52 protein-coding genes and 1 rRNA gene (1 of these 53 only partly in view) are annotated in these 56883 nt (G+C 62.3%); 25 read left to right on the forward strand and 28 right to left on the reverse strand.

The features are described 5' to 3' along the window. The first annotated feature begins 40 nt into the window (after window positions 1–40). From rrf to BN1120_RS06105, 8 genes are all read left to right on the forward strand, one after another. Window positions 41–155, forward strand: a 5S ribosomal RNA gene (gene rrf, locus BN1120_RS06070). 164 nt (window positions 156–319) lie between these two features. Further along, a complete protein-coding gene (gene ebgR, locus BN1120_RS06075; protein ID WP_042015195.1) occupies window positions 320–1285 on the forward strand; it encodes a transcriptional regulator EbgR in 966 nt (321 codons plus the stop codon). Between the two features lie 321 nt (window positions 1286–1606). Further along, window positions 1607–4681: a beta-galactosidase subunit alpha gene (gene ebgA, locus BN1120_RS06080; protein WP_042015196.1), complete on the forward strand. Its 3075-nt coding sequence runs from the start codon at window positions 1607–1609 to the stop codon at window positions 4679–4681. Beyond that, window positions 4678–5133 carry a beta-galactosidase subunit beta gene (locus tag BN1120_RS06085; RefSeq protein WP_042015198.1) on the forward strand — a complete coding sequence of 152 codons (456 nt, stop codon included), beginning with the start codon at window positions 4678–4680 and terminating at the stop codon, window positions 5131–5133. The genes ebgA and BN1120_RS06085 overlap by 4 nt, the downstream gene beginning before the upstream one ends. Window positions 5134–5235: 102 nt before the next feature. Then, window positions 5236–6681, forward strand: coding sequence for an amino acid permease (locus BN1120_RS06090; protein ID WP_042015200.1), 1446 nt, complete (start codon window positions 5236–5238; stop codon window positions 6679–6681). Window positions 6682–6743: 62 nt separating this feature from the next. Further along, window positions 6744–7082 carry a tRNA-binding protein gene (locus BN1120_RS06095; protein WP_042015202.1) on the forward strand — a complete coding sequence of 113 codons (339 nt, stop codon included), beginning with the start codon at window positions 6744–6746 and terminating at the stop codon, window positions 7080–7082. Window positions 7083–7249: 167 nt separating this feature from the next. Then, window positions 7250–8695: an amino acid permease gene (locus tag BN1120_RS06100; protein ID WP_042015204.1), complete on the forward strand. Its 1446-nt coding sequence runs from the start codon at window positions 7250–7252 to the stop codon at window positions 8693–8695. Between the two features lie 273 nt (window positions 8696–8968). After that, window positions 8969–9940, forward strand: coding sequence for a bile acid:sodium symporter family protein (locus BN1120_RS06105; RefSeq protein WP_039039547.1), 972 nt, complete (start codon window positions 8969–8971; stop codon window positions 9938–9940). 57 nt (window positions 9941–9997) lie between these two features. On the opposite strand, the gene ovoA is transcribed toward BN1120_RS06105, so the two are convergent. Further along, on the reverse strand, window positions 9998–12145 hold the full coding sequence (gene ovoA / locus BN1120_RS06110) for a 5-histidylcysteine sulfoxide synthase (RefSeq protein WP_042015207.1): 2148 nt from the start codon (window positions 12143–12145) through the stop codon (window positions 9998–10000). Window positions 12146–12443: 298 nt separating this feature from the next. Here ovoA and BN1120_RS06115 point away from each other — a divergent pair, with 298 nt between their 5' ends. Beyond that, entirely contained in the window at window positions 12444–13166 is a 723-nt protein-coding gene (locus BN1120_RS06115; RefSeq protein WP_042015208.1) for a GIN domain-containing protein, read from the forward strand. Between the two features lie 72 nt (window positions 13167–13238). On the opposite strand, the gene BN1120_RS06120 is transcribed toward BN1120_RS06115, so the two are convergent. The 3 genes from BN1120_RS06120 to BN1120_RS06130 form a co-directional block, all read right to left on the reverse strand. Then, on the reverse strand, window positions 13239–13745 hold the full coding sequence (locus tag BN1120_RS06120; RefSeq protein ID WP_052455405.1) for a DinB family protein: 507 nt from the start codon (window positions 13743–13745) through the stop codon (window positions 13239–13241). A 63-nt stretch (window positions 13746–13808) separates the two neighbouring features. Then, window positions 13809–14657, reverse strand: coding sequence for an S-formylglutathione hydrolase (gene fghA / locus BN1120_RS06125; RefSeq protein WP_042015209.1), 849 nt, complete (start codon window positions 14655–14657; stop codon window positions 13809–13811). A gap of 51 nt (window positions 14658–14708) precedes the next feature. Next, window positions 14709–15836 carry an S-(hydroxymethyl)glutathione dehydrogenase/class III alcohol dehydrogenase gene (locus BN1120_RS06130; RefSeq protein WP_010672469.1) on the reverse strand — a complete coding sequence of 376 codons (1128 nt, stop codon included), beginning with the start codon at window positions 15834–15836 and terminating at the stop codon, window positions 14709–14711. 118 nt (window positions 15837–15954) lie between these two features. Here BN1120_RS06130 and BN1120_RS06135 point away from each other — a divergent pair, with 118 nt between their 5' ends. Then, the gene (locus BN1120_RS06135; protein WP_039039541.1) at window positions 15955–16860 is read left to right on the forward strand and encodes a LysR substrate-binding domain-containing protein; all 906 of its coding nucleotides are present in this window, start codon (window positions 15955–15957) and stop codon (window positions 16858–16860) included. A 63-nt stretch (window positions 16861–16923) separates the two neighbouring features. Here BN1120_RS06135 and BN1120_RS06140 read toward each other — a convergent pair whose 3' ends face one another. The 4 genes from BN1120_RS06140 to BN1120_RS06155 form a co-directional block, all read right to left on the reverse strand. Further along, window positions 16924–17889, reverse strand: a complete 966-nt coding sequence (locus BN1120_RS06140) for an ABC transporter permease (protein WP_042015211.1) — start codon at window positions 17887–17889, stop codon at window positions 16924–16926. A 2-nt stretch (window positions 17890–17891) separates the two neighbouring features. Then, entirely contained in the window at window positions 17892–19010 is a 1119-nt protein-coding gene (locus BN1120_RS06145) for an ABC transporter permease (protein ID WP_042015213.1), read from the reverse strand. A gap of 79 nt (window positions 19011–19089) precedes the next feature. Continuing rightward, window positions 19090–20667 carry an ABC transporter ATP-binding protein gene (locus BN1120_RS06150; RefSeq protein ID WP_042015215.1) on the reverse strand — a complete coding sequence of 526 codons (1578 nt, stop codon included), beginning with the start codon at window positions 20665–20667 and terminating at the stop codon, window positions 19090–19092. 97 nt (window positions 20668–20764) lie between these two features. Continuing rightward, on the reverse strand, window positions 20765–21763 hold the full coding sequence (locus BN1120_RS06155) for a BMP family lipoprotein (protein ID WP_039039539.1): 999 nt from the start codon (window positions 21761–21763) through the stop codon (window positions 20765–20767). A gap of 588 nt (window positions 21764–22351) precedes the next feature. On the opposite strand from BN1120_RS06155, the gene BN1120_RS06160 reads away from it, so the two are divergent. The 3 genes from BN1120_RS06160 (at window position 22352) to uvrD (ending at window position 26965) form a co-directional block, all read left to right on the forward strand. After that, on the forward strand, window positions 22352–24259 hold the full coding sequence (locus BN1120_RS06160; protein WP_127464643.1) for a hypothetical protein: 1908 nt from the start codon (window positions 22352–22354) through the stop codon (window positions 24257–24259). 4 nt (window positions 24260–24263) lie between these two features. Next, window positions 24264–24725: a hypothetical protein gene (locus BN1120_RS06165; RefSeq protein ID WP_124244684.1), complete on the forward strand. Its 462-nt coding sequence runs from the start codon at window positions 24264–24266 to the stop codon at window positions 24723–24725. A 68-nt stretch (window positions 24726–24793) separates the two neighbouring features. Then, window positions 24794–26965 (forward strand): DNA helicase II, encoded by a 2172-nt coding sequence (gene uvrD, locus BN1120_RS06170; protein ID WP_042015217.1) that lies wholly within the window; start codon window positions 24794–24796, stop codon window positions 26963–26965. 638 nt (window positions 26966–27603) lie between these two features. On the opposite strand, the gene BN1120_RS06175 is transcribed toward uvrD, so the two are convergent. From BN1120_RS06175 to BN1120_RS06185, 4 genes are all read right to left on the reverse strand, one after another. Next, window positions 27604–28236, reverse strand: a complete 633-nt coding sequence (locus tag BN1120_RS06175; RefSeq protein WP_042015218.1) for a hypothetical protein — start codon at window positions 28234–28236, stop codon at window positions 27604–27606. Next, window positions 28226–29095, reverse strand: coding sequence for an HAD family hydrolase (locus BN1120_RS20640; protein ID WP_080767914.1), 870 nt, complete (start codon window positions 29093–29095; stop codon window positions 28226–28228). The genes BN1120_RS06175 and BN1120_RS20640 overlap by 11 nt, the downstream gene beginning before the upstream one ends. 304 nt (window positions 29096–29399) lie before the next feature. Continuing rightward, complete coding sequence (locus BN1120_RS06180) at window positions 29400–30293, reverse strand: LysR family transcriptional regulator (protein WP_042015219.1); 894 nt, start codon at window positions 30291–30293, stop codon at window positions 29400–29402. A gap of 278 nt (window positions 30294–30571) precedes the next feature. Further along, on the reverse strand, window positions 30572–31357 hold the full coding sequence (locus tag BN1120_RS06185; protein WP_042015221.1) for a hypothetical protein: 786 nt from the start codon (window positions 31355–31357) through the stop codon (window positions 30572–30574). A gap of 238 nt (window positions 31358–31595) precedes the next feature. Between BN1120_RS06185 and BN1120_RS06190 the strand changes: the two genes are divergently transcribed. Next, window positions 31596–31937 carry an SH3 domain-containing protein gene (locus BN1120_RS06190; protein ID WP_042015222.1) on the forward strand — a complete coding sequence of 114 codons (342 nt, stop codon included), beginning with the start codon at window positions 31596–31598 and terminating at the stop codon, window positions 31935–31937. Window positions 31938–32042: 105 nt separating this feature from the next. Here BN1120_RS06190 and ydfZ read toward each other — a convergent pair whose 3' ends face one another. Further along, complete coding sequence (gene ydfZ, locus BN1120_RS06195) at window positions 32043–32240, reverse strand: putative selenium delivery protein YdfZ (RefSeq protein ID WP_010672483.1); 198 nt, start codon at window positions 32238–32240, stop codon at window positions 32043–32045. Window positions 32241–32530: 290 nt separating this feature from the next. On the opposite strand from ydfZ, the gene BN1120_RS06200 reads away from it, so the two are divergent. Then, on the forward strand, window positions 32531–33031 hold the full coding sequence (locus tag BN1120_RS06200; protein WP_041212145.1) for a DUF1993 domain-containing protein: 501 nt from the start codon (window positions 32531–32533) through the stop codon (window positions 33029–33031). 60 nt (window positions 33032–33091) lie between these two features. On the opposite strand, the gene BN1120_RS06205 is transcribed toward BN1120_RS06200, so the two are convergent. From BN1120_RS06205 to BN1120_RS06215, 3 genes are all read right to left on the reverse strand, one after another. Beyond that, the gene (locus BN1120_RS06205; protein ID WP_042015223.1) at window positions 33092–33748 is read right to left on the reverse strand and encodes a DUF3313 domain-containing protein; all 657 of its coding nucleotides are present in this window, start codon (window positions 33746–33748) and stop codon (window positions 33092–33094) included. Window positions 33749–33875: 127 nt separating this feature from the next. Beyond that, a complete protein-coding gene (locus BN1120_RS06210; RefSeq protein ID WP_042015224.1) occupies window positions 33876–34325 on the reverse strand; it encodes an SRPBCC family protein in 450 nt (149 codons plus the stop codon). A gap of 92 nt (window positions 34326–34417) precedes the next feature. Next, entirely contained in the window at window positions 34418–35365 is a 948-nt protein-coding gene (locus tag BN1120_RS06215; RefSeq protein ID WP_080767915.1) for a LysR family transcriptional regulator, read from the reverse strand. Window positions 35366–35469: 104 nt separating this feature from the next. Here BN1120_RS06215 and eamB point away from each other — a divergent pair, with 104 nt between their 5' ends. Beyond that, complete coding sequence (eamB, locus tag BN1120_RS06220) at window positions 35470–36057, forward strand: cysteine/O-acetylserine transporter (protein ID WP_039039530.1); 588 nt, start codon at window positions 35470–35472, stop codon at window positions 36055–36057. A 142-nt stretch (window positions 36058–36199) separates the two neighbouring features. Next, entirely contained in the window at window positions 36200–36865 is a 666-nt protein-coding gene (locus BN1120_RS06225; protein ID WP_197713266.1) for a chromophore lyase CpcT/CpeT, read from the forward strand. 53 nt (window positions 36866–36918) lie between these two features. Here the strand turns inward: BN1120_RS06225 and BN1120_RS06230 are convergent, their stop codons facing one another. The 6 genes from BN1120_RS06230 to BN1120_RS06250 all read right to left on the reverse strand — a co-directional run bounded on the left by BN1120_RS06230 (window position 36919) and on the right by BN1120_RS06250 (window position 42110). Next, window positions 36919–37557, reverse strand: a complete 639-nt coding sequence (locus BN1120_RS06230) for a LysE family translocator (protein WP_010672488.1) — start codon at window positions 37555–37557, stop codon at window positions 36919–36921. An 85-nt stretch (window positions 37558–37642) separates the two neighbouring features. After that, window positions 37643–38446, reverse strand: a complete 804-nt coding sequence (locus BN1120_RS06235; protein ID WP_042015226.1) for an AraC family transcriptional regulator — start codon at window positions 38444–38446, stop codon at window positions 37643–37645. Window positions 38447–38502: 56 nt separating this feature from the next. Next, window positions 38503–39399: an EamA family transporter RarD gene (gene rarD / locus BN1120_RS06240; protein WP_010672490.1), complete on the reverse strand. Its 897-nt coding sequence runs from the start codon at window positions 39397–39399 to the stop codon at window positions 38503–38505. Window positions 39400–39521: 122 nt separating this feature from the next. After that, complete coding sequence (locus tag BN1120_RS21525) at window positions 39522–39695, reverse strand: hypothetical protein (RefSeq protein ID WP_010672491.1); 174 nt, start codon at window positions 39693–39695, stop codon at window positions 39522–39524. Between the two features lie 124 nt (window positions 39696–39819). Further along, entirely contained in the window at window positions 39820–41316 is a 1497-nt protein-coding gene (locus BN1120_RS06245; protein ID WP_039039526.1) for an aldehyde dehydrogenase, read from the reverse strand. Window positions 41317–41567: 251 nt separating this feature from the next. After that, entirely contained in the window at window positions 41568–42110 is a 543-nt protein-coding gene (locus tag BN1120_RS06250) for a cupin domain-containing protein (protein WP_010672493.1), read from the reverse strand. A 171-nt stretch (window positions 42111–42281) separates the two neighbouring features. On the opposite strand from BN1120_RS06250, the gene aptA reads away from it, so the two are divergent. The 6 genes from aptA to BN1120_RS06280 all read left to right on the forward strand — a co-directional run bounded on the left by aptA (window position 42282) and on the right by BN1120_RS06280 (window position 48770). Next, entirely contained in the window at window positions 42282–43610 is a 1329-nt protein-coding gene (gene aptA, locus BN1120_RS06255) for an omega-aminotransferase AptA (protein WP_042015227.1), read from the forward strand. Window positions 43611–43708: 98 nt separating this feature from the next. Next, window positions 43709–45205 (forward strand): CoA-acylating methylmalonate-semialdehyde dehydrogenase, encoded by a 1497-nt coding sequence (locus tag BN1120_RS06260; protein WP_042015228.1) that lies wholly within the window; start codon window positions 43709–43711, stop codon window positions 45203–45205. 83 nt (window positions 45206–45288) lie between these two features. Beyond that, window positions 45289–46017: a glutamine amidotransferase-related protein gene (locus BN1120_RS06265; protein ID WP_010672496.1), complete on the forward strand. Its 729-nt coding sequence runs from the start codon at window positions 45289–45291 to the stop codon at window positions 46015–46017. 153 nt (window positions 46018–46170) lie between these two features. Beyond that, on the forward strand, window positions 46171–47142 hold the full coding sequence (locus BN1120_RS06270; RefSeq protein ID WP_029313477.1) for a LysR substrate-binding domain-containing protein: 972 nt from the start codon (window positions 46171–46173) through the stop codon (window positions 47140–47142). A gap of 60 nt (window positions 47143–47202) precedes the next feature. Next, window positions 47203–48042 (forward strand): PfkB family carbohydrate kinase, encoded by an 840-nt coding sequence (locus tag BN1120_RS06275; protein WP_010672498.1) that lies wholly within the window; start codon window positions 47203–47205, stop codon window positions 48040–48042. A gap of 275 nt (window positions 48043–48317) precedes the next feature. Beyond that, entirely contained in the window at window positions 48318–48770 is a 453-nt protein-coding gene (locus BN1120_RS06280; RefSeq protein ID WP_010672499.1) for an Rrf2 family transcriptional regulator, read from the forward strand. 52 nt (window positions 48771–48822) lie between these two features. Here the strand turns inward: BN1120_RS06280 and BN1120_RS06285 are convergent, their stop codons facing one another. Further along, on the reverse strand, window positions 48823–49335 hold the full coding sequence (locus tag BN1120_RS06285) for a ferredoxin-type protein NapF (RefSeq protein WP_042015230.1): 513 nt from the start codon (window positions 49333–49335) through the stop codon (window positions 48823–48825). Window positions 49336–49472: 137 nt separating this feature from the next. Between BN1120_RS06285 and BN1120_RS06290 the strand changes: the two genes are divergently transcribed. Together BN1120_RS06290 and rmuC are read left to right on the forward strand one after the other, a co-directional pair. Continuing rightward, window positions 49473–49688 (forward strand): hypothetical protein, encoded by a 216-nt coding sequence (locus tag BN1120_RS06290; protein ID WP_010672501.1) that lies wholly within the window; start codon window positions 49473–49475, stop codon window positions 49686–49688. Beyond that, complete coding sequence (rmuC, locus tag BN1120_RS06295; RefSeq protein ID WP_052224814.1) at window positions 49685–51016, forward strand: DNA recombination protein RmuC; 1332 nt, start codon at window positions 49685–49687, stop codon at window positions 51014–51016. Before BN1120_RS06290 ends, rmuC begins: the two co-directional genes overlap by 4 nt. An 82-nt stretch (window positions 51017–51098) precedes the next feature. Here the strand turns inward: rmuC and BN1120_RS06300 are convergent, their stop codons facing one another. The 5 genes from BN1120_RS06300 to def all read right to left on the reverse strand — a co-directional run. Then, window positions 51099–52541 (reverse strand): TrkH family potassium uptake protein, encoded by a 1443-nt coding sequence (locus BN1120_RS06300; protein ID WP_010672503.1) that lies wholly within the window; start codon window positions 52539–52541, stop codon window positions 51099–51101. Window positions 52542–52634: 93 nt separating this feature from the next. Further along, on the reverse strand, window positions 52635–54011 hold the full coding sequence (gene trkA, locus BN1120_RS06305) for a Trk system potassium transporter TrkA (protein ID WP_010672504.1): 1377 nt from the start codon (window positions 54009–54011) through the stop codon (window positions 52635–52637). A 74-nt stretch (window positions 54012–54085) separates the two neighbouring features. Beyond that, window positions 54086–55378, reverse strand: coding sequence for a 16S rRNA (cytosine(967)-C(5))-methyltransferase RsmB (gene rsmB / locus BN1120_RS06310; protein WP_042015231.1), 1293 nt, complete (start codon window positions 55376–55378; stop codon window positions 54086–54088). A 60-nt stretch (window positions 55379–55438) separates the two neighbouring features. Further along, a complete protein-coding gene (fmt, locus tag BN1120_RS06315; protein ID WP_042015233.1) occupies window positions 55439–56383 on the reverse strand; it encodes a methionyl-tRNA formyltransferase in 945 nt (314 codons plus the stop codon). A 12-nt stretch (window positions 56384–56395) separates the two neighbouring features. Then, on the reverse strand, window positions 56396–56883 hold the 3' portion of the coding sequence (def, locus tag BN1120_RS06320; protein WP_010672507.1) for a peptide deformylase. It continues 25 nt past the right edge of the window; only the last 488 of its 513 coding nucleotides appear in the window; its start codon lies off the right edge, out of view — the gene reads right to left on this strand; the stop codon is at window positions 56396–56398.

Below are 56883 nucleotides of genomic sequence, written 5' to 3' on the forward strand. Positions count from 1 at the left end.
TTCTGGGTATCAGCACCATTTTCAAGCAGTACAGCTTTTGCCTGACGGCAATAGCGCCGTGGAACCACCTGATCCCATGCCGAACTCAGAAGTGAAACGCGGTAGCGCCGATGGTAGTGTGGCATTCGCCATGCGAGAGTAGGACACTGTCAGGCACCTATTCAGAAGAGGCCTCCCATTCGGGAGGCCTTTTTGCATTTCTGTCCTCCCGCCGCAATTCCCTGCTTCTATTTCAGTAAAAATGCTGGGCTATCAAGGGATTGCTCGTTACTCTTTAGCCGTTGCCCGATGAACACGTGATGCTGCCTGCGAGGTATTGATGGCTACGTTGAAGGAAATTGCACAGGAGGCGGGGGTATCGCTTGCTACCGTATCCCGTGTGCTGAACGAGGATCCCAGCCTGAGCGTCAAGGACGAGACCAGGCAGAAGATCTTCGAAATTGCCGAGCGGCTGGAGTACAAGACCAGCAGCGCCCGCAAAGGGGTGCACAAGAGCAAGCTGCAGCTCCTGGCTGTCTACGCCTATCCCCAGAGCACCGAGGTCAACGATCCCTATTACCTCGCCATCCGCTATGGCATCGAGACCCAGTGCACCCGCCTCAACATCGAGTTGACCCACTGCTACAACGGTGCCGAGGGGCGTGAGCTCTCTGCCGTCGATGGCATCCTGGTCATCGGCCATCTGCCGGAAGAACGGCTGGCCGTGCTGCGCGGCCTGTCTGCCCAGCTAGTGTTCGTGGATTGCCGCTCTCAGGGCGATTTTGACTCGATTGATGTGGATCTGGCACTCATCAGCCAGCAGGTAGTGGACTTCTTCATCGCCGAGGGCCATCAGCGCATCGGTTATATCGGTGGCCAGGATGATGGCCCGGATCTGCGGGAACTCGCCTTTCGCGATTATGGCCAGCGGCTTGGGGTGGTGCAGGAGAGCGACCTCTATCGCGGGGATTTCTCTAGCGCTTCCGGCTACCAGTTGGCGAAGGAGATGCTAGCGGGAGATTGGCCCAGGGCACTGTTTGTCGCCTCCGACTCCATCGCCATCGGTGTGCTGCGTGCCATCCATGAGAAGGGACTGGCGATTCCCCAGCAGATCGAGCTTATCAGCGTCAACGATATTCCGACCGCCAAGTTCACCTTCCCGCCGCTCTCCACGGTGCGGATCCACTCCGAGTTGATGGGCTCCCAGGGGGTCAACCTGCTGGTTGAACGGCTGCGTGACGAGCGGGATATCCCGCTGCGGGTGCTGGTACCGAGCAAATTGACTCTGCGCGGCACCACTCGCTGATTTTAGTAAAATACTCTGCTTTTTAGTCGCGCCATCTTGCGGTGGCGCAACACATCTCCCAAGCAAATCTCTTTCCCATCTCTTCCAGCAAACTCATATCATATTGTTTTATAATTGATTTAATTACAGTTCAGCCTACTGCTATCAACATCCATGCCACTCATTCATATCTTGCTCTCCTTTATCTCCCGCTTCTGATCTCGCTCACAAAACCATCTGTTCATTGTGATCAGGTTAAAACTTTACTTATCTAGAACTGATATTTAGTAAATGTTTATCTAGAGTTTACCCAGTTAACGTTGCCTTGTTCCGGGAGGACATGTGAATAACTGGGAAAACGTCCAATTCGTTGGTGAAAACAGGCTGGCTCCGCGCGCCTACTTCTTCTCTTATGCCGACCACGGGCTGGCGGCCACCATGCAGCGCGAGCTGAGCCGCCGTTTTCTGAGCCTGAGCGGCCAGTGGCAGTTCCACTACTTCGACCATCCCCTGCAGGTGCCGGAGGCCTTCTATCACAGCCCCATGAGCGAGTGGGGCCAGATCACCGTGCCCAACATGTGGCAGATGGAAGGACATGGTCAGCTGCAGTACACCGACGAGGGTTTTCCCTTCCCCATCGACGTGCCCTTCGTGCCGACCAACAACCCCACCGGCGCCTATCAGCGCAGCTTCACGCTGAGCCCTGCCTGGGACGGTGAGCAGGTGATCATTAAGTTTGACGGGGTGGAGACCTACTTCGAAGTCTATGTGAACGGCCAGTATGTCGGCTTCAGCAAGGGGAGCCGTCTCACCGCCGAGTTCGATATCAGTGCCTACGCCAGCATTGGCGAGAACCTGTTGTCGGTGCGGGTGATGCAGTGGGCAGACTCCACCTATATCGAAGATCAGGACATGTGGTGGATGGCGGGGATCTTCCGCGACGTCTATCTGGTGGGCAAACCTGCCGCCCATGTGCAGGACTTCTTCATCCGCACCGCGCTGGCCGATGACAATCAAAGCGCAACCCTGAGCTGCGATCTCCAGCTGGAAAATCTGGGGGCGCCCGCCCGTGATCACCGTCTGGTCTGGTCGCTGCTGGATCAGGGCAGTGAGATCGCCAGCGGCTCCCTCGACCATCTCGCCATCGATGGCAAGTGTGATTGCCGCTTCACGCTGGATATGGCCAACCCCCATCTGTGGAGTGCCGAAGATCCTTACCTCTACCAGCTGCAACTCTCCCTCTACAACGGTCAGGGCGAGCTGCTGGAAGTGATCCCGCAGCGAGTCGGGGTGCGTGAAATCACCGTCAAGGATGGCCGCTTCCACGTCAACGGCCACTACCTCAAGCTGCACGGGGTGAACCGCCACGACAACGACCATCTCAAGAGCCGTGCGGTCGGCATGGACCGTGTTGAGCGCGATATCGTGTTGATGAAGCAGCACAACCTCAACTCGGTGCGCACCGCCCATTACCCGAACGATCCTCGCTTCTACGAGCTGTGCGACCAGTACGGTCTGTTCGTGATGGCGGAGACCGACGTGGAGACCCACGGTTTTGCCAACGTCGGCGATCTCAGCCGCATCACCGACGACCCCTTCTGGGAGCCGGTGTTCGTGGACAGGATCGAGCGCCACGTTCACGCCCAGAAGAACCACCCCTCCATCATCATCTGGTCGCTCGGCAACGAGTCCGGCTACGGCTGCAACATCAGAGCCATGTACCAGCGCTGCAAGGGGATCGACCCGACACGGCTGGTGCATTACGAAGAGGATCGCGACGCCGAGGTGGTGGATGTGGTCAGTACCATGTATTCGCGCGTCTCCCAGATGAACTGCTTCGGCGAGTTCCCGATGGCGAAGCCGCGTATCCTCTGCGAATACGCCCACGCCATGGGCAACGGCCCGGGTGGCCTGAGCGAATACCAGCAGGTGTTCGACCGCCATCCCCATATCCAGGGTCACTACATCTGGGAGTGGTGCGATCACGGCATTCTGGATCAGGACGAGCAGGGGCGCCCGGTCTACAAGTACGGCGGCGACTACGGCGACTACCCCAACAACTACAACTTCTGCATGGATGGCCTCATCTATCCGGATCAGACCCCGGGGCCTGGCCTGCGCGAATACAAGCAGGTGCTCTGCCCGGTCAAGGTGCGCGCGCTGGATCTGGCCAGCGGCAAGCTGGAAGTGGAAAACCGCTACTGGTTCTCCACTCTCGACGATATCCGCCTGCTGGTCGAAGTGAAGGCCGAGGGCGAACTGCTGGCCAGCCAGCAAATCCGGCTGGAAGGGGTGGCCCCCGGTGCCATCACCGAGTTGCAACTCGAACTGCCCACGCTTGATGGGCGGGAAACCTTCGTCCAGCTGCGGGTCATCAAGATCAGTGCGACCCGTTACAGTGCGGCGGAGCACGAGCTGGGCCAGTACCAGTTCCAGCTGACAGAGTCGACTCGCCAGCTGCAGCCCTTTGCCAATCCCAACGCTACTCCGTTGGATATCGCTGATGAGCGCCTCGCGCTGACCTTGAACGGTAGCGGCTTTGCCCTGCGTTTCTCACGCCTCGACGGCAAGCTGGTGAGCTGGCAGCAGGATGGCAATGAGCTCATCGAGCGCTCGCCGCGCCTCACCTTCTTCAAGCCGATGATCGACAACCACAAGCAGGAGTACGAGAGCCTGTGGCACCCGAACCACCTGCAGATCATGCAGGAGCACTTCCGCACCTTAAGCTGGCGCCAGCTGGGTGAGGCGGTCGAGGTGACGGTGGAGAGCCTGATCGCGCCGCCGGTGTTCGACTTCGGCATGCGCTGCCGCTACGTCTACACCCTGAGCCCGAACGGTCAGCTGCACGTGGCGCTGTCCGGTCAGCCCTATGGCGGTTATGACGACATCATCCCCAAGATCGGCTTCGAGCTGGGCATTCGTCAGGATCTCGACCGGGTGCACTACTACGGCATGGGGCCGGGCGAAAACTATCAGGACAGCCGCCAGAGCAACTGGATCGACAGCTTCCAGAGCACCGTCAGCGAGATGTGGGAGCACTACCCCTTCCCGCAGGACAACGGCAACCGCCAGCAGGTGCGCTGGGCGACCCTGACCAACCGTCACGGCGCCGGTCTCTACGTGCGGCCCGATGCCCCCATCAACCTGAGCGTCTGGCCCTACAGCTGGGAGCATATCCACGCGGCGCAGCACATCAACGAGCTGGAACCGAGCGGTTATCTCACCCTCAATCTGGATCACAAGGTACTGGGGCTCGGCTCCAACTCCTGGGGCTCCGAGGTGCTGGACTCCTGGCGGGTGCGCTTCGAGCCATTCAGCTTCGGCCTGACCCTGCTGCCCATCGCCCGCGGCAACCTCAATCCGGCTGCGCTGGCCGGGCTCGATCTCACCATCAACGGCGGGAGGAACCTCGCATGATCACCCTGGACAACCTGACCCTGTTCAAAAACATCTACCGGGAGGGCAAGAAGTGGGGCCGCTGCGTGGAGGCCATCAACAACCTGCCAAACCTCAAACCCGGTATCTGCCACTCCATCGGTGACTCCCTCACCTACCGCTTGCAGGAGGGGGCCAGCCCGGCCACCTCCCTGTTCGAGGGGCAGCGCCGCTACTTCGACGTTCACTACTACCTGGAAGGGGAAGAGACGGTGGAGTGGGCAGCCAAGAGCGAGCTGGCGGTCGAGCAGGGCTATGACGACACCACCGACCGCGAGTGGCTGGCTGGCGAGGTGCGCGAGCGCCAGAAAGTCGGCAACGGGCAGGTGGTGATCTTCGAAAACGACGAGGCCTACCGATTCGTCGGCGACGGGCCGGTGCGCAAGGTGATCATCAAGGTCACCGTCGAAGGCGGCTACTTCAAAAACAAATAACAAGCCGCTGGTTCTGCACTGACAAAAGCCGGAAGGGCGGGGCTCGCCCTACACATCATGCCCCGCCCTTTCGCGAGATAACTACAGGTCTGGAGATGCACCATGTCTGATTCCAAACGCAATACGATAGGCAAGTTTGGCCTGCTGTCGCTCACCTTCGCGGCGGTATTCAGCTTCAACAACGTCATCAACAACAACATCGAGATCGGTCTGGCCTCGGCCCCGATGTTCTTTCTGGCCACCATTTTTTACTTCATTCCGTTTTGCCTGATCATTGCGGAGTTTGTGTCACTGAACAAAAACTCCGAAGCGGGGGTGTATGCCTGGGTGAAGAGCTCCCTCGGCGGGCGCTGGGCCTTTATCTCCGCCTACACCTACTGGTTCGTGAACCTCTTCTTCTTTACCTCCTTGCTGCCGCGGGTCATCGCCTACGCCTCCTATGCCTTTCTCGGCTACGAGTACATTCTCACCCCGGTGGCGACCACGGCCTTGAGCATGGTGCTGTTTGCCTTTGCCACCTACGTCTCCACCAACGGCGCCAAGATGCTGGGTCCCATCACTTCGGTGACCTCGTCCCTGATGCTGCTGCTGACCCTCTCCTACATTCTGCTGGCGGGTGCGGCACTGGTGGGCGGCGTACAGCCAGCTGACCCCATCACGGTAGAGGCCATGGTCCCCGATTTCAGCTGGGCCTTCCTCGGCATCACCACCTGGATCTTTATGGCAGCCGGTGGCGCCGAGTCGGTGGCGGTCTACGTCAATGACGTGAAGGGCGGCTCCAAATCCTTCGTGAAGGTGATCATCATCGCCGGGATCTTTATCGGCGTGCTCTACTCCATCGCATCGCTGTTGATCAACGTGTTCGTCCACAGCGACACCCTGAAATATACCGGCGGCTCGGTGCAGGTGTTCGAGGGGCTGGCGGCTTATTTCGGCCTGCCGGAGATCCTGATGAACCGCTTCGTCGGGCTGGTCTCCTTCACCGCCATGTTCGGCTCCCTGCTGATGTGGACGGCGACCCCGGTGAAGATCTTCTTCTCCGAGATCCCGGCCGGCATCTTCGGCAAGAAGACGGTCGAGCTGAACGAGCACGGCGTGCCCGCCCGCGCAGCCTGGATCCAGTACCTCATCGTGCTGCCGCTGATGGTGATCCCGACTCTGGGCTCCAACACAGCGCAGGATCTGATGAACACCGTCATCAACATGACCGCTGCCGCCTCCATGCTGCCGCCGCGGTTCATCATGCTGGCCTACCTCAATCTGCGGCTGAAGCTCGATCACCTGCCGCGGGATTTCAAGATGGGCTCGCGCTCCACCGGCATCGCCGTGGTATCGGTGCTGATCGTCCTCTTCTCGGTGGGTTTCCTCGCCTCCACCTTCCCGACCGGCGCCGACATCATGACAATCGTCTTCTACAACGTCGGCGGGATCGTGATCTTCCTCGGCTTCGCCTGGTGGAAATACAACAGATACGAGGCCTCCCTCAGCGCCGAGGCGCGCGCGAAAGAGGCCGAGCCGACGGCGCAGGCCGTCATCCAGCCGTCATGACCCCATCAAACCGGGTGGCCGTTGGTCACCCGCAAACCGTTGAACCAGAAAAGGAAAAGCGCATGAGTGAGACGATCGAGTTTGCCGAATTCAAGCGGGTCGAGATGAAGGTGGGCAAGGTGTTGGAGGTGGTGCGTCACCCCGGGGCCGACAAACTCTACATCGTCCAGATCGATGTGGGTGGCGAGCGGCCGCTGCAGACCGTCACCAGTCTGGTGCCCTACTACAGCGAAGAGGAGCTGATGGGCAGCGAGGTGGTGGTACTGACCAACCTCAAGCCCACCAAAATGCGCGGCGAGCGATCCGAGTGCATGTTGCTCTGCGCCGAGACCCCGGACGAGAGCCGGAGCGTGCTGTTGCAGCCTCGGGTGCCGATGGCGCCGGGCACCCCGATTGTCTGAATGATATTGCGAGCCGGTGTGGTGAGATTGCACCGGTTCACCAGCGAGGCCGTCCACGCGGCCCGATCATAACAAGAGAGTAAAGCGCGGGGCCGACAGACCCTTGCCAAACACATCACAGAGTCACAGCGCTCCCCGCAGGGAGCGCGAGTCCACTGGAGGACACCATGTCTGAATCCGTACGCGGCACCATAGGCAAGTTTGCCCTGTTGTCGATGACCTTTGCCGCCGTGTTCAACGTGCGCAACATCGTCAACAACAACATCGAGCTGGGGCTCAGCTCCGCCCCGATCTTCCTGCTGGCGACCATCGTCTACTTCATTCCGTTCGTTTTCATCATCGCCGAGTTCGTTTCGGCCAACAAAAACTCCGAGTCGGGGATGTACGACTGGCTGAAAAAACCGCTCGGCACCCGGATGGCCTATCTGGGCTCGTTTCTCTACTGGTTCGTGAACCTGTTCTGGTTCGTCTCCCTGCTGCCCAACGTCATCGCCTACGCCTCCTACGCCATGCTGGGCTATGAGTACAGCTTCTCGCCCATGGTCACCTCGATCATCTCCATCGTGCTGTTTGCAGCGGCGACCCACATCTCCACCAAGGGGGCGAGCTGGCTCGGCAAGATTGCCGAGATCGTGGCCTACGGGGTGTTTGCCCTGTTCGCCATCTATGTGCTGGGCGCCCTCATGGCGCTGAGTGGCGATCATGTACCGGCCCAGCCCATCACGCTGGAAGCCATGACTCCCACCGTCAACTGGGCGACCCTCGGCATCATGTGCTGGATCTTCCAGGCGGCGGGCGGTGCCGAGACGGCGGCGGCCTACCTCAATGACGTGAAGGGGGGTCAGAAGTCCTTCATCAAGGTGATCATCAGCGCCGGTATCGTCATCGGTGCCATGTATGCCCTCGGTTCCCTGCTGGTGAACGTGTTCGTGCCGCGCGAGAGCCTCACCTACGCCGGCGGCATGGTGGAGATCTTCACCGGCATGGCCCAGTACTTCGGGCTCTCCGAGGCGCTGGTAGGCCGCTTCGTCGGCGTGGTCCTGTTTATCGCCATGTTCGGCTCCATGATGATGTGGACCTCGGCGCCGGTGAAGATCCACTTCTCCGAGATCCCGCAGGGGGTTTACGGCGAGAAGACCACCCAGCTCAACGAGCACGGGGTGCCGGTGCGCGCCGCCTGGTGGCAGTTTGTCTTCGTGTTCGCGATGCTGGTGGTCAACGGTTTCGGCTCCGAGTCGGTGCAGCAGATGATGAACACCGCCATCAACCTCACCGCCGGGACTGCCATGTTGCCGCCGATCTTCATCATGGTGGCCTACTTCGTGTTCCGCTGGAAACACGACGACACCCCCCGCGACTTCCGCATGGGGTCGCGCACCTTCGGGATGGGCGTGGTGTCTGTATTGATCGCCATCTTCGTGGTGAGCATGAGCGCCTCCGCCTTCCCGACCGGGGTGGATCTGGTGCGCGCCTTCTTCATCAACGTCTTCATGACCGCGGTCTTCTCGGCGCTGGCCTACTGGTGGATCTCCCGCTTCGAGAAGCGCCAAGCCCGCAAGCTCGGCGGCAATGAGAAGAAAACCGGCAACGGCACGCTGGCCAGCCAGCGCTGATCGGCTGAGTGAAAACACGAAACGGGCGGCCTTGGTCGCCCGTTTTTTGTTGGCCGGATCCGGGGTCAGAGGGGCAAAATCGTTTAGTTTTGCTGTGAGAATGCGCGTTATCGTTTAACAAAATGAAACAAATGAAGCTGCCGCTCAACTTTGCACCACAGGGTGTTCGGGGTAAGCTTGTCCCTTCGTATCCGGGGTCGCCGCCTGATGACGCCTTCCCCGTGCCCTGTCGTCCCCATCCCGTGCGGGACGCGCTTTCTCTGGAGACTCTCCGTGCGTCTGGATCCTTTTACCTCTGTGCTGATTGCCGTGGTGGCCCTGGCCTCCTTCTTCCCCTGTGAGGGGCAGGTGGCCGTCTGGTTCGGTCTGCTGACCAAGCTGGCGGTGGCGCTCTTGTTCTTCATGCATGGTGCCAAGCTGTCGCGCCAGAACCTGCTGGCGGGCCTGGGCCACTGGCGGTTGCACCTGGTGGTGATGGCGAGCACCTTCCTGCTCTTCCCGCTGCTGGGGCTGCTGCTCACGCCCCTGGTGCCCCAGTGGCTGAGCCCGGCTATCTATCTCGGCTTCCTCTACCTGTGCGCCCTGCCCGCCACCGTGCAGTCGGCCATTGCCTTCACCTCCATGGCGGGCGGCAATGTATCGGCGGCGGTGTGCAGCGCCTCGGCCTCCAGCATCCTCGGCATCTTCCTCTCGCCGGTGCTGGTGGGGCTGATGATCAATGTGCAGGGGGAGGGGGTCGATACCTGGCACTCCATTCAGGCCATCATGGTGCAGCTGATGCTGCCCTTCGTGGTGGGCCATCTGTCGCGCCCGCTCATCGGTCGCTGGGTCGACAGCCATCGACCGCTCATCGGCAAGCTGGACCAGAGCTCTATCCTGCTGGTGGTCTATGTGGCCTTCAGCGAGGCGGTGGTGCAGGGGATCTGGCACCAGGTCGGCTGGTATGATTTGGCCAGTATCGTGCTGCTGAGCTGCGTGCTGCTGGCGCTGGTGCTGGGGTGGAACGTCTGGATCAGCCGTCGCCTCGGTTTCAACAGGGCGGACGAGATCACCATCGTCTTCTGTGGCTCCAAGAAGAGCCTGGCCAACGGGGTGCCCATGGCCAACGTCATGTTCCCGGCCGCCAGCGTCGGGGTCATGGTGCTGCCCCTGATGATCTTCCACCAGATCCAGCTGATGGTGTGCGCCGTGCTGGCCCGCCGCTACCGCGAGCAGGAGGCGGTGCCCCAGGTACAGGAGGGGTAAGCGGTCCGGATAAAAAAGAGGGAGGCCATGGGCCTCCCTCTTTCGTTTGCCGCCTCGTCAGCGTTTGCGCCAGACGGTGAGCTGGGCCACCGTGTGCTGGTACTTGCGGGCGGTCTCGCGGATGACGAAGGGGACGTCTCTCGGGGGCATGTGCTCCTCGAACTCCTCCGCCAGCAGCCGTTGCAGCGCCTGATAGGTGCCGAGGGCCTCGCCGTTTTCCCGGATGCCGCCGAGCCAGTTGGCCTTGGGGGTGTAGTCGGTCAGCCAGGTGTAGGGGCTGGTGAGCACCAGCAGGCCGCCGCTGCGAAGGCGCGGAGCAATGTCCCGCAGGAAGCGGGCGGGCTCCCGCAGCCGGTCGATGAGGTTGGAGGCGAGCACCAGGTCGTAGTCGCCGTACTTGGGCTTGAGGTTGCAGGCATCTCCCTGGCTGAAGTGGACCCGCTCGCTCTGCTCGCGGCCGAGCTCGTGGCGGGAGAGGCGCGCCTCGCAATATTCCACCAGATCCCCTTCCACCGGCACCGCATAGCGGAAGCTGTCCTGTCTTGCCAGGGTCAGGGCCACGTCGATGAAGCGGGCCGAGTAGTCCACCCCGTCCACGTGGGCGAAGCGGCGAGCCAGTTCGAAGCTGGCGCGGCCGGTGGCGCAGCCGATGTCGAGCGCCCGCTCATGGCGGCCGCAGAGCTCGCTGGCAAGACCGGCCAGAGCCTCGGCGTAGTTGGCGACCCCGAAGTGGCTCGGACCGTACTGGAAGTCGAGATACTGGGCGACCAGGGTGTCGGTTTCATAAGGGTTCACGATGACGGGCTCCTGATGGCGTGAGACCAGGTAGCGGAAGCCCGCATGCTGGAAGAAGTGGCGACGGAAGGCGTAGCGGGAGGATTTGAGTGCCTCGTTGCCGGTGCTGATCCAGCTCCCGCCCTTGATGAGGGTGTGCTTGCCGTCGAAGGTGGGGGTGGAGAAGTCGTCGTAGAGGGGATGCACCTTGAACCCCTCGAAGCCGTCGATGGCGGTGCTGGTCCACTGCCAGACGTTGCCCACCAGATCGAAGAAGCTGCCCTGGGGGCAGGCATCCACCGGACAGGAGGAGGCGAAGCGGGCCAGATTGATGTTGCCGGGGGCCTCCATCCAGTCCGGCTGATCGCCGGCCAGTTGCTCCCGCAGCAGCATCCACTCCCCCTCGCTTGGCAGCTGGACGGGCAGGCCGGTCTGATCCGCCTTCCAGCGGCAGAAGGCGGCGGCCTCCAGCTGGTTCACCTCCACCGGCCAGTCCCAGGGCATGGGGACCTGCTCGGTCATCAGCCGCAGTTGCAACTGCTCGGGTTCATTGGGATCGCCGACCCAGAAGGTGGGCATGCGGGCGTTGGCATACTGGCGCCAGCCCCGGCCCTCGTCGTCCCACCAGGCGGGCGCTTCATATCCACCCGCCTGCACGAAGGCCAGGTACTCGGCGTTGCTCACCAGCATGCGGCTGGCCTGGAAGGGGGCCAGCTCGATGTGGCGCTCGCCATATTCGTTGTCCCAGCCGTAGGTGGCATCCTGTTTGCCGAGTCGCACCTGGCCGCCGGCCACCGGCAGCAGGGTGTTGACGGGGACGGCGGCGAGATCGTGGCGCGCCTCGGGGCAGACCGGCCACTGGGGCTGGCTGCGCACCCAGGCCAGGGGCAGCTGGCGGATCAGCACGCTGGAGGTCTCGAGGTGGATGCGCTCGTGCTCTATGCCCATCAGGATGACCCAGGCCGGGCTCTGCCAATGGATGGGCAGCTCGATCGGCATCCGCTCGATGAACTCACACACCAGGGCGCGCACCCGGCCGCGGTAGGCGCGCAGTTCGGCCACCGTGGGCCAGTCGTAGTGGGTTTCGTCCAGATCGTCCCAGCTCATCTCGTCCACCCCGATGGCGACCAGGGCCTCGATGCGTGGGTCGATGCGACCCTCGATGAGACGGGCCGCCAGCAGCTTGTTGACGAAGAAGGCGGCGGTATGGCCGTAGTAGAAGATGAGGGGGTGGCGCAGGGGGATCGCCTTGTTGAACCAGGCCCGCTCGTCGGCCAGGCAGTCGAACAGTGAGTCGTAGAGATCGAAGGTCTGGCAGAAGTAGGCGAGGAGCTCGCGGCGCTTGTGGTCGGGATCGTCGCCGGTCAGCAGCGGGGTGCGGGTGGGGGCAGGCAGGCCCGGATGGACGAATGGGTGGCTGGCTTGGGTCACGCTCTGACTCCTTGTTGATTCTGGCGGGTGAAGCAGCGATGGAGTGCTCTATACGCACCAGGTATCACTATTGGCTCAACGAACCGGGGCGGCAACCAAAAAAATGGGTCAACGCCCCCCTTCGGGTGTGGTCAGATTGACCAGATTGTGGTCTGAATGACTCTTTGTTATGGACCCTTCGAGCCTAGAAATATTGAAATGGATAGATAAATCATGATGTTAGCCATATGGCACAGGGTTTGCTGATTGCCACTCACCTGCCGCGCCGTGCGGCAAAGAGGAAACGAGGAGTAGCGGGATGAAATGGATGCTGGGAGTGGTGCTGGCCCTGGGACTGACCGGATGCAGCTGGCAGGATGACGTCAAGGTGCGCGGGGAGGGGGCCGTGGTGGAGCAGCAGCATCCCCTTGGGCATGAGGTGACCCGGGTGCTGGCGGGCGTGCCCGCCAACCTGTACCTGGTGGCGGGAGAGAGCCACACCCTCAGGGTCAAGGGGGAGGCCAACCTGCTGCCCTATCTGGTGCTCACCGAGCAGGGGGAGAAGCTGGAGATCGAGGTCAAGGATGGCTACCGGCTCGACCCCACCCGGCCGCTGGAGATCACCATCACCCTGCCGACGCTGCACGAGTTGGCACTGGCGGGGGTTGGCAACGGCGCCTTGCGCGACTTCAAGGGGGATGATCTGGTGCTCTCCCTGGCGGGCACGGGGGACATCGTCGCCAGCGGGCTGACGCTGGATCGGCTGGAGGGCAACATCGCCGGGCTGGGCAACCTGGATCTGGGGCAGGGCTCCGCCCGGGTGATGGCGCTGAACATCGCCGGCGCCGGTGGCGTCAAGGGGGCCGGGATCGCCAGCGAGGAGGTCGAGGTGAGCATCGCCGGCAGTGGCGAGGTCGAGGTGCGTGCCCGGTCGCGGCTCAAGATAGAGATCGCCGGAGCCGGTGCGGTCAACTACTGGGGCAGCCCAGCGCTGACCAGCGAGATCGCGGGCTCGGGTCAGGTGAGCCGGTTGGGGAGCTGATCCCATCACCGCAACAATGAAAAAGGCCCCTCGGGGCCTTTTTTGCAGGATGCGACACTGTGGGGTGACGCTTCACTCGAGGGGGAGTGCGAGGCCCAGATCGGCGTTCAGGCGCATCAGCAGCCACTGCATGCCGGCGAGGTGCTGGTGGTCATGGCTGACGAGCAGACGCACCAGACCGTCCAGGGTCACCTCCCCATAGCCGCCATAGCGGGCGCGGCGCTGCCAGGCGTCGGACGGCACCGTCCTCAGCCATTCGACGGTCTGCAGGCGGGCGGTGCGAAACCGGTCGAGCTGCGTGGCGGTATCCTGCCGGGGGTAATCATGGTCCAGCGCGAGCTGATAGCCATCGAGGGAGGCGAGCTCCGGCAGGCTTTCTGCCAGGGTGCGACGAAACCGCACCTGATAGCCCAGCACCTCGATGTCCAGCAGGTGGCAGAGGTGCCCCCTGGCACTGAAACGCTCGGAGGGGATCCCGGCCCAGTTGGCGGGTTCCCAGTCCAGACGGTCGGTGGGGACCTGTGCCAGCAGTCGCTCGAACTGGTCCGGCATGGCCAGCAATGTGGTGAAGAGGGGCATCCTTGTCTCCTGTTTCCGGGTGAATGGCCGCCCGTTGACGGGGCGGCCACGAGCGGGTCAGCCTCAGGCCGGTTCGCCCAGGTGGTTGGCGTGAAAGCGCAGGTGCGCCTCGATGAAGCTCGCCACGAAGTAATAGCTGTGGTCGTAGCCGGCATGGCGGTTGAGCGTCAGGGGCCACGCCCGGGTGGCGGCCACTTCGGCCAGGGTGTCGATGCCGAGCTGCTCCGCCAGGAAGGGGTCGTCCAGCCCCACGTCCACCAGGGTCGGCAGGGGCGGGCTGTCGTGGTGGCGCAGCAGTTGGCAGGCATCCCACTCCTGCCACAGCAGGGGGTTGTTGCCGAGGTAGGCGCCGAGGGCCTTCTGGCCCCAGGGGCAGCGGCTCGGGTGGCTGATGGGGCTGAAGGCCGACACAGATCGGTAGCGACCCGGCTCGCGCAGGGCGGCGATGAGGGCGCCGTGGCCCCCCATGGAGTGGCCGCTGATGGCGCGCCGGGTCGAGACCGGGAAGTGGGTCTCGATGAGCTCTGGCAGCTCCCGGGTGACGTAGTCATACATCTGGTAGTGATCCCGCCAGGGGGTCTGGGTCGCGTTGACGTAGAACCCCGCCCCCATGCCGAGGTCATAGCCGGGATCGTCCGCCACCCCTTCACCGCGGGGGCTGGTGTCCGGCGCTACCAGAGCGATGCCGAGCTCGGCGGCGATGCGCTGGGCCCCGGCTTTTTGCATGAAGTTCTCGTCGGTGCAGGTGAGGCCGGAGAGCCAGTAGAGCACCGGGACTTTCTGGCCGGTGAGGGCCTGGGGCGGCAGGTAGATGGCGAAGCGCATCTCGCACCCCAGCACATTGGAGCGGTGGCGATACTGCTTGTGCCAGCCGCCGAAGCTCTTGTTGCTGCTGATGATGTCCAGATTCATGTAAGGACTCCTTGCCCCGCCCATGCATCGATGGGCGGGACGCTCATGGGATCAGTAGTGGATGACGGTGCGGATGCTCTTGCCTTCGTGCATCAGATCGAACGCCTCGTTGATCTGCTCGAGGGGCATGGTGTGGGTGATGAAGTCGTCCAGCTTGAACTCACCCTGCATGTAGCGCTGTACGTAGCTCGGCAGCTCGCTGCGACCGCGCACGCCCCCGAAGGCGCTGCCGCGCCACACCCGGCCGGTGACCAGCTGGAACGGACGGGTGCTGATCTCCTGGCCCGCACCGGCCACGCCGATGATGACGGATTCGCCCCAGCCCTTGTGGCAGCACTCCAGCGCCGCGCGCATCACCTTGACGTTGCCGATGCACTCGAAGGAGAAGTCGACGCCGCCGTCGGTCATCTCGACGATCACCTCCTGGATTGGCTTGTCGAACGTGTTCGGGTTGATGCAGTCGGTGGCACCGAGTTTACGGGCCAGCTCGAACTTGCTCTCGTTGATGTCGATGGCGATGATGCGGCCGGCCTTGGCCAGGCGCGCGCCTATGATGGCGGAGAGGCCGATGCCCCCCAGCCCGAAGATGGCGACGCTCTCACCCTCTTTCACCTTGGCGGTGTTCATCACGGCGCCGATGCCGGTGGTGACGCCGCAGCCGAGCAGGCAGACCTCTTCCAGCGGGGCGGCCGGATCCACCTTGGCGATGGAGATCTCGGGCAGCACCGTGTATTCGCTGAAGGTGGAGGTGCCCATGTAGTGGTAGATGGGCTGGCCGTCCTTGGAGAAGCGGGTGGTGCCGTCCGGCATCAGCCCCTTGCCCTGGGTGGCGCGGATCTTCTGGCACAGGTTGGTCTTGCCGGATTTGCAGAACTTGCACTCGCCGCACTCGGGGGTGTAGAGCGGGATCACGTGATCGCCGACCTTGACGCTGGTGACGCCCTCGCCGACGGACTCGACGATACCGCCCCCTTCATGGCCCAGAATGCAGGGGAAGACCCCTTCCGGATCTTCACCGGAGAGGGTGAAGGCATCGGTGTGGCAGACGCCGGTCGCGACGATGCGCACCCGCACCTCGCCGGCCTGGGGCGGCATGACCTCGACCTCTTCGATGGAGAGGGGCTGACCCGGTCCCCAGGCGATGGCGGCTTTACACTTGATGCTCTGAACCTGTGCCATGAATGACGTCCTCGTAGTGGTTGGATGAACGGAAATGAGTTCGGAGATCCAGTGTAGTTTCCCGCCGATTTGGTGATAATAACGCTAAGTATCAAATCACTTTTACACACAGGTAATAATGTTCGGCTGGGAAGGGGTCTGTGAATTTGTCAGCGTGGCGGAGCAGGGGGGCTTTACCCCGGCCGCGCGCAAGCTCGGGGTGTCGGTGGCCCAGGTGAGCCGCCAGGTGGCGCAGCTCGAAGACAGGCTGCAGGCCAAGCTGCTGCTGCGCACCACCCGCCAGGTGCGACTCACCGAACTCGGGGAGATCTATTTTCGCCACTGCCGCCAGTTGCTGGACAACCTCTACGAGGCGGAGCTGGCGGTGGGGCGTCATCAGGCGGTGCCCCAGGGCTCCTTGCGCATCACGGCCCCTGTCTCCTACGGCGAGAGCCGCATCGCCCCCCTGGTGAACGACTTCATGGTGCGCTTCCCCCAGCTGGAGGTGACCCTCAACCTCACCAACCAGTTGCTGGATCTGGTGCACGAGGGGTTCGATCTGGCGATCCGCCTCGGCCACCTCAAGGATTCGACCCTGGTGGCCCGCAAGCTGGCGCAGCGGGTACCCTATGTGTGCGCCTCCCCCGCCTACACCGCCCGCCACGGCATGCCCAACAGTCTCTCGGAGCTGGCCCGTCACACCTGCCTGGTGGGCAACGGGGACGAGTGGCACTTCACCCTGAACGGTAAACCCCATAGCGTGCGGGTACGCGGTCTGCTTCAGTGCAACAGCGGCCACGCTCTGCTGGATGCGGCCATCAAGGGGATCGGCATCATCCAGCTGCCGGACTACTACGTGAGCGACCACCTGGCCCGGGGGGAGCTCATCGAGCTGCTGCCGGAGTTGCGGGCCCCCGAGGAGGGGATCTGGGCCCTCTATCCCCACAACCGCCACCTCTCCCCCAAGGTGCGGCTGCTGGTGGACTATCTGGCCGAGCGCCTCAGTGATCCCCACCAACCCGCCCTGGTTCGGCCCATCGGCTGAGCCGTCGCCCGAAAAAGAAAAGGCCCGCATGTGCGGGCCTTTTGCATGGCATGAGGGGCGGGGCTATTCCCGCTCCTTGACGTAGGGGGTGCCGAGGGCCTTGGGGGCCACCGCCTTGCCGATGAAACCGGCCAGCAGGAAGACCGTCAGGATGTAGGGCAGCGCCTCGATGGCCTGCACCGGGATCGGGAAATCGCCGATGCTGACCCCTTGCAGCCGGATGGCGACCGCGTCGAGGAAGCCGAACAGCAGACAGGCCGCCATGGCGTTCCAGGGGCGCCACTTGCCGAACACCAGGGCCGCCAGCGCCATGAAGCCCTTGCCCGCGCTCATGTTGGGGATGAACTGGGCGGTCTGGGCCACCGCCAGATAGGTGCCCCCGATCCCCGCCAGCAGGCCACCGATGATGAGGGCGGTGTAGCGCATCCGCACCACGGAGATGCCTGCGGTATCCACCGCGGCCGGGGCCTCGCCCACCGCCCGCAGCCGCAGGCCGAAGCGGGTGCGGAACAGCACCCACCAGGCCAGGGGTACGGCGGCGAAGGCCACGTACTCCAGCAGGGAGTGACCGCTCAAGAGCTCGCTGTAGAGCTGGCCGATGACGGGCACGTCATAGAGCTCCTTGGCATAGGGCAGGTCGATGGGGGCGAAGCGCGCCGCGCCGGAGAGCGCCGGGGTCTGGCCCCCCTGATCGAACCAGTAGCGCCCCAGGGTCACGGTGAGACCGGCCGCCAGGATGTTGATGGCCATGCCGCTCACCACCTGATCACCCCGGTGGGTGATGGTGGCGAAGCCGTGCAGCAGGGCGAACAGGATGGAGATCCCCACCCCGACCCCCAGCCCAATCCAGGCGGAACCGGTGACGGCGGCCGCGGCGGCGCTGGCGAAGGCCGCCGCCAGCAGCTTGCCCTCCAGGGCGATGTTGACCACCCCGGAGCGTTCGCAAAACATGCCCGCCATGGCCGCCAGAATGAGCGGCGGCGCGGTGCGGATGGTCGCATCCAGCATCAAAATCAGCATTTCGAACATGGTCAGGCTCCTTTGACTTGCGCGGCTGAGCGGTTGGCGAAGGCCAGGTAGGCCTGCTCGATGCGCGGACGCAGCATGTGCTCCAGGGCGCCGCAGAACAGGATCACCAGACCCTGCAGCACCACGACGATGTTGCGATCCACCCCGAATTCGAAGCTCAGCTCGGCGCCGCCCTGATAGAGGAAGCCGAACAGCAGGCTGGCGATGATGACGCCGACCGGGTGGTTGCGACCCATCAGGGCCACCGCGATACCGGTGAAGCCGAAGCCTTCCACGAAGTTGAGCTTGATCTGGTGCAGCTCACCCTGCAGCACGTTGAGGGCGAAGAAGCCCGCCAGCATGCCGGAGATCACCATGGCCAGGATCACCACCTTGGGGTAGGAGATGCCCGCATAGGCGGAGGCGCTCTGACTGGCCCCCACCGAGCGGATCTCGTAGCCCCAGCGGGTATGCCAGATGAAGACCCAGACCAGGGCCGCACAGATCAGCGCCCAGAAGAAGCTGATGTTGAGCGGGCTGTTCGGCACCGTCACGCCGACCGCCGCCAGCAGCTCGCTCATCTTCGGCAGCCAGCTCGCCATGGCGAACACCTTGCTCTCGGTGGCCATGGATCCTGGCGGCTTGAAGACGTCGACCAGCAGGTAGGCCATCAGCGAGGCGGCGATGAAGTTGAACATGATGGTGGTGATGACGATGTGGCTGCCCCGCTTGGCTTGCAGCCAGGCCGGGATGAAGGCCCAGGCAGCGCCGAACAGGCCGCCGGCGATGATGGCGAGCGGCAGCAAGAGGGCGAACGGCAGCACGTCCCCGAGCAGCAGACAGACCAGACCGACCCCGAGGCCGCCGATATAGGCCTGCCCTTCACCGCCGATGTTGAACAGGCCGGCGTGGAAGGCCACCGCCACCGCCAGACCGGTGAAGATGAAACCGGTGGCGTAGTAGAGGGTGAAGCCTATCCCCTCGCCGGTGCCGAAGGCGCCGTACCACATGATTTCGGCTGCCTCGATGGGGCTGATGTCGAGGTAATAGAACAGGATGGCCGACACCAGGAAGGCCAGCAGGATATTGACTGCGGGCAGCACGCCCACGGATATCCAGGCAGGAACACGTGCTTGGCTCATGAATGGGCCTCCTTGATATCGTCGGGGACTGGTGTGTTGACCATCATCAGGCCGAATCCGTTACAAGTGGTTGTGACCTTCATGATGTGGCTCCTTGTGATTGGCTTGCCGCCACGTCGTCAGGAACTATGTTCGCCATCATCAGGCCGATGGTGCGTTCATCCGCCCTGGCGCCGTCCAGCTCGCCGACGATGCGGCCATCGGCGATGACCAGAATGCGGTCGGAGAGGCTCATGATCTCGTCCAGCTCCACCGACACCAGCAGCACCGCCTTGCCCTTGTCGCGCATGGCGATGATCTGCTGGTGGATGTACTCGATGGCGCCGATGTCGACGCCCCGGGTCGGCTGGCCGACCAGCAGCACATCCGGGTCCTGCTCCACTTCCCGGGCGATCACCAGCTTCTGCTGGTTGCCGCCGGAGAAGTTGGCGGTCTTGTGCTCCGGGCTCGGCGGGCGCACGTCCCACTTGTCCATCTTGGCCTGGCAATCCTGGCGGATCGCCTCCTTGTCCTGCAGCCAGCCCTTGTTGTACTGGGCACGGCGGTGATAGCCGAGGATGAAGGCCTCTTTCGCCTCGAAGCGGTTGATGAGCCCCATCTTGTGCCTGTCTTCCGGGATGTGGCCCAGGCCGAAGTTGCGCACCTGCTCCGGGTCGGCCGGGTGGCTCTGGCTCACCTCGTGGCGCTGCGCCCCGGCGATGGTGAAGCCGCCCTTGCTGGGCTTGAGGATGCCGCCAAGCATGCTGAGCAGCTCGGACTGGCCGTTGCCGGAGACCCCGGCGATGCCGACCACTTCCCCCGCCCGCACTTCGAAGCTGACGGATTTGACCCGTTCCACCCCGGCGTCATCGACGTAAGAGAGGCCCTCGACCCTGAGCTTGGCCTCGCCCGGCTGGGCGGTGCCCTTGTCGACCTTGAGGCGCACCTTGCGGCCCACCATCAGCTCGGCGAGCTGCTCCTTGTCGGTGTCTTTGGTGGCGACATGGGCCACCATTTCACCCCGGCGCATGATGGAGACCTGATCCGTGATGGCCAGGATCTCCCGCAGCTTGTGGGTGATGAGGATGACGGTCGCCCCCTGATCCCGCAGCTTTTTCAGCACCTCGAACAGGTGATCCGCCTCTTGCGGGGTCAGCACCCCGGTGGGCTCGTCGAGGATCAGGATGCGGGCACCGCGATAGAGCGCCTTGAGGATCTCGACCCGCTGTTGCAGGCCCACCGGCAGATCCTCGACCTTCTCGTGCAGCGGCACCTCGAGACCATAGTCCCGTGCCAGCTCGCCGAGCAGTTTCTCGGCCGCCGCCAGGCTCTTGCCCAGGCGCCAGCCGTTCTCGGCGCCGAGGATGACGTTTTCCAATACGGTAAAGTTGTTCACCAGCATGAAGTGCTGGTGCACCATGCCCACCCCGGCGGCAATCGCATCTTGGGAGCCATGGGGTTTGAAGGGGTTACCGTCGATCAGCATCTCGCCTCTGTCGGCGTGGTAGAAACCGTAAATGATGCTCATCAGGGTCGACTTGCCGGCGCCATTTTCGCCGACGATGCCGTGAATGCTGCCTTTACGAACCTGAAGGTCGATCTGCTTGTTGGCGTAAACCTCGCCAAAGCGCTTATCGATACCTCTTAATTCGATGGCATAGCGATCTGTCTGGTCCATGATGCAGTCCTTGCGGGTCATGAAGTAGAGACTAAAAACCGGCCCGTACGGGCCGGTCTGGATTGAGAGTCGTAGCAGAGACTCAGTACTTGCAGGATCAGTACTTACAGGAGTTGTCGCTCATGTAGTCGTGCACCTTGATCTTGCCGGCGATGATGTCGGCCTTGATGGCTTCGACCTTGGCCTTCATCTCCGGGGTGATCAGCTTGGCGTTGTTCTCGTCCAGCGCCCAGTCAACCCCGCCTTCGGCCAGACCCAGGGACTGGATGCCCGGCTTCCAGCTGCCCTTGGCGGCGTCATCCCAGCTCTTGTACGCGGCCAGACCCACGGACTTGACCATGGAGGTCAGCATGGTGCCCGGTTGCAGGTGGTTCTGGTTGGAATCCACACCGATGGCCAGCTTGCCTTCGTCCTTGGCAGCCTGATAGACACCGATACCGGTGCCACCGGCGGCGGCATAGACCACATCGGCGCCCTTGGCGAACTGGGACTTGGCCAGTTCTGCACCCTTGGCCGGGTCGGCGAAGGCTGCCGGGGTGGAGCCGGTCATGTTCTGATAGACGTCGATCTTCGGATTGATGTACTTGGCGCCCTGCTCATAGCCGCACTGGAACTTGCGGATCAGCGGGATGTCCATGCCGCCCACGAAGCCGACCTTGCCGGTTTTGGAGGCGATGGCCGCCAGGGCACCCACCAGGAAGGAACCTTCATGCTCCTTGAAGATGAGGGACTGGACGTTCGGCTTGTCGACCACCATGTCGATGATGGTGAACTGGGTGTTCGGGAACTCGGTGGCAACCTTCTCTACCGCGGAACCCATGTTGAAGCCGACGGCGACGATGGGGCCGTTGCCACGGCTGGCCAGACGACGCAGGCCCTGCTCGCGCTGGGCTTCGTTCTGGGGTTCGAACTCCTTGACCTTGACGCCTTTGTCCTTGTTGTAGACTTCGACGCCGTTGCGGAACACGGCTTCGTTGAAGGACTTGTCGAATTTGCCTGCGGTGTCATAGATGACAGCGGGCTCGGAGGCTGCCTGGGCGGACAGGGCAGCGAGGGTGAGGGCGGCCACGGTGGCCAGCTTGAGCACTTTAGTCACGATCGTATCCTTGATTGTTATGTGAGGGTCCACAACCTGTCTTGGCAGGTCATAAAGCACGCTGGCTAACTGTAAGTGAGCCAGCCCGTTGGTCAAGGGGATCATAGAGGAAAAACGTTTGCGTTAACGGTTTGAAATATAAGCAAATTGCCTTATAAGTGTTTGTTTTATGGTGTTTTTGCAGAATTAAATTCCGAGATTAATAGGGCTCGATCGACATTTTTGTTTGGATTCATGACGTTAGGCGCAACCGTTTTCCTCCCCTGATGAAAAAACTGGCTTCCATCGGCACCAGCCCTGCGGCCTCATCGACGCCATGTTGGCGGGCGGGCTGGCTGAGCGCCAGGAGGTCCGCCCGAGGTGTGACAGCCCAAGATGGATGGCTATTTCCCCTCCCAGGGCCGTCGTCTGTGGCCGTTTTTCCTGCTCGCTCGGGGCCTGCGTGATGGCAAGCACACTCATATGGAAATGCATTGGTGTTTGTCATATGGGTACGCTAGGTTATACCCGGATTAACTTGGCCCCCGGGATGGGGCCGTATTTTTGACATTTGTTCGGGTGATAAAAATGAAAAAAAACGTGCTGAGTATGGCAGTGGCTTGTGTGTTGTCCGGTGTCATGTTGACCGCTTGCGGGGGCGGTGGTGACGATAACGGTGGTGGCAGCAATGGTGGCAACAACGGCGGTGGCACCGACACCGGCAGCAAGCCTCTTCACACTGCCGTCTTCCTGGATTCCGTCGTGGGTGGCCTCGACTATCGGTGCAACGATTACACCGGTGTCACCAATGCCAAGGGTGAATTCCTGTTTGATGATGGCGACACCTGCGAATTCGCATTGGGCAACCAGCGCCTGGGGGCGGTGACCCTCAAGGCGGGCAACTCGCTGGTGACCCCTTACACCCTGGCGGGTGACGACAAGGAGAAAGCGATCCGCATTGCGGCATTGCTGCAGACGCTCGACAGCGACAGCAATCCGGAGAACGGCATCACCCTCGACAAGGCGCAGGTCGCGCAACTGGGGATCGTCGAACTGGGTAGCGATGACGCCTTCAACACCTCCCTGGTCGAGGCGCTGAAAACAGCGGGCCTCACCAAGGCCGTCGTCTCTCTGGCTGCGGCGAAAGCCCACCTCTCCGCCACCCTGGCTGGCGTCAATGGCCGCTCCGTGGCGGTCGACAAGGTGCTGAGCGATCTGCAGGGACTGACCGATCTGAAAAACCTGGACGTCGAGAGCAAGTTCAAGGAGTACAAGGAGACCCTGCAGGCCGAGACCGGTGAGAGCGGCAAGGCCGATCGCCAGATCGTGCTGGCCATGCTGACTATGCTGGAGGTGACCAACAACCCCGTGGTGGCTGAACGCCTGGCCTTCACCTCGTCCGCCATTGGCAGTGGTTACAGCACCAGCCTGGCCAAGGTGATGGATGTCATCATCCATACCCCCGGCACCGCCTCCGTGGCGCTCAAAGGTGGCAAGGGATATACCCGTGACGTGGCCAAGCTGATGGGCGCCTATGCCGACAGCCTGGAAAACGTCGCGGCTGCCCTGGCCGATATCCAGGATCCGGATTACAGCGCCACCTATGGCGATGACGATACCGTCACCCTCAACCTCGACGGTGCCAAGGCCCTGCGGGCCTCGGCGATGGCGATGGCATCGGCCCTCAACATCGCCGCCTCCTACCAGTACGGTCCGGACAGCGCCTATGTCACCCAGCAGGAAGAAGTGACCTTGCCGCGTATGCACATCAAGGACACCTGGGGCATGCAGCCGACCACCACCTATGAAGAGAGCAGCAGCACCTTCGAGACCCAGTTCAGTCAGCAGGAAATCGAGCCGGATGCGCTGGTGGCGCACGCCGATTTCTTCCGTTTGACCGACGATGCCAAGGCACGGTTGGCCAAGGCCAAGTCGCAGTTGAAGGATGCGGTGAGCCTCGCTCTGACCATCGATCAGAGCAAGCTGGACGAATCGTTGACCCAGGATGAGATCGAGGCCAATGCCGCGACTCTCAAGGAGCTGGCGAACCACTTTGCAGGCACTGTGCCCACTATCCAGTGGGAAAGCATCGAGACCCGATACGTCAATACCGGCATGGGCTGGCAGCCTCAAGAGGTGGGGGTGAAGTACAACATCAATGTGCTGCCGTTCTTCGATGAGATGCTGGATCGCAGTGACATGACCATCAAGGTGACCGGCGGCTGTGATGGCGCCGTGGGGGCGCGGGATGCCGAGCTGTCCAAGGCCATGGGAGAGCCCATGTGTCTCATCACGAGCGACGAGTTCAAGGCACTTGCCCAGAGCGATCGCGGCGCACTGAAGTACATCGGCTGGATGCAGGAAGATCAGGAGAGCCACACCGCCATCTATGCCAAGGGGGTGGGTTATGACTGGTCAACCCAGATGACGCCGGTGGCCGGGTCGACCTTTGACAAGGTATTCGTCTCCTGTACCGACCTGGATGACAACAAGGTCAGCTGTGCCGATCAGCTGTAAACCAGTGGGAGCGCTCCTGACGGGGGCGCTCCTGTTGTGGATGCCGGTGGCACAGGCTGCCGGCATGCTGACGCGCTACACCGATTATCGGGAGCGTGTCTTCGATCGTCAGGGTCAGTTGCAATATCAATTGACCACCCACGAATACTTGCAGCGGATGCCCAGCGGGCGTCCGTCATTGTCCAGTCTGTTTGCGTTGCGAGAGATGCAACGAGCATCACTGCAGCTCAAGCAGGGCACCTTGATGGTGAATGACGTCATCGTGCGCTTCGAGCATGGGCATTATCAGGACGGCATGCTGGTGATGGGGAACACGGAAGTGACCCTGCCTGAGGGCCGCATGCTGGCCGCTTCACTGCGATTTGATCCCGTCCAGCAGGTGCTGGATGCCCCCCGCGCCCGGTTGCTCAGCTTTTCCGGTGAGGTACTGGGCCAATACCGGGACTATCACCGCCCCCTTCGTTGATCCTGCCGGTTGGTCTCTGGCGGCTCAGGCCGTATAATCCCCGCCTGTATAAATAAACAGGAGTGGTGATGGACGTTTCAACCCTGCTCGACGGGCTCAATGACAAGCAAAGAGACGCGGTGGCGGCCCCCCGTTGCAACCTGCTGGTGCTGGCCGGTGCCGGTTCGGGCAAGACCCGGGTACTGGTGCACCGTATCGCCTGGCTGATGCAGGTGGAACGCTGTTCACCCTTCTCCATCATCGCGGTGACCTTTACCAACAAGGCGGCGGCCGAGATGCGCGGCCGGGTCGAGAAAGTGATCGGCGACGGCGTGCGCGGCATGTGGATCGGCACCTTCCACGGCATCGCCCACCGCCTGCTGCGGGCCCACCATCTGGATGCGGGCCTGCCGCAGGATTTCCAGATCCTCGACTCCGACGACCAGTACCGCCTCATTCGCCGGGTGCTCAAGGCGCTCAATCTGGACGAGAAGCACTGGGCCCCGCGCGCCGTGATGGGCTACATCAACGGCAAGAAAGATGAAGGGCTGCGCCCCGGCGACATCGATCTCTACGGCGACCCCGTCACTCGCACCTATCAGCAGATCTACAAGACCTATCAGGAGACCTGCGATCGCTCCGGGCTGGTGGACTTTGCCGAACTCCTGCTGCGCGCCCACGAGCTGTGGCTGGGCAAGCCCCACATCCTCGAGCACTACCGCGACCGCTTCCAGAACATCCTGGTGGACGAGTTCCAGGATACCAACGGCATCCAGTACGCCTGGCTGCGGATGCTGGCAGGGGATTCCGGCAAGGTGATGATCGTCGGTGACGATGACCAGTCCATCTACGGCTGGCGCGGCGCCAAGATTGAGAACATCCAGCGCTTCCTGACCGACTATGAGGGGGCGCAGACCATCCGCCTGGAGCAGAACTACCGCTCCACCGCGAATATCCTGAAAGCCGCCAACAGCGTCATCGCCAACAATGCGGAGCGCCTTGGCAAGGAGCTGTGGACCGAAGGGGCCGAGGGCGAGCCGATTTCGCTGTACGCCGCCTTCAACGAGGTGGACGAGGCCCGCTTCGTGGTCGGCCGCCTCAAGGATTGGAAAGAGAAGGGGGGTCTGCTCGCCGACTGCGCCATCCTCTATCGTTCCAACGCCCAGTCCCGGGTGCTGGAAGAGGCGCTGATGCAGGACGCCATGCCCTATCGCATCTACGGCGGCCTGCGCTTCTTCGAGCGCCAGGAAATCAAGGACGCCATGGCCTACCTGCGCCTTATCAACAACCGGGGCGACGACGCCAGTTTCGAGCGGGTGGTCAATACGCCGACCCGCGGCATCGGCGATCGCACCCTGGAGATCTTGCGTAACAACGCCCGCGATCAGGGCCAGAACCTGTGGCAGTCCGCCAAGACCCTGCTTAACGACAAGGTGCTGACCGGCCGCGCCGGCAACGCGGTGCGCGGCTTTGTGGATCTCATCGACACGCTGGAGGAACAGGTCTCCCTGCTGCCCCTGCACCAGCAGGCGGACATCGCCATCCAGCATTCCGGCCTCAAGGCGATGTATCTGGCGGAGAAGGGCGAGAAATCCCAGGCGCGGGTAGAGAACCTGGACGAACTGGTCACCGCCTGCCGCCAGTACCAGCGCCCGGATGAGCTGGAGGACATGAGCGATCTCTCCGCCTTCCTCGCCCACGCGGCGCTGGAATCCGGCGAGAATCAGGCGGACGAATATGCCGATGCGGTGCAGCTGATGACCTTGCACAGCGCCAAGGGGCTGGAATATCCCCTGGTGCTGCTGGTCGGCGTCGAGGAAGGCATGTTCCCCAGCCAGCAATCCACCGAGGAGTCGGGGCGGCTGGAAGAGGAGCGCCGCCTCTGTTACGTGGGCATGACCCGCGCCATGGAGAAGCTCTACATCTGTTATGCCGAGAGCCGCCGCATCTACGGCCGCGAGATGTTCCACAAGCCGAGCCGTTTTATCCGCGAGATGCCCGCCGAGTGTCTGGAAGAGATCCGGCTGCGCACTCAGGTCAGCCGCCCCACCCAGTACGGCCGCTTTAGCCAGAACGAGGTGCAGCAGAGCTTCGACGCCAGCGGCATCAAGCTCGGCCAGCGGGTGCTCCATCCAAAATTCGGCGAAGGGATAGTGCTCAACTTCGAAGGGGTCGGCCAGCAGAGCCGGGTGCAGATCCAGTTCGACGACGTCGGCGCCAAGTGGCTGGTGACGGCGTATGCCCGCCTTGAGGCGCTGTAAGGCGCAGCGCTCTCGCCATCAATATAAAAGGAGCCGTTGGCTCCTTTTTTGTCAGGACTGTAGGTTCGATTAGCGAAGCGTAATCGGACGTTCGCGTCATGGGTATATGGTGTGCCTGGCTGTTGGCAGCACGGCTGGCGCCGTGCAGGACGCGAGGGCATGGCCCTCGACAGGGTTTCGCCCGCCCTTCGGGCTTGGGCGAGTAACTTTTCTTTGCGTGGCCAAAGAAAAGTCACCAAAAGAAAGGCCACCCCCGCCAATCCGCTGGCTTCGCCAGTCCCCTCGGGCCAGAGCCAGCGTCGGACGGGCCGCCGCAGACGGCACATCCCTGTGCCGACTGCGGCTACGCCATCATCCCTGATGGCGTCCCTGACGTTGCCTCTGCCCTTCGGCGGATTGGAGGGGGATCAAAACCGTGCCCATCTGTGACTTGGGTGCGACATCTAAATTTCGGGGCAAAAGATGGTGCTCAACTTAGAAGGTATCGGCTAGCAGAGCCGGGAGGCAGTTCCGATTTGATTTAACCAACCCGGCTTAGACCGGGTTGGTTTATAACGTCAGTTATCGCGTTCGTAAGAATATGCTTCGCTATTATGGCCTACCGCTAAGAGACAACTATATTTGTTTTATGAAAGTCTCTACGGGATGTTAATAGTACAGTTAACCGTATCATATTTTTGCTTTGTGCAACTGATAGCTACTGATTTATATTGTTTATTATCAATGCTGCTACTGTTGTTTTTTGGTGTGTCTACAAAAAACAATATTAAAGATGAAAAGACAAGAATAATAAAAACACCAAGATAAAATATGTTGGCCTTACCCTTGCTGTGAAGCTGATATTTATATTGTCCTAATTCAATTTTAACAGGGCTTTCATTTCCAATTGTTTTTGTGAGCCCGATAATATTAGGCAATTCTTTTTCGATTTCTTTTTCGACATTAATCCCCTGCTTCACCGCGCCAATTAAGAGTGGATGATACCAGTAAACATCAACAAAGAAGAATAGCAACCAGATAATAGCAGCCCCTAATGAGAGAATTGTTGCTATAGACGTAGGGTGCCCCATTATATCGAGAGAGAATCCAGACTTGAAACTGACACCGATAGCACCTATGAATGCTGATAGAATTAATATCGCAAAGTTCCTGACTTTCATCTCAAGGTCATTAAAATGCTGCTGTGTATTAATGACTTGTTTCCATATGTCTACTTTTACTTTTAGTAGTTCAATATCATTCTTTCTTTTTTCTTCTGCTTCATTTGACATGTTTTTTAAATCCTTCAAACTCAAACAGAGACAATATATCACCAAAACTATCAACAGCTAAATCAGCGTGAATATCCTTTTTACTATTTTTTATTTCAATTTCTCGTGCTACATCCTTCTCAGTCCAATGAGTTACATCACGAAGTAAATTATATCCATCCTGATTGTTAGTGAAGTGAGCGGTTCCGTATCGCGCGAAGACGGCGTCTACACCAGCGTCTTTTGCCATTGCGATATCTTTCATTTCACTATCACCAATATAAACACACTCATCGGGAGTTGCATTTATAGAGGATATTATTTCTTTTAATATTTTAGGGTTTGGCTTTATTTCACCACTTGGTGTATGCATGTTTTTTGTAATTGTAAGGTTGTATTTTGTTTGAGGTTCTACTCCTGAGGGTAAATCATGGTCTTCCGGAGAGAATAGAACATCAATTACCCCATCTAAGCCTAATTTAGAGATCCTATAATTGGAGTAGAACTCTTTAGACTCTGTGTATCCTACAATTAACACTCCTTTTTTCTTGAGAGTATCCAATGTCTCATTTACTGTAGGATACAGAATCAAATTCTTCTTTCTTTCACTTCTATATAAGTGTATGGCAGAATCGAAAACCTCTCGTATGGCCTCTCTATCTCCATATTTAGCTTTCAGCAGAGGGATCTCCTCTAATACAAATGCATATTCTGCAGTTCCATGTTTCTGGTGGATTTCTTTAATCTGTGGTTTCAACTCCTCGACAGAAAAGCCACTAACTCTAGAGACCTCATTTAACATAGCGCTAAAGCTATGGTACCAAATGTTAAACCAATCAAATAATGTGTTATCAAGATCAGTTATTAATACTTTTTTCATGCTTACCCCATTATTGCTTAAGTCTATGTTGGTGCAAGATAGTTAATATACATGTATGATATACTAAAAATATTTTTTTTCAATTGTAATAAAACATTTGTCGAGACTTTCAATGTAATCTGGATTGTTATTTTATCGAATTATAAAAAATTAAATATCTGGGATGTTTACCATTTTTATGGCCGTAGGTTCGATTCCGCGATCGTCCGATGACGCTTCGCTAATCGAACCTACACGCCGCATAGAGGTGGGTTTTCGGCATTTCGCCCGAGAGACACAAACCCCAGGCCCCCGCCTGTCTGACTCACCTCGGCTGAAACGCCTTGACGAGAAATTCGATAAAGAGCCGCACGTTGCGGGACTGCTCCTTGTGGAAGGGGTAGACGGCGAACAGGGCGTGGGGGTCGGGTTGCCAGTCGGGGAGCAGTCTGACCAGGGTGCCGTCTGCCAGGTCGTTCGACACGAATTCATCCGGCACCAGGATCACCCCGAGCCCTTGCACCGCCGCCTGTTTCAGGGCGATGCCGTTGTTGGCACAGAAGCTGGCGGGGGGCAGTTCCACTGCCACGCTCTCCGCGTCCCGGGTGAAGAACCACTTGTTGGGGGAGGAGGAGAGGCTGTAGCGCAGGCAGTTGTACTCTTTGAGATCCTCCGGGTGGGCGGGCTGGCCCGCCTCCTTCAGGTAATCGAGGGCGGCGCAGAGCACCCGCTGCACCTCGCACAGGGGTTTGGCGCGCAGGGTGGAGTCCTCCAGGGTGCCAGCCCCCCGGATCACCACATCCAGCCCCTGATCCACCAGATCCATGTAGGCGTCGCTCAGGATCACCTCGATGCCGATCTCCGGATAGCGGCGCTGGAATTCGCAGACAAGGGGGTTGAGGCGGATCAGCCCGTATGACATGGGCATGCCGATCCTCAGCCTGCCTCTGGGGGTGAAGGAGGCGGCCATGATGGACTGGTCGGCGGCCTCCAGGCTGTCCAGCACGGCGCATATCTGGCCGTAGTAGGCCATGCCCGATTCGGTGACGCTCAGCCGCCGGGTGGTGCGGTTGATCAGCGCGATGCCGAGAAAGGCTTCCAGCTCGTTGATGTTCTTGCTGACCGCCGCCTGGGAGAGGCGCAGGTCGTCCGCCGCCGCCCTGAAGGTGCCCATTTCCACCACCCGGCGAAAGACGTTCAGCGCCGTGATCTTGTTCATCCTGCCCCCGTTAATTCACTACTGGTAAATGATGGCGCCATCATTGCGCACTTTTATCACAATAGTGCGGATCCCCGGGGTGTCCACCCCCCATCCCCCGCCAGACAGAGAGTTGCCCGTGGCAGACCGGCCCGGATCATGGCCTTCCGGGGCGTGGCGGGCCCCGCAGAGACGCAGACGAAAGAGAGGCGATGGGCCCCGGGCACCCCGGCCCGTGACGGCAGGCATAAAAGCAGGCGGCAGGGCCCGGGCCCCGCCGCCAGATGGCACGCACCGGCTTACTGCACCTTGCCGGGGGCGGGGGGCAGGGTGATGCCGACATCGGCCCAGGGGTTGGTGCCGAGCAGCTGGGCGTGGGGCACGTCGGCCTGGTAGCGCATGGTGAACGCTCTGGGTCCGTGGGCGAAGGCCACCAGCAGCCCCTGTTTTGCATCCATCAACCCGGCGTGCATGCCGAGCCCGTGATAGCTGATCCGCACGGCCTTGTCCTCCAGGCCCACCTTGTCTATCTGGAAGCGGGCGATGCTGCCGTCTTTGAGGGTAAAGCCCCAGCGGAACGGCCCGCCGCTGACCACCGTCATCACCTCGTCGATGTCGGTGCCGTCCTCGGCGGAGTTGACGTGCATGCGGCCATATTTGCCAAGCACGGCGCTGCGGGTGCGCTCGTCCAGCGCCATCAGGTCATAGACCTTGGGGTAGGGGCCGACGCCGGTCTCCTCGGTGGCGACGCCGCCCCCTTGCACCGCAGGCTCGCGCCCTGCGAGCCTGGCCTGCTCCAGCAGCTCCCCCTGACTCAGGTTGAAGGCCGCAATCAGGGCGCCGTGCTCCGCTTTGGTCAGGGCGCGGCGGTGGGAGGCTTCAAGCAGCGGCCTGGCGGCCTCGGGGATGTCGACGGTGACCACGTTGACACCGATGGGGTTGAGCGCCTTGTTGACCGCTTCGATGCCGGTCACGGCGGGGCGGCCATCGCTGAACTGCACCGAGACGATGTCACCGGCGAAGGTGTTGAAAGAGAAGGCCGAGGCGAGGGTGCCGGCCAGCAACGGGATAGGGGTGAGTTTCATACAAGACTCCTCGTTAAGGTTCGAGAAGCAGTCTAGGGCGGCGATGTGTTCACTGAAATGACACTCGGATGATATGAAAATTCACTGACAGTAATGAATCGTGGGGATCAAGAGCCGTCGGCCCGCCCCGGGGGAGATCGCCCTCTGCCAGAGGGTGTGAGCCCGGCTGACGCAACGGGGCCCGGCTTATGGTATGACTCTGGACGTTACTCATCAGAACCTGTCGGAGGAAGAGACAATGCTGGCGTTGATCACCACGGCGCACCACACCTGCTACCCCAATCCCATCGCCTTTCGGGCCGGAGAGCGGGTGCGCATCGGCCACGAGGACGACGAGTTCCCGGGCTGGGTGCGCACCTTTACCGCAGACGGCAACGAGGGGTGGGCGCCCCTGTCCATGCTGACCCCGATAAGCGCCGAGGAGGCGCAGGCGCGCCAGGACTATACCGCCCGGGAGCTGGATGTGGCGGTGGGGGAGCGGGTACGGGTGGATCGGGAGCTGGCAGGCTGGCTCTGGGTTCACAACGAAGCGGGGCAATCAGGCTGGATACCGGCAAGCTGCATCGCCTCGCCCTCATAAGGTGGCAGCGGTTCGGAGAAGGAGTAGAGAGGGGAGAGAGAAACCCGGCCAGCGACGGACGTGCGGCCGGGTGAATTGTAAAGAGTAGGGTGACGGGAAACGGGATCAGCCTAGTCTAATCAACTCGATGGGGGCGTAGCGCTCCTGGCTGTTTGTCAGCAGCACGCACTTCTCATGTTCCGCCTCATAGGGGGTCAGGTTGTCGGTGTGCGCCTCCTTGAGGGTGTCGACTGCGCCAGTGGCGGCAATCATCACCCGTTGGCCCAGGGTCAGCACATTGCGGTTTCGATCGTAGATCTTCATGGCATTCTCCTTGTGGGATGGGTGCCCCGGCCCGTGCCGGGGCAACGGGCTCCAGACTACGCCCCTCGAAAAACGAGATGCCTGTCACAGATCAAAAAAAGGGGAAAGAGGGACTCGGTGCGGCGACGGGGCGCGGCGCTCTGGCCTCGCTGCCCGCCGGTGATCGCCACCGCCTGTCGCAGGGCAGGAAGAGCGCCCCCGCTTTTCATCCCCTCGGGCTCGAACTGCAAGGGGGATGCGCTATAGTGGAGCCGCTCGTTTTACTGCCTTCAACCAACCGAGAGTGCATTATGAATCGTGATATCGCAGCCCAGTTCATCAAGATGCTGACCAACCTGGACCAGTGTCTGGCCAAGGCCGAGGCCCACGCCGAGGCGAAGAAATTCAACGTGGACAACTTCTTCAATGAGCGCCTCATCGTCGACATGCTGCCCCTGAGCAAGCAGGTGCTGATCTGTTGTGACAGCGCCCGCGCCGTGGTGGCCACCGCCAGCCTGAGCGAGCCGCCGGTGCTGGGGGATGATCCCAAGACCATGGCGGATCTGCGCGCCCACGTGGCCAAGACCATCGCCTACCTGCAAGGCAAGCTGGACGCCGATTTCAGCCAGTATGCGAGCGGCCACTACTACCCCTACTGGGCCGGTGGCAAGGGGATGGACGGCCATAGCTGCGTCCACGAGTACGGCATCCCGAACTTCTACTTCCACCTCACCATGACCTATGCCCTGCTGCGCCAGGCCGGGGTGGATCTGGGCAAGCGGGATTACCTGGGTGGTCTGAACCTGCAATAAACCGCGCTTCAGCGACGACAAAGCCTGCCCCCTGGCAGGCTTTGTCGTTTTCGGCCCGGCTCAGCGCCCCAGGTTGTCGGCCAGTTGTTTGGCGCGACTTGCGGCCCACTGATCGATCATCTTCTCCATCTCCTCGGCGGTGATGGGGGAATCCTTGTGGGTGGTGTCCGGGCTCTCGCGAGCGTCCATCACCCGCACCAGCAGCTTGCCGCTCTGGGCGTCGAGCAACTGGGCCATGCTGCCCACCCTGAGCAGATAGGGCTCCTTGCCTATTACCTCGCGGGTGACGTTGATGGCGATCTTGGCGGGCAGCAGATCCCGCAGCTTGGGGTCGGGGCGGGTCAGGTCGAAGTTGGTGATGGCCGCCTGCACCCGCATCACGCCGGGACCGGGTTCGGTAGCCATCTTGACGCCCTGCTTCATCAGCTCCCGCTGGAAGGTGGCGTGGTAGTAGCGGCCTATCTCGTTCTGCTCGTTGGCAGTCAGCAGATACCACTGGCCGTTCTCCTGGCGGATGAATTGCAAGGGATCGAGCAGTACCGCGTGGTACTGGCGCAGATCCACACCGGGCTCCTTGTAGATACGCTGGTTGGGGTTGCTCTCGCTTTGCTGGAAGGCGGTGAGCGGGATCGCCTGCAGGCTGTGGGTGACCTGGTTCTTCACGGCGCACCCGCCCAGCAGGGCGGCGGCCATGGTCATCATCAAGACTCGTTTCATGGGGGCTCCTGGCGGTGGATGGTCGCTGCAAGAACGCAGCCCGCCCTGCCCACAGAGATACCTGATCAGGCCCCTCTCTCACAAGGGGTATCTATGCGGGGGCCACCGGGGGAGCCCCCGTGTCAGGTCACTCGGCGGGGATCTCGGGCTCCACCAGGGTGGCGAGCTGCATCAGGGACTCCTGCCAGCCGAGGTAGCACATCTCCACCGGGATGACCGCCGGTATACCCGCCTGTTCGATGGCGAGATCGGTGCCGCACAGCACCTGGGTGAGGGTGATGGTGACCTGCATCTCCCCCGGCAGGTTGGGGTCGTCGAAGCGGTCGGTGTAGCGGATGTGCTTGCCCGGCTCCAGCGCGAGATACTCGCCGCCGAAGGCGTGGGTGTGGCCGCTGGCGAAGTGGGTGAACGACATCCTGAACTGGCCGCCGACCCTGGCATCCAGCGCCGCCACCTTGCAGGTGAAGCCATGGGGGGGCAGCCATTTGGCCAGGGCGTCCGGCTTGATAAAGGCCTGGTATACCCGCTGTGGCGGGGCCTTGAGTACGCGATGCAGAGTGACTGTTCCTGTGCTCATCTTGGGTTCCTTCTCGGTTGTATCCGAGCAAGGATAGTCGCTCGGGGGAAGGACAACCGAGGGTCAGGAGTCGTGGCGCTCCCATTGAAGGGCTAGGTTGTCATCAGGCGGCGCGCGTCCTGGTCGCCATGAGCGGCCGCATTTGCCGCTGGCGACGCCTCCTCTGTCAGGCACGTCTGCACGCACTCCATAAACACCCGCATGGCGGGGCTGACAAACTTGCTGGCGTGGTGGGCGCACAGGGCCGTGATGACGAGGGGCGTGGGGGAGAAGGGCAGCTCCTGCAGCTCCCCCGAACTCAGCTCCCGCTCGACGGCGAAGCGGGGCAGGAAGGAGACGCCGAGGTTGCTGGCCACGCAGCGCTTGATGCTCTCTATGCTCCACAGCTCTATGGTGCCGTCCAGAGTGATGGCTCGCTGGCGTAATGTGCTCTCGAAAATCTGACGGAAGATGCACTGGGGTTCGTTGATGATGAAGCTGACCGGCAGGTGCTGATCCGGGCGGGTGAAGTCGATACCACCGCTGAGGGCGGGGGAAGCTACCAGCACCAGGGGTTGCTCGCCAAAGCTCTCCATCAGCAGGGCGGCATCGTTGCCGACCCGATAGAAGATACCGAGATCGGCCTCGTCCGCCAGCAGCGCATCGCGAATGACGTAACAGTTCAGGGACCGGAGCGACAGTCGGACCCCGGGAGCCAGCCGCTTGAAGCGCTCGAGCACCGCCGGCATCTTGTAGGCCAGCAGAGTTTCGCCGATGGCGACCCTGAGCTCACCGCTCGGCTCGGCGTCCTGCTGCGCCGCCTGGCGCAGACCCGACATCACCCGGATCATCTCGTGCACATGCGGCATGATGTTCTGTCCGGCCTTGGTCAGGCACATGCGACGCCCTATTTTTTCGAACAGTTGTAGCGAAAGTTCCTGCTCCAACTGCTGGATATGGAAGGTTACCGTCGACTGGGTGCAGCAGAGCTTGCGGGATGCCTTCACGAAGGAGCCCTCCTCGATCACCGTCTTGAGGGTAATGAGACGTCGCAAATCCATGGGGACTCCAATTCATCGAAATGGTTGAATTTAGAATGCTAAAACATTCGATTTTTTGATGCCAATGGCCGCGTTAAGGTATCACTCCCATTTGGAGAAACACCATGACCACGACCCTTGTCAGCGCATTTTTGACTTACACCCTGATCACGGCCATGACGCCGGGACCGAACAACATACTGGCTCTGAGCGCCGCCAATCAGCATGGTCTGCGCCGCAGTAGCCGGGTGCTGGCGGGCATGAGTGCGGGCTTCCTGCTGATCATGCTGCTGTGTGCCCTGTTCACCTTCACCCTCATCAGCCTCTCCCCCGCGCTGGTTGGCTGGCTCAGCTGGGCCGGGGCGGCTTATGTGCTCTGGCTGGCCTGGCGCATTGCGGCCAGCGGCTCCAACCTGTCGAGCACAGATGGAGCCTTGCCCGGCTTCTGGACCAGCTTCTGGCTGCAGTTCGTGAACGTGAAGATCATCCTATACGGCATCACGGCGCTCTCCACCTTCGTGTTGCCCCACACCACAGAATTCGTCTGGGTGCTGGGCGTCAGCCTGCTGCTGGCGCTGATCGGCACGCTGGGGAACCTCTGCTGGGCCCTGGCGGGTCATCTGCTGCAGCCCCTGTTCCAGCGCCACGGCCGCATTCTGAACCTGACGCTGGCGGGCTTGTTGGTTTACTGTGCGCTTCGGATGCTGATCTGACGGAACGCAGGCCGGGGGCGTCGCCTCCTTTCGCTTGCAGAGAGGATTTTTCGTTTTCTCTTCAAGGAGTTGATCAAGATAGAGGTTATTGTCACCGTTCGCTCATATAATCGCCGCCATGCAAGCGACTCGGAAGGATTCGATGACACAGCTGATGGCGGCCCTGCTGGGGTTGTTTTACGCCAGCCTGATCTGGGCGGCGCCCGTCCCCTTCGTGACGGCCCCCGGCCCCCATGCCACGCAGGAGAGGCTGGAGCCCCTGCTCTCCTGGTTCTCGGGGGAGTTTTCCAGCCAGGAGCAGGCCACCTTCGATGCCCGCTTCACTAGCGCCGAGCTGCGGCTGGTGGAGATCTGGCCCGGGGAGGGCCCCTTTCGCTGGGTCTATGCGGAGCAGTTTCTGACCGAGCGGGCGCAGCGACCGTTTCGCCAGCGCATCTACCGCTTCTCCTCCCTGCCCGATGGCCGCATCCTGATGGCCGAACTGACCATGCCGAGGGCCACGGATTTTGCCGGCGCCTGGCGTCGGCCCGAGCTGCTCGATTCCCTCACCCCGCAGCAACTCTCCCTGCGCGAAGGGTGCGAGATCTGGCTGACCCGCCAGCCGAGCGGGGAGTACAAGGGGCAGACCCGGGTCGGGCACTGCGCCACCGATTTTGGCGGTGCCACCACCCTGGTGCAGTACCTCTGGATCGGCCCGGACAGCGTCCGGTTGCTGGACAGGGCCTATGACAACGGCGCCCATCAGCGCTGGGGCAGCCCGGGGGAGGGTTACGTCTACCTGCGCAAGGGGATGCGGCGCGGGGAGTAGTCGCGCCGTCCGTCAAGGCCCCTCCCTGCTTGCCGCCAACAAGGACGTGCCGGTCAGGCCGCCGGCCAGTGCCCCTGCAGATCCACCAGGATGGAGAGGCTGACCGCGCCAAACAGCAGGCCCGTCATCAGGTTGAGCGGGCGCTGGATGCGGCCGAGCAGGTGCTGGGCGCGGGGGGTGGAGAGGCTCCAGGCCAGGGCGCTGAACCAGACGAGGGAGAGCAGGAACAGCTCCAGGATCAGCAATCCCCGGGTCAGGCCATCCACCTGGGGTGTCACCATGGCGGCCAGCAGCCCCATGAAGAACAGCATCGCCTTGGGGTTGAGCAGATTGGTGGCCAGCCCGCTCTTCACCCCCTTGCGCCAGCCCGGCCGCTCGCCTCCGGCGCGCAGCGCCAGATCCCCGCTTCCCTGCCAGGCCGCTTTCAGCGCCCCCCAGCCCAGCCAGCCCAGATAGAGGGCACCCACCAGTTTCACGGCGAGAAAGAGCCAGGGCTGGCTTGCGATCAGCAGGCTGATGCCGGTGAGACTGAGGGTGGCGTGGAGCAGGATGGCAAGGGCGATGCCAAGGGCCGCTCCGAGGGCGGTGGGCCTGTGCAGGCTGGTGCGCAGGATGAGTGCGAAATCCGGGCCCGGGCTCGCCAGGGCGACGAGGTGGACGAGACCCAGGGTCAGAAACAGGCTGGTGAACATAAAAGACCTCCGACAGCGGTATGGAGGTGACAGCATGGGGCAGGACGGGGGACGGGAGATTGTAAAAGATTGCAGCGGCGACGATTCAGGCGGGCAGCATCTGCTGGCGATACTCCGCCGGGGTGAGCCCGAAGGCCTGACGAAAACCGTGGTGGAAGTGGCTCTGATCGAAGAAGCCCACCGCCAGTGCCACCTCGCTCACCGGCAGACCGCTGCCGAGCAGGCGCTTGCCCTGTTCGAGGCGCAGCCGCTTGAGCCAGGCATAGGGGGTCATGCCGGTCTTCTTCTTGAACTGACGGAGGAAGGCGAAGCGATCCAGCCCGAACAGGGCGGCCAGGTCCTCCAGGGTGTGGCGCTCGTCCAGCCGGGCCAGCAGATGGTCGCGCAGGAACCTGAGCTGGGGATCCGCCAGGGCGTGGCGCTCGGGGGCGAGCCGGAACAGTTCGCCCAGCAGGGCCAGCAACTGGCTCTCCGCCAGCAGGCCGTCGGGGGAAGGGCCGTCCAGGTGCATGTGCAGGCGGGCAAAGCCCTGATAGAGGTCGGGGCGGCTCTGCAATCCCTGGTGGAAAAAGGGCTCGGGGTGCTCCGGCAGCCAGCGGGCCAGCTGCTCGGGGGCGATGGAGAAGACCCGCACCTCGTACCCTTCCGGCAGCAGGCTGAGGCCGTCGTGCATCTCGTCCGGGTTGACGGTGGAGAGTTCGCCGCGCACCAGGTTGTGGCTGTTCCCCTTGTGGATGAACTTCTGGCCGCCCCGCTGCACCAGACCGATGTGGTAGTCCAGATGCACGTGGCGGCCATAGCTGAACTCCCTGTGGTGGGAGTGGGAGAGTTCAACCCCCGGCAGCAGCCGGGATTGCCAGTAGTGGATGCGGGAGTGGGGTGCGTTCATCCCCTATTGATACCCCGAAAGCGGCCCCGTGGCTTGTAGATTATTGCGCCGGCGCCTCAGCCGGCCTCCTGGCGCCGCTTGCCGCTGCGCAGGCCATCCAGGCTGAACAGCACCAGGGCGCTCCAGATGCAGCCGAAGGTGATCATCTTGTCCAGCGCCAGCGCCTCGCCATACAGGGTCACCGCCAGGATGAACATCAGGCTGGGGCCTATGTACTGGAAGAAGCCCAGGGTGGAGAGCTTGAGCCGGGTGGCCGCTGCGGTGAAGCAGAGCAGGGGAGCCGTGGTGACGGCGCCCGCGGCGATGAGCAGCAGGTTCAGGTGCCAGTCATTCTGGGTGAGGTGGCTGGTGGGGCTGTCGGCGATGCCCCACAGATAGAAGGCGGCTGGCGGCAGCATGATCAGGGTCTCGATGAGCAGGCCGGTGAGGGCGTCCAGGGCCAGTTTCTTGCGAATGAGGCCGTAGATGGCGAAGCTCGAGGCCAGCACCAGGGCTATCCAGGGCAGGGAGCCGAATGCGATGAGCTGGACGGCGACACCGACAAAGGCGAGCCCCACCGCCCACCACTGCAGGCGGCGCAGCTTCTCGCTAAGAAACACCATGCCGAGCAGCACGTTGAACAGGGGGTTGATGTAGTAGCCCAGGCTCGCATCCAGCATGTGGCCGTTGTTGATGGCCCAGATGAATAGCAGCCAGTTGCCGCCGACGGTGACGGAGGTGAAGGCCAGGGTGAGCAGCACCTTGGGCTGGCGCAGCACCGCCTGCACCTTGTGCCACTGGCGTCCGAGCAGCACCAGCACCATCAGCAGGGCGCAGGACCAGATCATGCGGTGGGTCAGGATCTCGGCGGCCGGCACGGCGGAGAGGGACTTGAAGTAGATGGGTGCCAGGCCCCAAAGGGTGTAGGCGCCGAGGGCATAGAGGACGCCCTGGCGCTGGATCTGTTGTTGCATGCGGATAACCTTCACTGGAGTGCGGATGTCGGGAAACATCGCAAAAAGTCAGTGTAGCGATCCTTTTGCAGGGAAAGAAGACAATAAATGGGTCTGACGGGATTTTAACAGCAGGAGCGACTTCAGCGACCGCCCCCGCGGCGGATCTTCTCCACGTCCATCAGCAGCCACAGCATGAGGGCGATGGCGGAGATCCAGGGGCCCCAGGTGACATAGGCTTCCCCCTGACCCAGCACGAAGAACAACAGCGGCAGTCCCACCACCAGAAACAGTACACTTCCCAGAAAAAACAGCATTTTTATCTTTAAATTTAATGGCTTGCTATTTGACGATTATATCGATTGAGCGAGGGGATAAAAGAGTAAAAATGAGAAAGGGGGATTTCTCCCCCTGTTTTGTTGATAAGCGTCATTTATGACGTTATTCGAGCTGGATCCAGGTGCTTTTCAGCTCGGTGTACTTCTCCAGGGCGTGCAGGGACTTGTCGCGCCCGTTGCCGGACTGCTTGAAGCCGCCAAACGGCATGGTCATGTCGCCGCCATCCCAGTTGTTGACGAAGACGGTGCCGGCGCGCAGGGCGCGGGAGCCCTTCACCGCCTGGTTGAGATCCGCCGTCCAGATGGCGGCCGCCAGGCCGTAGTCGGTGTCGTTGCCAAGGGCGATGGCCTCTTCCAGGGTGTCGAAGCCGGTCACCGCCAGCACGGGGCCGAAGATCTCCTCGCGGAAGATGCGCATCGTCGGGGTCACGTCGTCAAAGATGGTGGGTTCGATGTAGTAGCCGCCCTCCTCGGGCTGGGTGCGCTTGCCCCCCAGCAGCAGCTTGGCGCCCTCCTGCTGGCCGATGGCGATGTAGTTGAGCACCTGCTCCATCTGGATGTGGTCCACCATGGCGCCGATGCGGGTGGTGGGGTCGAGCGGGTTGGCCGAGATCCATTCGCGGGCGTGGGCCAGCAGCCGCTCCATGAACTGGGGCTTGATGCTGTTTTGCACCAGCAGGCGGGAGGCTGCGGTGCACACTTCCCCCTGGTTGTAGAAGATGGCGCCGACGGCGCTTCTGGCGGCGGCGTCCAGATCCGGTGCATCCGCCAGCACGATGTTGGGGCTCTTGCCGCCGCACTCCATAAAGGCGCGTTTCAGATTGGATTTCCCGGAGCACTGCACCAGATGCTTGCCGATCTTGGTGGAGCCGGTGAAGGTGATGCAGTCGACGTCCATGTGCATGGCCAGCGCCTCGCCCACGGTGTGACCAAAGCCCGGCAGCACGTTGAAGACGCCGTCGGGGATGCCCGCCTCCTTCGCCAGACCCGCGATGCGCAGGGCGGTGAGGGGGGATTTCTCGGAGGGTTTGAGGATCACCGAGTTGCCGGTGGCGAGCGCCGGGCCCAGCTTCCAGCAGGCCATCACCAGGGGGAAGTTCCAGGGCACGATGGCGGCCACGACACCGAGGGGCTCGCGGGTCACCAGGGCCAGGGCGGACTCTTCCACCGGGGCGACCTGATCGTAGATCTTGTCTATCGCCTCGGCGTTCCAGGCGATGCAGTTCGCGGCGGCGGGGGCGTCATACCCCATGGCGTCGCCGATGGGCTTGCCCATATCCAGCGACTCCAGCAGTGCCAGCTCCACCAGGTTCAGGCGCATCAGCTCGGCGAAGCGCTGCATGATAAGCTTGCGCTGCTTGGGAGAGAGGCCGCACCAGCGCTTGTCGTCGAAGGCGGCACGGGCCGCCTTGACCGCCAGCTCGGCATCGGCGGCGTCGCAGGAGGCGACCCTGGTCAGCAGTTGGCCGTTGGCCGGATTGATGCAATCGAAGGTGGCGCCGTTGACGGCATCCCGGTAGGTGCCGTCGATAAAGGCTTGCGAGGGCAGGGTCAGATGGGCGGCCTTGTGTTGCCACTGGGCCAGGGTCAGGTCACTCATGTTCACTCCTTGAACCGGCAGAAAGTCAGTCTCCGCGTATCAATATGCTAAACATCCTGCCGCTTGTAAATCCATCTTGTAACAATTCATTAAACACTGATCTCGAACAACCCGGGCCAACGGCGGGGCAAACCGGGCGCCCTGGCCTGTGGTGTCGGGGGCCGCGCGGCGGGACTGGAGCCCGTGTCGCTGGCCTGATCCCCGGGTCGGGCAGGGGGGGATCCCGGCGGGCTGTTCCGGGAGAAGGCCCGTCAGAAGCTGGCGGGCGTGTTGGCCGAGATCAGCACGCACTCCTGATCCCCCACGTTGCGAAAACGGTGGGGGGTGCGGCTGTCGAAGTAGTAGCCATCCCCCGGTGCCAGCAGGTGAACCTGCTCGCCTACCGTGACTTCTACCTGACCCCGGATGACGATGCCGCACTCTTCCCCTTCGTGACTCAGCATGTCGTCACCGGTGTCGGCGCCCGGGGGCAGTATCTCCTGCATCATGCCGATGGCGCGGTTGGCGCGGCTGTGACCCACCAGACGGTAACTGATGGGGTGGGTGCCGAGATCCGGCATGTCGTCCGCACGGAAGATCACCTCGGAATCCATCTCCGTCTCGTCGGTGAAGAAGCTGGCCAATGACATGGGGATGCCTTCCAGCACCTTGCGCAGGGAGGCCACCGAGGGGCTCACCTGATTTTTCTCGATCTGGGAGATAAAGCCGTTGGTCACACCGGAGCGTTTTGCCAGCTCGCGCTGGGAGAGGGCCGCCTTGGTGCGAACCGCCTTGAGGCGGTGACCGATATCCATCGATAGACACTCCTTGACTGTTTACTATTATTAAAATTGTGTTAAATATCTTATACCACCCCTGAGGGGTGACACCAAGCCGGGCGATAAAAGCCCTTTTTTATGGATTCAGGTGTTTAATTTAATAGGCATGAGCCGGGTGTTACTAAACGCCTTAAGGATGAGGTGACCATGAAACCTGTCAGCGACATCAATACCCCCGACATGTCCGCATTCTGGATGCCGTTCACCGCCAACCAGCAATTCAAGGCGGCGCCGCGCATCCTGAAGTCGGCAGAGGGGATGTATTATCACTCAGAGGATGGCCGCAAGATACTGGATGGCACTGCCGGACTCTGGTGTTGCAACGCAGGCCATGGTCGGCGCGAGATCGCCGAGGCGGTCTCCCAGCAGATCTCCCACCTCGATTTTGCCCCCACCTTCCAGATGGGCCACCCCCTGCCGTTCGAGCTGGCCAACCGGCTGGTGGAGATCGCCCCCAAGGGATTCGGTCACGTCTTTTATACCAACTCCGGATCGGAGTCCGTGGACACCGCGCTCAAGATTGCGCTGGCCTGGCAGCGGGCTCGCGGCCAGGGGACCCGTACCCGGCTCATCGGCCGCGAGCGCGGCTACCACGGGGTGGGTTTTGGCGGCATCTCGGTGGGGGGCATTCCCGGCAACCGCAAGTGGTTCGGCTCCCTGCTGACCGGGGTGGATCATCTGCCCCACACCCTCAACATAGGGAAAAATGCGTTCACCAAGGGATTGCCAGCAGAAGACCTCACCCTGGCCGATGAACTGGAGAAGATTGTTTTCCTGCACGACGCCAGCAACATCGCGGCGGTCATCGTCGAGCCCATCGCCGGCAGCACCGGGGTCATCATGCCCCCCAAGGGCTATCTCAAGCGGCTGCGGGAGATCTGTACCAAACACGGCATCCTGCTGATTTTTGACGAGGTGATCACCGGTTTCGGCCGCCTCGGCTCCCCCTTCGCCGCCCAGGAGTTCGACGTCATCCCCGACATGATCACCTGCGCCAAGGGGCTCACCAACGGCGCCATCCCCATGGGGGCCGTGCTGGTGCAAAACCATATCTATGACGACATGATGGCGGCGGGCAAGGGGGCCATCGAGCTGTTCCACGGCTACACCTACTCCGGCCACCCGGTGGCCGCGGCGGCGGGTCTGGCGACCCTCGAGATCTACCGTAACGAGAACCTGCTCAGCCGCGCCGCCGATCTGGCAGGCTACTGGGAGGAGGCGGCCCATTCCCTCAAGGGCTGCAAGCACGTGAAGGACGTGCGCAACTACGGCCTGGTGGCGGGCATCGAACTCGAATCCATGCCGGATGCACCGGGCAAGCGGGCCTACGAGGTGTTCGTGCGCTGTTTCGAGAAGGGGGCGCTTATCCGGGTGACCGGCGACATCATCGCCCTGTCGCCTCCCCTCATCATCGAGCGCAGCCAGATCGACGATCTCTTCACCCTGCTGCAGGACGCCCTGCAGGCCCAGGACTGACCCCCACATCACACAGGATGGCGCTCGTCCCGGGCGTCATCCCCCTGTGCTGCCCCGGCGCGGCGAGGGGAGGACGGATGACCCATCACGGAGGATTTATGAGTTACAGGATCGACAACTTCATCGACGGCGAGACGACCGAGAGTCGCAGCGAGCGTTTCGGTGCCATCTTCAATCCGGCCACTGGCCAGCAGCAAGGCTCCGTCGTTCTCAGCACGGCCGATGAGTGTGCCGAGGCGATTGCCTGCGCCGAGCGCGCCTTTGGGGAGTGGTCCCAGACCCCGCCGCTGGTGCGGGCCCGGGTGCTGTTCCGCTTCAAGGAGCTGATGGAGCAGCACAGGGACGAGCTGGCCCAGCTCATCAGCCGTGAGCACGGCAAGGTCTTCTCCGACGCCCAGGGGGAGCTGACCCGGGGGCTGGAGGTGGTGGAGTTTGCTTGCGGCATTCCCCACCTGCTCAAGGGGGAGCACTCCCTCAACGTGGGCCGCGGGGTGGACAGTCACTCCATGATGCAGCCGGTGGGGGTATGCGCCGGCATCACCCCGTTCAACTTCCCGGCCATGGTGCCGCTCTGGATGTTCCCGGTGGCTCTGGCCTGCGGCAACACCTTCATTCTCAAGCCCTCGGAGAAGGATCCGTCCCTCTCCCTGCGCATGGCCGAACTGCTCAAGCAGGCGGGCCTGCCGGACGGGGTGCTCAACGTGGTCAACGGCGACAAGGAGGTGGTGGACGTGCTGCTGACCGACCCGAGGGTCGGTGCCGTGTCGTTTGTCGGCTCCACCCCCATCGCCCAGTACATCTATGCCACCGCCTCGGCCCACGGCAAGCGAGTGCAGGCCCTGGGCGGCGCCAAGAACCACATGGTGGTCATGCCGGATGCCAATCTGGATCAGGCGGTTTCCGCCCTGATGGGGGCCGCCTATGGCGCGGCGGGCGAGCGTTGCATGGCGATCTCGGTGGCTGTGGTGGTGGGTGACGAGACCGCCGATGCCCTGGTGGCGAAGCTCTCGCCCCTGGTGGCGGCCCTGCGGGTCGGCCCCGGCCTCGGTCAGAGTCCGGAGAACGAGATGGGGCCCCTCATCAGCCGGGAACACCTGGCCAAGGTGCGCGGCTACGTGGATCAGGGGGTGGCCGAGGGGGCCGAGCTGGTGGTGGATGGTCGCGGTGTCAGCCATGGGGAAGGCTACTTTATCGGAGGCAGCCTGTTCGATCGGGTCGGCCCCGAGATGCGCATCTACCGGGAGGAGATCTTCGGCCCCGTGCTCGCCATCGTGCGGGCGCCGGACTACGAGACGGCGCTCAAGCTCATCAACGAACACGAGTACGGCAACGGCACCGCCATCTTCACCGGTGACGGCGATACCGCAAGGGACTTCACCACGCGGGTTCAGGTCGGTATGGTAGGGGTGAACGTACCCATTCCGGTGCCCATGGCGTTTCACAGCTTCGGTGGCTGGAAGCGGTCCATCTTCGGGCCGCTCAACATGCACGGGCCGGACGGGGTGCGTTTCTACACCCGGATGAAGACGGTGACCGCCCGCTGGCCCCAGAGCCTGCGCGCCGGCGCCGAGTTCTCCATGCCGACCATGAAGTGAGCCACCGGCTCGCTGCCATGGCTTTAATCTCTTGCCCCCGCAGGCCGCCGGTCTGCGGGGGCGCTTCTGTCAAGGAGTAACAGATGCGACTGGGTATTCTCGATTGTGACCGGCTGGACCCCGATTTGGTGGGGGATTTTGGTCCCGTTTACTCCGAGATGTTTATCAAGGGTTTCCGGGCGTTGGCCCCCGAGCTGGAATTTCGGGTCTGGTCCGCCCTCGACGGCGATCTGCCCCCTGATCTGACCGAATGCGATGCCTGGCTTATCACCGGCTCGCGTCACGATGCCTACAGTGACATCCCCTGGATCCTGGCGCTGCGCGACTGGATCCGCCGGGCCCACGATGCCAACGTCAAGCTGGCCGGGGTCTGCTTCGGCCATCAGGTGATCGCCCAGGCGCTGGGAGGGGAGGTGATGAAGTCCACCAAGGGGTGGGGGCTGGGGGTGTCGGTCCATGCCATGCAGACGACAAAACCCTGGATGGCGCCGGGGCTGGACACCATCCGCATCCTGGCAAGCCACCAGGATCAGGTGGAGCAGCTTCCGCCGGGGGCGACCCTGCTCGCGGGCAACGACTTCTGCCCCAACTTCATGTTCCTGCAGGGGGATCACATCGTCGCCATCCAGGGGCACCCGGAATTCTCGGTGGCGTACAACCGGGCCCTGATCGAGCGGCGACGGGACAGGCTGCCCGATGCACATTACCAGAGCAGTCTCTCTTCCCTGGAAGGGGAGGTGGATTCCGCCACCATGATGCAGTGGCTGCTGCAGTTCCTCGGCATCCTGCCGATCGGGGCCGACGCGCGCTGAACCCCGTTTGTCATATCCACCGCGCTGATGCTAGATTTTGTAGCAAAATGAAGGATCAAGCGGCGATATGCCCAGTCCGGATGATACACTGGCCGCCATTTTTGGCGGCCTAGTCCATCGACGAGCGCCGCGTCAGTCTGTGAGGGGGCAACCTTGAAACTACAGCAGTTGAAGTATCTGATCGCGGTGCGGGACCACAATCTCAACGTCTCCGTTGCCTCCGATGCGCTCTATACCAGCCAGCCTGGGGTGAGCAAGCAGATCGGCTTGCTGGAGAGCGAGCTGGGGGTGCGCATCTTCGAGCGCCGCGGCAAGCACCTGCACCGGATCACCCCGGTGGGGGAGGAGATCATCAAGTGTGCCGAGGCCATGCTCAATATCGAGAGCAAGATCAAGGCCATCTCCCGGGAATACCTGGATCCGACCGTGGGCACCCTCAACATCCACACCACCCACACCATCGCCCGCTACCTGCTGCCGAAAAGCGTCACCTACTTCACCAAAAAGTACCCCAAGATCTCGTTCCACCTGCATCCTGTGATGTCCGCCACCAAGGAGCAGATCAGCAAGGGATACTCGGATTTTTCCATCGTGGCCCACGAGATAGGCTTCGACAAGGAGCTGATCGCGCTGCCTGCCTACCTCTGGACCCTCTCCCTGGTGGTGCCCCAGGAGCACCCCCTGGCCAAGGTGAAGAAGCCGACCCTGGAGCAGCTCTGCCAGTATCCCATCCTGAGCTACGAGAGCGGCGCCACCGGGCGTCAGGTGCAGGACAAGGTGTTCCAGGCGGCTGGCCTCACCCCCAACTACTACATGACGGTGATGGATGCCGGCGTCATCAAGCGCTACGTTGAGCTGGGCTTTGGCATCGGCATCATCTCCTCCCTGGTTGCCAACGATAGCGATGCCCCCGGCCTCGTGGCCATCAATCTGGAGCACCTGTTCGAGCCCTGCCCGGCCCAGATCTGCTTCAGCAAGAGCATCCTCTTGCAGAACTACATGTATGACTTCATCAGCTCCTTCTCCCCCCATCTCACCAAGGAGATGATCCAGAACGTGATGCAGCAGCCGACCCAGGCGCGCATCGACGAGCTGTTGTCAGGGGTGGAGCTGCCCGTCTACTGATCCCGCTTCCGTTTCTGTGCCGGCACCCCGGGGGGCCGGCCTCCTCCCGCCGAGGTTTCCATGTCCCGCATCCTGCTGCTCGCCAATCTCAACTGTGATCATGTGCTCTCCCTGGCCGAACCCCTGGTGGCGGGGGCGCGGCTGCAATACGTGGATCAGGGGCGCAGGCTCGGCGGCGGCGCCGCCAATACCGGCATCGGATTGGTGTGGGCGGGGCACGAGGTGATCATTGCCTCCCGGGTCGGGCTGGACGACACCGGTGACTGGCTGCTGGAGCAGGCGGCCTCATACGGCCTGGATTGCAGCCATGTGGAACGCTTTGGCGGCGAAACCGGCGAGCTGCTGGTGCTGGTGGACGCCACCGGTGAACGCACCATCCTCAGGCGCCCACGTCGTCCGGATCTGCCGGGGGATCTGCCGACCGAAGGGGTGGACTGCCTCTATGTGAACTATCCGGGCACCGCCATCGTGGGCTACATGCGCCAGATGCTCGCCAAGAGTTTCGTGGTGGCCCAGTATCCCAAGGGGGGGCAGGCCCGCCGCCCCTGCCACGTGCTGGTGGCCTCCCGCTCCGATCTCGGCGAGGTGAGCGACCCCTGGCAGCATGCCCGCCAGCTCGCGGGGGATCAGCTCGAATGGCTGGTGCTGACCGAGGGCAAGGCGGGAGCCGTGGCCATTCACGGGGAGGAGCAGGTCAGGGTGGCGGCGCGACCGGTCTCCGTGGTGGATACCACGGGGGCGGGGGATGCCTTCGCGGGCGGCCTCATCCACGGTCTTGCGCGGGGCATGGCCATGGCCGATGCGTTGCAGTGCGCCGTGGACTGGGGCGCCTTCGCGGTGGCCTCCGAGAGCTCCATCCCCTCCCAGGCGCTGCGCAACTGGCTGAAACAGCCCCACTGAACTCGCCGGACAACGGCTCCGGCGATGGCAGAGGAGGTGGGGGTTTGTCGACGGAAACCGCCAAAACCCCTCGCTGAGGCGGCAAGTTTGCGATCAATCAAAGAAAGTGTCGATTTATGTACATCTTCGTCGACACCCGCCCGGGCTGCTCTTACCCTTGTGACTTCACGACTCGGTCGAAGAAGCCCATCCCGTGCGCACGCATGTGCAGACCCCCTCTTTGGCCACCGGCTGTCGTCCTGATTTCTGGCTTGTAGTAAGAGGCAAGTGCGACCATGCAACTGACACGATTTACCGACTACGCCCTGCGTACCCTGACCTTCCTGGCCATCCAGCCCGGTGATCGCCTGTCGACCATCACGGAAGTGGCCGACACCTTCGCCATCTCCCGCAATCACGTGGTCAAGATAGTGCATCAGCTCGGCATCAAAGGTTACATCGAGACGGTGCGTGGCAAGCATGGGGGCATCCGCCTCGGCCGTGCCGCCGTCTCCATCAACCTGCGCGATGTGGTGATGGACATGGAGCACGTGCTCTGCCCGGTGGACTGCAAGCGCGAAAACTGCCGTCTCTCCGGGGGCTGCCGCATCCAGGGCATTCTGCGCCGCGCCATGCACGCCTTCCTCGAGGTACTGGGGGAGTACACTTTGGCGGATGCGGTGCGGGATCCCACTCGTCTGTGCCACCTTCTCGGCATAGAGCAGGATAATATTCTGACCATGGCATGATGCCACGGTGAATGACAGAGGGGCCTGCGGGCCCCTCTGTCATTGCCAGCGGTCAGAGCTGGGGCACAAGGGTGATGGCACCGTGCAGACAGGCGAGGCCACAGGCGCCGCAGCCATCGCAGGCGGCCATGTTGACGGTCACTCCCTCGCTGCCGACCTTGATCGCCTGCTGGGGGCAGGCATCTTCACACAGCAGGCAGTAGTAGCCCTGACGGGCCTGGCAGCTCGCCTCTATCCTGACCCGGGTCTGCACCTGGCGGCCGAGGCAGAGATCCAGTGCGCCCGTGGGGCAGGCTCTGGCGCAGATGCCGCAATAGCTGCACTGGCCACAGGCGAGATCCAGCACTGGGGTACCGGCGATGGGGCTGCCGTCATATTCGGGGCGATCGGCGGGCTTGATGAGGCCGTTGGGACACGCCTTGAAGCAGTCGCCACAACGGGTGCAGAGGGTGAGGAACTGGGACTCGTCGATGGCCCAGGGCGGGCGTGCCTCATGGCAGACCACCTCGGGTCTGCGGGGGCTCCCCCATGCGTGTGCCAGCCAGCGACAGAAAAAATGCGTCATGCCTACCCCTATACCTATTAGGGGTTAATTTTATCCAGTTTTAGGCCGGCAAGCCAGAGAATAGCGGCGGGCAGGATCGCAAGCCGGGTTGCCCTTGTGTAAGCTAGGCGGGTCTTTTTGCGGGATTGAATGAACTCATGTGGCTATTTCTGTGGCGTGCTTCTCTGCTCTATGTCTTCCCCCTGCTGATGTGGGCCTACTGCCATCTCAAGGGTATCGAGTTCAGTGAACTGGATACCGGGGTCAACAGCCACAAGTGGGTGGTGCTGGCGGCCTATCTGCTCTATGTGCTGATCTGGTTGCTGCTCAACCGCTATCTCGAACTCTTCCTGCGCCAGCGGGGGCGCCGATGACCCCGCTGCTGACCTGGTGGCCTGCCATGCTGGTTGGTGGGCTGGCGCTGCTGTTCGGCTGGTGGTGGGGGCGACGCAGCGGCCGTGAAGAGGCGCTGCTGCTGGAGGAGCGTTATCAGGGGTTGCAGGACCGCTGGGACGCGCTGCAGGACGAGAAGATGCTGGCTCAGCAGAAGCTGGATCAGCAGCAGACCCTGCTGCTCAAGCTCACCGCCCGTCTCAAGGAAGCCGAGGCGACCCTGCGCAGCGAGCGCATCGCCAGCGCCGAGAAGCTGCAACTGCAACAAGAGGCTGAACAGCGCCTCAGCCAGCAGTTCGAGAACCTCGCCAATCGTATCTTTGAACAAAATGCTGGAAACTTCCGCGAACTGAATCAGAACAGCATGGATCTCCTGCTGACTCCACTCAAGGAGCAGCTCGAGGGCTTTCGCCGCCAGGTGGGAGAGACCCACGCCCAGGAGACGGCCCAGCGCCACAACCTCAAGTTCGAGCTGGAGCGCCTTGCCGAGCTCAACGCCCGCATGACCGAAGAGGCGGCGGCGCTGACCCGGGCCCTCAAGGGCGACAGCAAGCAGCAGGGCAACTGGGGGGAGGTGGTGCTGGCGCGGATCCTCTCCGAGTGCGGCCTGCGCGAGGGGCATGAGTACCACACCCAGGTCAACATCGAGGTGGACAAGGGCAAGCGCTACCAGCCCGACGTCATCGTCCACCTGCCCCAGGAAAAGGACATCATCATCGACGCCAAGGTGTCGCTGACCGCCTATGAGCGCTGGTACAACGCCGCTGACGATCTGGAGAAGGCGGTGGCGCTCAAGGAGCACGTCGCCTCGGTGCGCAACCATATCCGCGAGCTGGGCCGCAAGGATTACCAGCAGTTGCCCGGGGTGCGCACCCTGGACTATGTGCTGATGTTCGTGGCGGTGGAGCCTGCCTTCCTCGCTGCCCTGGAAGCGGACCCTTCTCTGGTGCGCTACGGGCTGGAACACAACATCCTGCTGGTGAGCCCCACCAACCTGATGGTGGCGCTGCGCACCATAGAGAACCTGTGGCGCTACGAGCGGCAGAACCAGAACTCGCGCCAGATAGCGGAGCGGGCCGGCCGCCTCTACGAGAAGCTGCGGTTGTTCGTGGAGGAGATGCAGCAGATGGGGGGCAGCCTGCACAAGGCGCAGGAGAGCTACGACAAGGCGATGGGCCGGCTGGTCAACGGTCGTGGCAACCTGATCGCCCAGGCCGAGCGCTTTCGCGAGCTGGGGGTCGAGGTGACCAAGCCCTTGCCGGACGCGCTGGTGGACAGGGCGTTGGAGCGGGAGGAGTCGGCGGACTGAGGGGAGTCGTCATTCGCCGGGACAACGAAAAGGGCAGCCATTGGCTGCCCTTTTCGTTTCATGCAACAGCCTGGACGGCTGCTTATTGCTTCCAGAAGGAGGGGAAGAAGAGCACCGCCACCGTCAGGATCTCGAGGCGTCCCAGCAGCATGCCGAACGACAGTATCCACTTGGCCGCATCCGGCAGACTGGCGAAGTTGGTGCTGGGACCGATGACAGGCCCCATGCCCGGGCCCACGTTGGCCACGGCGGTGATGGAGCCCGAGATGGCGGTCAGGGGGTCCAGCCCGATGGCGGCGAGCAGGGCGGCGATCAGCAGGATGATGGCGAAGTAGACCAGCACGAAGGAGATCAGGGAGCGGATGATGGCGTCGTTGACCGGACGGCCGTTGTACTTCTGGGGAAACACGGCGGAGGGGTGCATCAGCTGGCGCATCTGTTTCTTGAACAGGGCGAAGGCCACCTGGACCCGAAAGATCTTGAGCCCGCCCGAGGTGGAGCCGGAGCAGGCGCCGAGTGCCAGCAGGATGATGAAGATAATGGTGGTGAGCGGGCCCCAGGTGCCGAAGTCGCCGAGTCCGAAACCCGTGGTGGTGAGCACGGAGACGATATTGAAGCTGCTGATGCGCAAGGCATCCATGAAGCCGTAGATGTCTCTCACCCAGAGATAGAAGGTGACGACCAGGGTCACCCAGACGATCAGCCAGAAGAAGCCCTGCACCTGGGCATCCTTGAACAGGCTGTTGTCACGGCGGGAGAGAGCCTGCACATAGAGCAGGAAGGGCAGGCCGCCGAGGAACATGAAGAGGGTGCCTATCCAGTGCGCCGCGTGGGAGAAGTGGGACATGGATTGATCGGAGGTGGAGTAGCCGCCGGTGCTCAGGGTCGTCATGGCGTGGTTGACCGCTTCGAACAGGTTCATGCCACTCACCCAGTAGGCGAGGAAGCAGAGCATGGAGAGTACCAGATAGACCAGCACTATGTTGTTGGCCACCGTTTTGGCGCGGGGGGCGCTCTTGTCGGACCAATCCGAGCTCTCGGTCTGGAACAGCTTCATGCCCCCGACGTTGAGGTAGGGCAGTACCGCCACCGCCATCACGATGAAGCCGACTCCGCCCAGCCACTGCAGGATGGATCGCCACAGCAGGATGCTGTGGGCCATGCCGTCGAGCCCCGACAGCACGGTGGATCCCGTGGTGGTGACCCCCGACATGGTCTCGAAGTAGGCGTCGGCAAAGTCGATATGGGTGATGAAGACGAAGGGCAGGGCCCCGAAGACGCAGGCGACCACCCAGACCGAGGTGGTGAGCAGGAACATCTCCCGCACGCCGAGGTGAAACTCTGCCTTGCGACCGTAATGGAGGCAGAGCAGGGCGGCACCATGGGTGATCAAGACCGACTTGAGAAATTCGACGAAACCTTCCGAACCGGTCAGCAGGGCCAGCAGGGTGGGCAGCCACATGAAGAGCGCCAGCTTGGAGAGTACCAGCCCGAGCGTGAAGACGATGGGATGCAGCTTGATCATGCAAGATAACCTGGTCGTTGATTGAAAAAAGACCCGGACCTTTCCTGAGAAAAGGGGCCGGGTCCGGATACCGTTGCCAGAGACATGGCCGGCTTACAGGAAGAAGGGACTGGGCTGGAACAGACGCTCCACTTCCGGGATGTACTTCTTGTCCACCAGAAACATCACCACGTGGTCATCCTGCTGTATCTGGGTACGATCGTGGGCGATCAGCACCTCATCACCGCGCACCACTGCGCCTATGGTGGTGCCCGGGGGCAGCTTGAGCTCGCCCACCGTCTTGCCCACCACCTTGGAGGTGTTCTCGTCCCCGTGGGCGATCGCCTCGATGGCTTCGGCCGCCCCGCGGCGCAGGCTGTAGACGTTGGCGATGTCGGCGCGGCGCACATGGGTCAGCAGGGCCGAGATGGTGGCCTGCTGGGGGGAGATGGCGATGTCGATGGAGCCGCCCTGTACCAGGTCCACGTAGGCGCCGCGCTGGATCAGCACCATGGTCTTCTTGGCCCCCATCTTCTTGGCGAGCAGGGCCGACATGATGTTGGCCTCATCCTCGTTGGTCACCGCGATGAAGACGTCGATCTGGTCGATGTGCTCCTCCGCCAGCAGCTCCTGATCCGCCGCATCGCCGCAGAAGACAATGGTGTGTTCCAGATGTTCGGAGAGCTGCTCCGCCCGCTTCTGGTTGCGCTCGATGAGCTTGACGCTGTAGCGCTTCTCTAGCTGGCGGGCGAGGCCGGCGCCTATGTTGCCGCCGCCGACGATCATGATGCGCCGGTAGGGGCTCTCGAGGCGTTGCAGCTCCGACATCACGGCGCGGATATGGCCCGCCGCGGCCACGAAGAACACCTCGTCATCGGCTTCGATGATGGTGGTGCCCTGGGGACGGATGGAGCGCCCCTGGCGGAAGATGGCGGCGACCCGGGTTTCGATGTTTGGCATGTGTTCCCGCAGGGTGGAGAGCGCATTGCCCACCAGGGGGCCGCCGTAATAGGCCTTGACCGCCACCAGGCCCACCTTGCCGTCGGCAAAATCCACCACCTGCAACGCCCCCGGATACTCGATCAGGCGACGCACGTAGTCGGTCACCAGCTGCTCCGGGGCGATCAGGTGGTCCACGGGGACGGATTCGGGCAGGAACAGGCGATCCCGCTCCACCAGATAGGCGGGGGAGCGAATGCGCGCCACCTTGTTCGGGGTGTTGAACAGGGAGTAGGCGACCTGGCAGGCGACCATGTTGGTCTCGTCGCTGTTGGTGACGGCGACCAGCATGTCGGCATCCTGTGCGCCGGCTTCGCGCAGCACCCTGGGATGGGCGCCGTGGCCGTTCACCACCCGCAGGTCGAATTTGTCCTGCAGTTCGCGCAGGCGCTCGCTGTCGGTGTCGACGATGGTGATGTCGTTGTTCTCGCCGGCGAGATTCTCGGCCAGGGTGCCACCCACCTGACCCGCGCCCAGAATGATGATTTTCATAAGGCCATCTTACTCAAGGTTGTTGCTTCGTAATGAGGCGACCCGTCACCGGGCCTGCCATCCGCCGGTTCGGCCTACAGCTTGATGAGCTTGGCATAGTAGAAGCCGTCCATCTCCGCCTCGCCGGGCAGGAACTGGCGACCCGGACAGGCCGGGGTGTCTTTGGCATGCAACGGCACCAGGCGGGCATCCGGGGTATCTGCCAGGAAGGCGCGGATCTGCTCCCGGTTCTCTTCCGGCAACACGGAGCAGGTGGCGTAGAGCAGAGTGCCGCCCTGCTTCAGCTTGCCCCAGAGGGCATCGAGAATGCGGCGTTGCAGCTCGGCCAGTTCACGGATGTCCTGATCCCGGCGCAACCACTTGATGTCGGGGTGACGACGGATGACACCGGTGGCGGAGCAGGGGGCATCCAGCAGGATGCGGTCGAACTGCCCCTGTGGCCACCACAGATCCGGCGTGCTGGCATCACCGTGGATCACTTGGGCCTGAAGGCCGATGCGATCCAGGTTCTCCTGCACCCGCTTGAGGCGGTTGTCGTCTGCGTCGACGGCAACCACGCCAGCAAGGGCTGGCTGGCGTTCCAGCAGGTGGGCGGTTTTGCCGCCGGGGGCGGCGCAGGCGTCCAGCACCCACTCGCCCGGCTGGGGATCGAGCAGGGCGGCGGCCTGCTGGGCGGCACCGTCCTGCACCGAGCAGTCACCCTGCTCGAAGCCGGGCAGCTTGGTCACGTCGCAGGGGCGCTCCAGCAGGATGCAATCTTCCCCTTCCACACCGGCCATGGCCGGGATGCCCGCCTCGCTCATGCGGGCCAGCATGGCCTCGCGGCTCTGGCGCTGGCTGTTGTTGCGGATCCACATGGGCGGGCGCTGGTTGTTGGCCTCCATGATGAACTCCCAGTCATAGGGATAGGCCTGACGCAGGCGCTTGGTGAGCCATTCGGGGTGGCCGAGGCGGACGCTGGGAACGCGGTCGATGCGCAGCAGGATCACTTCGGCGCTGCGCTGGAAGTTGCGCAGTACGCCGTTGATGAGGCCGCGCAGGGAAGAGCCCTTGAGCAGCTTGACGGCGTTGACGGTCTCGGCCACGGCGGCGTGAGCCGGAATGCGGGTATAGATGAGCTGGTAGAGGCCGACCAGGATGAGGTAGTGGAAGATGCGGCTCTTGTTCTTGAGCGGCTTGTCCATCATCTCGCTGACCGCCGCATCGAGGCGGGGCAGCCAGCGCAGGGTGCCGTAGCAGAGTTCTTGCAGGAGGGCGCGATCGCGAGGGGCGATCTTCTCCTGGGCAGCAGGCAGAACGGCGGAGAGAGATTGACCCTGATCCAGCACCTGTTGAATGACGAGAGCAGCCTGTGCGCGTGTTTTCATAGCGTTACCTTAGATGCACAAGTCGGGGCCAGGGCCCCGCTTGTGTCAATTCAATCCAGATCAAATCAGTTGCGTGCCAGGTTCAAACCAGTCGCGGCGAGAGTTGAGCAGATCCGAAACGGACATGGCCTTCTTGCCGGGAGGTTGCAGGGTCAGCAGGCGCAGCACGCCCTGACCGGTGGCAACCTCGATCCCCTGCTTGTCGGCCTTGAGCAGGGTGCCGGCTGCCTGGCCGTGATCCTGTGCGACGACCTCGGCCTGCCACACCTTGACGGTCTGTCCGGCAACGTCGAACCAGCTGATGGGCCAGGGGTTGAAGGCACGGATGCAGCGTTCGATGGCAACGGCGTCCATCGACCAGTCGATGCGGGCCTCTTCCTTGGAGAGCTTCTCGGCGTAGTTGGCCAGCGCATCGTCCTGGGGCTCGGCGGCGGTGTCGCCGGCAGCCATGGCGTCCAGGGTATCGACCAGTGCCTGCGGGCCCAGACCGGCCAGCTTGTCATAGAGGCTGGCAGAGGTCTCATCACTGGCGATGGGGCAGGTTACCTTGCGGATCATGGCGCCGGTGTCCAGCCCCACGTCCATCTGCATGATGGTGACGCCGGTTTCGGCATCCCCCGCCCAGATGGAGCGTTGAATCGGGGCGGCACCGCGCCAGCGCGGCAGCAGGGATCCGTGCACGTTGATGCAACCCAGACGCGGCGTATCGAGCACCGCCTTGGGGAGGATGAGGCCATAAGCCACGACGACCATCAGATCGGCACCCAGAGCGGCCAGTTCGGCCTGCGCCGCTTCATTGCGCAGGGAGGCAGGTTGATAGACCGGCAGATCGTGGGCCAGCGCCAGCTCCTTGACCGGGCTGGCAGTGAGCTTCTGGCCGCGACCGGCGGGCTTGTCCGGCTGGGTATAAACGGCGACGACCTCGTGGCCGGAAGACAACAACGCCGCCAGATGACGGGCGGCGAAGTCGGGGGTACCGGCAAAAATCAGTTTCAGCTTGTTCAATGGAGCGTATCCTCAGAGGACTTTGCGATCTTCACGGGCCATCTTTTCCAGCTTCTGACGAATGCGCTGGCGCTTGAGCGGGGACAAGTAATCCACAAACAGCTTGCCGACCAGATGATCCATCTCATGTTGTATGCAGATGGCGAGCAGATCGTCCGCTTCCAGCTCGAAGGTGTTGCCGTGGCGATCTTGCGCCCTGACCTTGACCCACTCGGCGCGCGGAACCAGAGCACGGTTGCCGGGCACGGAGAGGCAGCCCTCTTCGATGCCGGTGCTGCCGGACTGCTCCAGGATCTCCGGATTGATCAACACCAGCTGTTCTTCGCGGTTCTCGGAGACATCGATGACGATGATGCGCTGATGAATGTCGACCTGGGTCGCGGCCAGGCCGATGCCTTCCTCCGCGTACATGGTTTCAAACATATCATCTACAATGTGTTGTAACTCGGGTGTAAAGGCTTCGACAGGGGCCGCGACTGTGCGCAGACGCTCATCGGGGA

The sequence above is a fragment of the Aeromonas caviae genome, from assembly GCF_000819785.1.
Lineage (GTDB): Bacteria > Pseudomonadota > Gammaproteobacteria > Enterobacterales > Aeromonadaceae > Aeromonas > Aeromonas caviae.

Excerpts from the sequence above, each read along its gene's own strand:
- rmuC (WP_052224814.1), top strand. The coding sequence starts at position 49,685 with ATGACCCCGCTGCTGACCTGGTGGCCTGCCATGCTGGTTGGTGGGCTG.
- BN1120_RS06145 (WP_042015213.1), bottom strand. The coding sequence starts at position 19,010 with ATGAGCCAAGCACGTGTTCCTGCCTGGATATCCGTGGGCGTGCTGCCC.
- BN1120_RS06130 (WP_010672469.1), bottom strand. The coding sequence starts at position 15,836 with ATGGCACAGGTTCAGAGCATCAAGTGTAAAGCCGCCATCGCCTGGGGA.
- BN1120_RS06285 (WP_042015230.1), bottom strand. The coding sequence starts at position 49,335 with ATGACGCATTTTTTCTGTCGCTGGCTGGCACACGCATGGGGGAGCCCC.
- BN1120_RS20640 (WP_080767914.1), bottom strand. The coding sequence starts at position 29,095 with ATGAAAAAAGTATTAATAACTGATCTTGATAACACATTATTTGATTGG.
- BN1120_RS06180 (WP_042015219.1), bottom strand. The coding sequence starts at position 30,293 with ATGAACAAGATCACGGCGCTGAACGTCTTTCGCCGGGTGGTGGAAATG.
- BN1120_RS06275 (WP_010672498.1), top strand. The coding sequence starts at position 47,203 with ATGTCCCGCATCCTGCTGCTCGCCAATCTCAACTGTGATCATGTGCTC.
- ebgR (WP_042015195.1), top strand. The coding sequence starts at position 320 with ATGGCTACGTTGAAGGAAATTGCACAGGAGGCGGGGGTATCGCTTGCT.
- eamB (WP_039039530.1), top strand. The coding sequence starts at position 35,470 with ATGACCACGACCCTTGTCAGCGCATTTTTGACTTACACCCTGATCACG.
- BN1120_RS06160 (WP_127464643.1), top strand. The coding sequence starts at position 22,352 with ATGGCAGTGGCTTGTGTGTTGTCCGGTGTCATGTTGACCGCTTGCGGG.
- BN1120_RS06140 (WP_042015211.1), bottom strand. The coding sequence starts at position 17,889 with ATGTTCGAAATGCTGATTTTGATGCTGGATGCGACCATCCGCACCGCG.
- BN1120_RS06190 (WP_042015222.1), top strand. The coding sequence starts at position 31,596 with ATGCTGGCGTTGATCACCACGGCGCACCACACCTGCTACCCCAATCCC.
- BN1120_RS06115 (WP_042015208.1), top strand. The coding sequence starts at position 12,444 with ATGAAATGGATGCTGGGAGTGGTGCTGGCCCTGGGACTGACCGGATGC.
- BN1120_RS06135 (WP_039039541.1), top strand. The coding sequence starts at position 15,955 with ATGTTCGGCTGGGAAGGGGTCTGTGAATTTGTCAGCGTGGCGGAGCAG.
- BN1120_RS06150 (WP_042015215.1), bottom strand. The coding sequence starts at position 20,667 with ATGGACCAGACAGATCGCTATGCCATCGAATTAAGAGGTATCGATAAG.
- BN1120_RS06175 (WP_042015218.1), bottom strand. The coding sequence starts at position 28,236 with ATGTCAAATGAAGCAGAAGAAAAAAGAAAGAATGATATTGAACTACTA.
- BN1120_RS06205 (WP_042015223.1), bottom strand. The coding sequence starts at position 33,748 with ATGAAACGAGTCTTGATGATGACCATGGCCGCCGCCCTGCTGGGCGGG.
- BN1120_RS06245 (WP_039039526.1), bottom strand. The coding sequence starts at position 41,316 with ATGAGTGACCTGACCCTGGCCCAGTGGCAACACAAGGCCGCCCATCTG.
- BN1120_RS06300 (WP_010672503.1), bottom strand. The coding sequence starts at position 52,541 with ATGATCAAGCTGCATCCCATCGTCTTCACGCTCGGGCTGGTACTCTCC.
- BN1120_RS06090 (WP_042015200.1), top strand. The coding sequence starts at position 5,236 with ATGTCTGATTCCAAACGCAATACGATAGGCAAGTTTGGCCTGCTGTCG.
- BN1120_RS06215 (WP_080767915.1), bottom strand. The coding sequence starts at position 35,365 with ATGGATTTGCGACGTCTCATTACCCTCAAGACGGTGATCGAGGAGGGC.
- BN1120_RS06280 (WP_010672499.1), top strand. The coding sequence starts at position 48,318 with ATGCAACTGACACGATTTACCGACTACGCCCTGCGTACCCTGACCTTC.
- BN1120_RS06265 (WP_010672496.1), top strand. The coding sequence starts at position 45,289 with ATGCGACTGGGTATTCTCGATTGTGACCGGCTGGACCCCGATTTGGTG.
- BN1120_RS06250 (WP_010672493.1), bottom strand. The coding sequence starts at position 42,110 with ATGGATATCGGTCACCGCCTCAAGGCGGTTCGCACCAAGGCGGCCCTC.
- uvrD (WP_042015217.1), top strand. The coding sequence starts at position 24,794 with ATGGACGTTTCAACCCTGCTCGACGGGCTCAATGACAAGCAAAGAGAC.
- BN1120_RS06185 (WP_042015221.1), bottom strand. The coding sequence starts at position 31,357 with ATGAAACTCACCCCTATCCCGTTGCTGGCCGGCACCCTCGCCTCGGCC.
- fghA (WP_042015209.1), bottom strand. The coding sequence starts at position 14,657 with ATGAATCTGGACATCATCAGCAGCAACAAGAGCTTCGGCGGCTGGCAC.
- ydfZ (WP_010672483.1), bottom strand. The coding sequence starts at position 32,240 with ATGAAGATCTACGATCGAAACCGCAATGTGCTGACCCTGGGCCAACGG.
- BN1120_RS21525 (WP_010672491.1), bottom strand. The coding sequence starts at position 39,695 with ATGCTGTTTTTTCTGGGAAGTGTACTGTTTCTGGTGGTGGGACTGCCG.
- BN1120_RS06095 (WP_042015202.1), top strand. The coding sequence starts at position 6,744 with ATGAGTGAGACGATCGAGTTTGCCGAATTCAAGCGGGTCGAGATGAAG.
- BN1120_RS06230 (WP_010672488.1), bottom strand. The coding sequence starts at position 37,557 with ATGTTCACCAGCCTGTTTCTGACCCTGGGTCTCGTCCACCTCGTCGCC.
- BN1120_RS06210 (WP_042015224.1), bottom strand. The coding sequence starts at position 34,325 with ATGAGCACAGGAACAGTCACTCTGCATCGCGTACTCAAGGCCCCGCCA.
- trkA (WP_010672504.1), bottom strand. The coding sequence starts at position 54,011 with ATGAAAATCATCATTCTGGGCGCGGGTCAGGTGGGTGGCACCCTGGCC.
- BN1120_RS06260 (WP_042015228.1), top strand. The coding sequence starts at position 43,709 with ATGAGTTACAGGATCGACAACTTCATCGACGGCGAGACGACCGAGAGT.
- BN1120_RS06200 (WP_041212145.1), top strand. The coding sequence starts at position 32,531 with ATGAATCGTGATATCGCAGCCCAGTTCATCAAGATGCTGACCAACCTG.
- BN1120_RS06120 (WP_052455405.1), bottom strand. The coding sequence starts at position 13,745 with ATGCCCCTCTTCACCACATTGCTGGCCATGCCGGACCAGTTCGAGCGA.
- BN1120_RS06225 (WP_197713266.1), top strand. The coding sequence starts at position 36,200 with ATGACACAGCTGATGGCGGCCCTGCTGGGGTTGTTTTACGCCAGCCTG.
- BN1120_RS06235 (WP_042015226.1), bottom strand. The coding sequence starts at position 38,446 with ATGAACGCACCCCACTCCCGCATCCACTACTGGCAATCCCGGCTGCTG.
- BN1120_RS06100 (WP_042015204.1), top strand. The coding sequence starts at position 7,250 with ATGTCTGAATCCGTACGCGGCACCATAGGCAAGTTTGCCCTGTTGTCG.
- rsmB (WP_042015231.1), bottom strand. The coding sequence starts at position 55,378 with ATGAAAACACGCGCACAGGCTGCTCTCGTCATTCAACAGGTGCTGGAT.
- aptA (WP_042015227.1), top strand. The coding sequence starts at position 42,282 with ATGAAACCTGTCAGCGACATCAATACCCCCGACATGTCCGCATTCTGG.
- BN1120_RS06085 (WP_042015198.1), top strand. The coding sequence starts at position 4,678 with ATGATCACCCTGGACAACCTGACCCTGTTCAAAAACATCTACCGGGAG.
- BN1120_RS06290 (WP_010672501.1), top strand. The coding sequence starts at position 49,473 with ATGTGGCTATTTCTGTGGCGTGCTTCTCTGCTCTATGTCTTCCCCCTG.
- rarD (WP_010672490.1), bottom strand. The coding sequence starts at position 39,399 with ATGCAACAACAGATCCAGCGCCAGGGCGTCCTCTATGCCCTCGGCGCC.